Here is a 56,633-nt window from a genome sequence, read left to right on the forward strand (position 1 = left end):
GTGGTCGGCGCGCGTGGTCGGCGCCTTACCGGTGTCCTCAGCACTCGCCGCTGACGCGGGCAGGGTGAATCCGGCGGCCAGCACCGCCAGGGCGACCGCCCCGACAGCGCCCACCCGCAGCCTCGGCGCAGCCCCGGTCCTGCGACCCACCTTCCTCGTGCTGGAAAGTGATCCGTCTGCTGCATGGGTGTGCTCGTACACGAAGGCTCCCGGGAGGCCGGTGGGTGACAACTGGACTGTGGGACCCAATATTTCCGGTCAGGGCCTGTACCTGGGATCCCGTCAGCCACCCGCTTTGAGGTGGGGTTAACCCCCTGCCCCCACCTGCCTGCTCCCGTGGTTCGTCCGACGCCCTGTTCGCCTCTGTCCGGCCGTGCGGAGCCGGGGTGTCAGCGGTCGAGCTGCGCGTCGAGCCCTTCGGTGACTTCCGGGGTCACGGGGTCGGTGATGTCGGCGAACTGGTCGTGCTTCGTCCGGTGTCCGGGCATGCGGGTGCCCGGCCGCGTCGAGGGGCTTGTCGCCGCCTCCTCGCCGTGGCCGGGCGTCTCGTTCGCTCGGGCCGTCACCCTGGTGACGCCCGGCAGCTCGATGCCGGTGGTTCAGTGCTGCGGACCGCGCCCGCCGCCACGACCCGGCTCGTTGCCCCGGCGGCCGTGCGCCCCGTGGGAAAGGCCGCGCCCTGCCACCCATTCCCGCCCGTACCAGGCAGTCCCGCAAACGGTGGCCGCCGTCTCCGGGGTCGGCGCACCACGCGCTTCCGTGCCGCGGAGAGCCGTGTGGGGGCTCACCCCTTCGACCGGACGGCGTTAGGCCATGCGAGCGAGACGGGTCCCGCGTCGGCGCGCAGGCATCAGGTGCGCCTGGCGTGGAACCCGGCTGCCTGAACGGCCCGGCCCGCCGGGCACTCAGCGCACCAGGGCAGGAGAGGTACGTGCCGGACACTCTCGCATCGACGTACGACCGTATAGGCCGCAGCATCACCACCCGCGCGGACCGGCTGTGGGACGTGAGCTCGCTCCTGCACAAGGATCCGGAACCGTCCTACGAGGAGTACCGCGCGGCGGCGACCCTGAGCGGGGAGCTGGAGGGCGCCGGGTTCCGGGTGCAGCGCGGCGTGGCCGGTCTGCCCACGGCGTTCCTGGCGCGCGCCGGCACCGGCGAGGGGCCGCGTGTGGCGCTGCTGATGGAGTACGACGCGCTGCCCGGGCTCGGTCACGCCTGCGGGCACAACCTGATCGCCGGAGCCGGGCTCGGTGCGGCGCTCGCGCTGCGTGACGCGTTCGCGGAGATCCCGGGGACCGTGCTGGCGGTCGGCACGCCCGCGGAGGAGCGGGGCGGGGGGAAGGTGGCCGAGGTGGCCGCCGGGCTCTTCGAGGGGGCGGACTGCGCCCTGATGTTCCACCCAGGGGTGCAGAACTGGTCGTGGGCGCCGCTGACCGCGCAGACTCAGGTACGGCTGGGATTCCACGGCCGGGCAGCGCACCCCACGGGCAATCCCACCGAGGGCATCGACGCGCTGGCCGCGCTGATCCAGTTCTTCAACACCGTCTCCGTACTGAGCCGGCGGCTGCCCTCCGGGTCCCACATCCAGGGCATCGTGACGCGCGGCGGCGAGGCCACCAACATCATCCCCGAGTACGCCGAGGGGCTCTTCGGGCTGCGCGCGGCCACGACCGCCGCGCTGGAGGAACTGGTGGCCCAAGTGGACTCCACGGCCCGCGGGGTGGCGTCGGCGACCGGCACCGGGGTGGTGGTGGAGCGCGTGGGGGAGACGTACGAGCACTTCCGCGACAACGACGTGCTGTCGCGGCGGTTCGCCCGCCACATCGCCCGGCGCGGGATCGAGCTGACCGAGCCCGTCCCAGGGGTGTACCTGGGCTCGTCCGACATCGGCAACGTCAGCACCCGCCTGCCCGCCATCCACCCGTTCGTCGCGATCATGGACGCCGACGCTTCCGACCACACGCCCGAGTTCGCCGAGGCGGCGGGCGGGACGCGGGCCCGCGGGGTGATGCTGGCCGCCGCCGAGGCGCTCGCGTGCACGGCCGCCGACGTACTGATCGGACCCGGTGTCCGCGAGGAGGCCTGGGCGCGGCTGCGGGAGAAGGCGGCGGCCGGGCTGTGACCCGAAAGGCGGGCGGGGCCGACACGTGCGACACCCCGCCCGTCCGACCGCCCTGCCCGCCCGGCTTCGTCGGCGGTGGGCGAAACCACCGCCGACACGGTCCGGCGGAACGGGCCGCCCTCACTCCTCCACGGTCACCCGCACCGAGGAGAGCTCGGAGTCCGCCGCGTCCGGGACCACCATGCCCGCGTCCACGCCGGTCCGCAGATAGCGCACCACGGCCTCGTTCAGCCGCTCGCCGGGCAGGGCGGCCGGAATGCCCGGCGGGTACGGGGTCAGCATCTCCGCGGCGATCCGGCCGACGGCCTTGGCCAGCGGCACCTCTTCGACCCGCCCGAAGTAGGCGTCGCGCGGCAGGACCGCCTGCTCCAGCCGCAGCTCCCGCGGGTCGGGCACGTCCACCTCGGGGGCGGGACGCAGCTCCCCGACGTGGGCCAGCATGTCCGACAGCGCCGTCAGCAGCGTGTCCACGCTCCGCTCGTCGTCGGCGTGTGTCAGCTGCGCGCTGATGCGCCGGTGGTCGGCCAGGTGCAGGTTGACGCGGTGGTGCTCGCGCAGCCAGTCGGCGAGCCGGTACCCGGTCGTCCGCAGCGCCGTGACATCCATGGTGATCTGGAGCGGATCGAGGTCGAAGGCACGCCCGGGGCCGCAGAAGTCCTCCCTGCCGTGCACATGCAACCCGTCCAGCTCCCCGATGCGGGCGCGGGTGCGCGTGGCCAGGGCGAGCGCGGCGTCGTACAGCTCGCGGCCGTGCTCGACCATCTGCCGCCGCCAGCCGTCGAGCGCGGCGTACAGCAGTACGGACGGACTGGTGGTGCCCAGCAGGTCCTCACGGCTCTCGAGGACGTGCGCCTGGACCAGGTCACCCTGGAGGTGGAAGACGCTGCCCTGTTCGAGTCCGGAGCCCATCTTGTGCACCGAGGTGACGCACACGTCCGCCCCGGCGTCCATGGCCCAGGTCGGCAGGTCCGGATGGAAGGGCAGGTGCGCGCCCCAGGCCTCGTCGACGATGAGCGGGACACCGTGCTCGTGACAGGCGTCGGCGATCGCGGCGAGGTCCGAGCAGGTGCCGTACGGCGTGGGGGTCGTCACCAGCGCGCCCCGGACGTCGGGGTGCTCGGCCAGTGCCGCGCGGTACGCGTCCGCCGACGGGGGGTGCGCCAGGTGGCGCTCGGGGTCCCACTGCGGATCCACCCAGACTGGGCGGATGCCGGCGAGGACGAGCCCGGAGACCACGGACTTGTGCGCGTCCCGCCCGACGAGCAGTTTCTCGTGCGGGCCCGCGACGGACAGCATGGCCGCCTTGACGGACAGGGAGCTGCCACAGGTGGAAAAGAAGGTGTGCTGCGCTCCGACGGCGTCCGCCATCAGCTCCTGGGCCCGTTCGATGACGCCGTGCGAGGAGGTGCGGTCGTCCAGGCCGCTGGTGGCGAGCACGTCCGAGCGGAAGACCGCGTCTCCGAGCACCGCACGCACACGCGGGTCGGCGCCGCGTCCCTGCTTGTGGCCGGGCGGGGTGAACGGTGTCTGTCCCTCGGCGTGGTAGGCGGCCAGCGCTTCCAGTACGGGAGCCTTCGAGTGGTCCATGAGTGATGTGTTCTTGCGAAGGTGGCTTCGTAAACGCCCCGGGGCCCGGTTTTACGGCGTCTTCTCCTCTTTACGGCGCCTTTTCTCCGACCGACCCACGGCCCGGACGAACGCCGGTGATCACGTGCTGGGGCGTTTGGAGGAGTGTGCCGCGGGCACCCCGAGGATCTACGCGCGACGATCAGAGGGCGAAGCGCGATCTCAACGAGACCCCTGACGCGAGGTAGTCATGAGCGACCAGAACATGGCGGACGACGCCTACCAGCCCACCGGCACCAACGAGGAGCAGGAGGACGCGTCCCCGCTGGACCTCCAGGACGCGGTGGACGAGCGTACGTACGACGACATGCTCGACGAGGGCTACTCGCCCCCCGAGAAGCCCCTGGGCGTCACCAAGACGGGCACCACGGCCCGGGAGCAGCGCGAGGGCGAGTCGCTCGACGAGCGGCTGAAGCAGGAAGTCCCGGACGTGGAGCCGCCCGCTGGTGACGGCATCGGCGATCTGCCCGGGGGAGAGGGCGAGCCCATCGACCCCGAGTCCGGCGAGAGGCGCGCGGGCCGGCTGGTGGCCCCGGACGAGGGCGCACACCCGGACACCACCAAGGAGGCCGTCGCCACGGACGAGGGCATCGACGGGGGCGCGGCGGGCGCCGAGGAGGCCGCGATGCACGTCATCTCGGACGAGGACCTGCCACCGGCCGACGAGAACCGGGAATGACGAGGCGGGGCGCAGACGGGCGCGACGCGGCCCCGCACGCGCCCGGCCGACCCCCGCCGACGGTGCTGCCTCCCCGCCTCCTGGAGCCCCCGCACGTCTATCGGCCGCGCGGCCCGCGCCAGTACGTGTCTTGAGGAGGGGGAGGGGGCGGGGGAGGCGGGGGAGGGGGTGCCTCGCTACGGAGCAGCGGTAGCGGGCGGTGCAGGCGCCAGATGCCCGGGAGGTCCACTTGCGCCTGGCGCTTCGCCAACAGGATCTGCTGGACGGTGAGATACCCGGTCAGCTTGCACTCCCCGCTGCGCAGGGCGACCAACTGGGCGTCGCGTACCACGGCGACGAGCCCGGTGATCCGGAAGGTCAGGTCGAGGCCCACGTCAAGGGTCCCGAGGTTGACGCCGTCCACGAGCACATCGACGTAAGGGCGGTGGCGCGAGGTGATCTCGTGGGTCGCGAGCGCGACCACCTCCTCGCTGCCCGGGGTGGCTCGGGTGCGGCGCGCGGCGTCCCTGAGAGCAACGTGCTTGCGCCAACCGCCCGCTGCCACGTCGAAGAGATCCAGGCTGAGAAAAGAGTCGATGACGGACGCCATCTCACCTTCGACAGCTCGTTGAGCTGCCGCTGTGAGAGGACGGCTCGTTCCGGCGAGGACCACTCTGGCCGCCCCGGTGCCCTGGAGCGGGCCGAGGAGCGCGTCGGGCGGGCCGCCCTCCTCCCGACCGAAAAGGAAAGCTCGGGCGGTGAACGGTTCTGTGGCCGCGGCGGTCGTGGTCATGGGCTTCACCTCGGAGGGGGCGGACAGGCGGCTGGTGCGGGTCACCGCAGGTACGCAGGTCAGCGGAGACCGGTAGAGGTATCAATAGAGGCGCTGATCACCTGGATCCGTGTGGGGTTCGAGTCGTATCGTGCGGTTCGCTGAACCGGTGTCCTGAGGCTCTTGCAGGGCGACCGCCCCGGCTCCGGAGCGGAGCGTCGCACGGATGTGGTCGTGGACCCAGCGCGGGCCGCGGTGGCGATGGTTCATCAGGGAGAACAGGGCGGCCAGGAGCAGCAGGGCCCCGAAGAGGCTGGGCCCGACGACCCAGCCGACCGGGGTCGCCGTGCCGCCGTGGGAGATGCCGTTGGAGTCGCCGGTGGTGCTCCCTGTTCCGTTGCTGTTTTCACCGGTGGTGCCGGTGGTGCCTGTGGCGTTGCCCGTGGTGTCCCCGTTGGTGTCGCCTGTGGTGCTTCCGTTGGTGTCACCGTTGGTGTCCCCGCTCGTGTCTCCCGTGGTGCTCCCGTTGCTGTCCCCGTTGGTGCTCCCCGTGCTGTTGTCTCCGTTGCTGGTCTCGCCGGTGGCCGAGGTTTCGTTCGTGCCTGGGTCCGTGACCGTGAAATCAGCCTGACCGCTCCTTTCGGGATAGTCCGTGCAGGCGGCTCGCACGGTGTGCGTTGTCGCAGTCGACCCGGCCGGAACTTGGAACACCGCGCTGAAGGTCCCCTCGCTCGTAACGTCGCTCCCCGGAAGCGACGTGCTGTCCCACAGCAGATCCACATACGAGCACTTGAATTGAGAACCACTCACCGTGACAGGGGTCTGTTCCTCACCTTGGGTGGGGTCCAGTGTGATGGCGGGGGGATCCGGTGCCGTGACGGTGAACGAAGCCGTGCCGTACATCGGCCCCAGTTTGGAATTCGTGGCGCACCTGGCCCTCACGTCATGAGAGCCGAGTGTGGCCTTGACCGGCACGGTGATGTTGACGACGCCGGGCTCATCTGTTCCCGAGAAGTCGAAGGGGTCTCCGTCCCACGTGATGCCACTGATATAGGTCGGTGCGACACAGCTCGCGAAACCGACGCGTACGGAAGTCTCGGGCGGGCCCGTGTCCGGGGTCAGGAGGAGCGCTTCCTCCTTGAGGACCGGGTTCGGCGCCGAAGAGGCCGCCGGGGCCCACGCGACCGTGATACTCACCAGTACGGCGGTCAGTGATCTCCAGAAGATCCGCGCGAGGGATGACATGAGCCATGAGCCAGAGGAGAGCGGCAGTGGGCAAGCCGCGGCGGGATACCGCACCCGGGTAGGTAGCTGCCCTCGGGTATCGCCACGTATCGGCACCTCCCATACTCCTCCTTCTTGCCGCTCCTCGCTCACCTTGCGCCTCTCCGGCGAACCCGCCCCCGCCCTCACCCCACCCCGTTCGCCAAGGCCCCGGTGTGCTGCGACCGCCCGTGCGGGGCACCCTGGAACCATGAGTGAGGCGCCGATAGTCGTGCACCCGCCGCGCGGCACGGGCGGGCGGCGGGTGACGATCCGCGGGCAGATCGTGGGCCTGGCCTACTCCGACCGGGACCTGACGGAGATCCTGCGCCGGGCCGGGATCGAGGAGAGCGTGGCCGAGGACATGGTGGCGGGGGACTCGCAGATGATCGAATGGCGCGGCGGCCGCGCCCACCACTACGAGGCGGCCTGACCACCCCCGTCAGCGGCAGTGTCCTTGAGCGCGGGACGGAAGTCCCCCACGGGTCGGGCCGTCGGGCCCGTGCTTTCCAGAACGGGCAGGGCAGAAACAGTGCACGAGGATGCGGGGTGCTCGGTCCGGCCGGGCTGACGGTCCGCCCGAAGGAGGGGAGCATCATGGCGCCTGCCCGTCATCACCTGGACCGGGCCTGGGAGTTCGCCACCCGGGGGAACGCCCCGCCCGAGTGGGAGCCCGAACCCGACCTCCTGCATGTCCTGACCCCCGGCCCGTGCACTCGATGGGCTTGCGGCACGCGCCAAAGGGTCCTGTGGCGCGTCCATCCCGACGGAGGCGATCGCCGGGCGGTCGGCCTGAAGCTGGTCACTCTGAAGCTCGTCACCGCCGACCAATGGCGGGGCACCGTCGCCCAGTTGGCCACGGACCTCGACCCCCACCACGGCGGCGCGACCGTCACCGTGCCGCGCCTCACCCTGGGCACGTACTGGGTCCAGCTCTCCTGCGGCAGTCGGCTGCTGGCGTCCAGCAAACCGTTCACGATCGGTCCGACGGACGATGCCAGGCCACCGTCCTACGGGCAGCCTGGCATACGACCGGCTCCCCACCCGGTTTCGGGCTATTCCCGCAGGTACGGGCCTTGACTCTCTCCGGGCAGGGACTCACCCCTCCAGGGGCGAGCGGATCAGTGCAGTCCGGCGAAGAGGTCGTTCTCGGGTACGGGCGCGTCGGTGGTGTCCTGGACGCGTACGAAGGTCTCCACGCCCATCAGGTCGGTGAACCTCTCCTGGCCCATCTTGAGGAAGAAGATGTTCTCGCCCTGGCTGGCGTGCGCCGCCAGCGCCTCGAACTTCTGACCGCCGAACGCGGTGGTGTCCACCCAGGTGGTGATCTCCTCGTCGGGAAGCCCGATTTCGGCCAGCGCGGCGGCCTCGGCGGGGTCCGGTTCCTGACCCTCCGTACCGAACTCGCGCATGACCTCGCCGAACCGCTGCATCATCGAGCGGGGCGCCGTCGTCCAGTACACCTTCGGAGCCAGCTCGGTCATCTTCAGGGCCGCCATCGTGATGCGGTTGGCCTGGATGTGGTCGGGGTGGCCGTAGAAGCCGTTCTCGTCGTACGTGACGACCACATCGGGCTCATAGCGTCGCAGGAGCTCCGCGAGCCGTGCGGCACCCTCCTCGACGGGTGTCTGCCAGAAGGAGCCTGGGGCGTCGTTGGTGGACCAGCCCATCATCCCCGAGTCGGCGTAGTCCAACGTCTCCAGGTGACTGATCTTCAGGATCTCGCAGCTGGCCTCGAGTTCCTGACGACGCATCGAGACGACGGCCGCGGGGTCGTGTCCGGGATCGCCCGGCTTGACGCCTCCGGGTCCGTCACCGCAACCGCCGTCGGTACAGGTCACCAGGACCGTCCGAACGCCCTCCGCCGCGTACCGCGCGAGGACACCGCCCGTTCCCGTGGCCTCGTCGTCCGGGTGGGCGTGCACGGCCATGAGTGTCAAGGGCCGGTTGTTCATGAAACTGTCCTCCAGCAGGGAAAGGGCTCGGTCCGAGGCGGTGGCGGGCGCGTGAGCGACCGCCCCACTGTCGAATTGTCGGATGGCCGGTGTGCCGCGACCCCGTGGACCCGCACCATGCCAGGACGGCCTGCCGCTCATCGTGTTCCACGCCGCGCGGCGCCGGTCATGGCCGGTGTAACAGCGGCGGCCGTCCTCGTTGTTCCCGCTGGACACATGAACAGTGCTCGGTCATGAGTACGCCGTCGGGGTGACATGCCGAAGGCCCCGTGATCGGGAAGGCCGGGCGGGGTAGACGGCGCAGACAATGTCCCCGGTGACGGAGCGGTCGTACATGCCCATGGAAGAAGAGGACACCGGCCGCAGTGCCGAGCAGGAAGAACCGTCCGGCGGACACGGCAAGCACGCCGCGCCCGCCGGAGGGCGCGGGGCGGCCGGCCGGGTCTGGACGGAGTTCAAGGACTCCCCGTTCCTCCCGGCGACCGTGCTGGTCTTCATCCTGGCCGCCGCGGCGGGACTGTTCGCCGGCTCGTACACGTACTCCATGGCCAACCCCACCCCGCACCACATCCCCAGCGCGCTGGTCGCGCCGGCCGACTCGGTCGTGGCGAAGAGGTTCGTGGCCGGGATGGACCGGGCCCTCAACACCTCGCTCGCGCCGCGCCGGTACGCGGACGAGCGCGCGGCCCGGAAGGCCATGGAGGACCAGAGCGTCTTCGCGATCATCGACGTACGGCCGGACGGGGTGCGCCTGCACGTCGCGGGCGCGGCCGGCGCCTCCGTGGCGCAGGTGCTCACACAGGCTGCGCCCCAGGTGGCCAAGACCCTGGGCGTACCCATGACGATCACCGACGTCAAGCCGCTCCAGCGGGGCGACCCGCGCGGCCTCGCCCTGTTCTACATCTCCCTGGCCGCCGTCGTGCTGGGATTCGTCGGCTCCATCCAGCTGAGCGTGCACGCGCGCGCACTGAACCCGCTGGAACGCATCGCCTTCACGATGGCGTACTCCCTGCTCGGCGGGTTCGCCATCGCCGCGGTGGTCGACTGGGGGCTCGGCGCGGTACGCCTGCCGTTCGTCCAGTCCTGGCTGATCCTCGCGTTCACGATGTTCACGTCGGGGATGGTCTTCACGATGTTCAACACCCTGATCGGCCGCTGGGCCATGCTGCCGACCTGGGGGCTCATGGTGCTGCTCGGCAATCCCTCCTCCGGAGGCGCGGTGTCCTGGCCGCTGCTGCCGTCCGTCTTCGGACATGTCGGACGGTGGCTGCCGCCCGGAGCGTCGGTCAACGCCCAGCACACCGCGGTGTACTTCGCCGACGCCCAGCACGCCTTCCCCTACCTCGTCCTGGCGGGGTGGTCCCTGCTGTCGTGCGGGATCTTCTGGTTCTGGCGCCACCGCCACCCCGGCGGCCGCGACCGCGACGCCCCGGAGCACGGAGCCGCGGCCGCGGCCTGACCGGCGAGCGAGGCGCACTCGTATGTGCGTTCCATGGAGGTGAGCGCCCTGCGTCGGCCGCGCCCCCCTCCCTCATCCAGGTGAAATACCCCTGAGTGACGGTCATGGGAGAGCCGCGTCGTGAATATGGGACGTTACGGGGACAGTAGCGAGCTTGATTCACGCCACCAGGAGAAGTGATGGGCAAGGGATACGGCACTGTGGTCAGCGTTCTGGTGAACGAATTCCAGTGCGTGGAGGGCGATTTGTCGCCCGACGCCACCATGGAGGACGTGGACCTGGACTCCCTGGCGCAGGTTCTGTTCGCCGTCGCCTTGGAGGAGCAAACCGGTCTGCGGTTCCACGAGAGTCAGATCACGCTGGACACGACTGTGGGCCAGATCGCCGCGGTCATCGATGCCTCGTCCGGTGCCGCCGCCGAAGCCGAGTTGCCGGTGCCGTGAGTATGCGCGGGGCGGTTCCACGCCCCGGCAGGCCCGGCCCCCGCCCCGTACGCGAAATGCGAGCAGCCAACGCATGAGAAACAGCATCCCTCTGTCGCCGGTCGAGGAATTCCTCTGCGGTACCGGACCGGTCCCCGAGGCTCCCAGCGGAATGGCCGTCCTGTTCACGGGGGAGCCACCACGCCTCGACGAACTGCGTGACCGTGTGGCCGAGCGGTGGGGCAGCGTTCCGTTGCTGCGCCGGACGCTGCTGCGCCCCGCCCGGCACGGTGGGGTGCGTGGGCACCGCTGGTTTCCGCTCGACGACTTCGACGTACGCACCCATGTCCTCGATGCCCACGCCGAAGGCCGGTGGGGGAGTGAAGGCCTGGATGACGCAGCCTTCACGGACCTCCTCGGCCGACTGGTCTCCCAGCCCGTGCCAGAGGGGGTGCCGCCCTGGTGGTTGCGGCTTGTCCGCCTGGAGCCGCACCCCCACGGGGAGGCGCGATTCGCCCTCGTGCTGTCCGCCCATCACGCCCTCATTGACGGACGCTCCTTCGAATCCCTGCTGAGCAGGCTCCTCGACGGCGGAGCCGGTCGCACAGGCAGGGTCAGCGACACCGGACGACCGGTTACTCGAAAGCGTCAAATCACCCATCTGAGAGACGCGCTGACGACAGACAAGGCAGCGGCGGGCGCCTACCGGTTGCCCCGCCTGTTGAGTCCGGGGCAGGCTCTCCCGCTGCCCTCCGACGCGCCGTGCCCGACGAGGGACCTGGCCTGGGTGGACCTGGACGCCGACACGGTACGGGCTGCCCGACGGGCCCTCCCCGGCCTCGGTGCCACCCTCAACGAGGTACTGATGGCGGTGTCCGCGGGCGCCCTGCGGGCAGTCCACGGCGATCCGGCCGCCTGGCCCGGAGCCCGCCACCCGCTGTACGCAGTGCTCTCCGTCGACCTGCGCACCCCGCAGGAGGCCGAGGTGCTGGGCAACATCGTCTCCGTGGTGCGCGTACCGCTGCCCGTGGCGACCGATAGCCCCCAGGAACGGCTGAGGGTATGCCGCGCCCTGCTGGCGGCCTCGGTCTTCGGGCGTGGCGCGGAGAAGTCGGTGCGTGTGATCCGCGCTGCCGCCCGTCTGGGATCCTGGGCGGTGCGCCGGCTCTCCCAGCGAGCCAATTCGCCCAGCTGGAACCCCGTGTTGTGTACGGCCATCAAATGGCGCCGGGGTGCGTGGACCCTGGGGAGCGCACCGATGGAACGCGTGATTCCCCTGTCGTCGGCACAGGGGCGGGGGAGGGTCAATCTGGTCTTGACGGACTGCGCGGGTGTTTTCACCCTCTGCGTGGTCGGTCACACTCCTACGGGCTACGCCCAGCCACTGGCAGACGCCTTCGTGCGCGAACTGGCGTCCCTCGCCCACATCGGCAAGCCGGCCCTCAGCGTGCCGACACGCATGACCGGTACGCCATACCAGACCACAGGCTGACAGACAGGTGTTGACGACCTGACGACCCAACAGAGCGACGTCGAACTGGCGGGCACAAACCATTAGTTGGCCCGCCGCGCGCACCGACTCGTAACTTCCTGCGCCTCATCTCGTTTTTTCTGTGACGACGATCCGCGCAGATGCCGAACGGTGCTGAGGGGGGCCAGTGGCTGTGCGTGACGCCACCAGAAGAGAGAAAAGCACCGTGGAAGCAGAACACGCGGATGTATGGGCCGAGTTGCGCGCCCTGTGCGCGCACATCATGGCCGTACCCCTGGAGTCGGTACTCCCGCACGCCCGGCTCGTCGCGGACCTGGGAGCCGACAGCCTGGACGTCAACGAACTGCAAGTCGCCGCGGAGGAGCGTTTCGGCGTCTCCCTCAGGGGCGCCGAACCGGCTGCGGTGTCCACCGTAGGCGACGTCGCTGCTCTCATCACCGAGCAGCGCACCCGATCCGTCCCCGGCGCGGTGGTTCGATGACACCCAAGGACGCGGTCGCGGTCACGGGCCTGGGAGTGCGCTGCGGCGCCGGATCGACGCCGGGCGAACTGTGGCAGAACCTGCTGCACGGCCGCTCCTCGGCCACGATGCACGCCTTCGACGACGAGGGAACCGTCGTCTATCCCGCATGCCCCATGCCCGGGTTCACGCCCGAGGGCTACCTCGCGGCGAAGGAGGTACGCCGTACGGACCGGACCGTGCAGATGGCGGTCTGTGCCGCCATGGACGCGGTCACGGACGCCGGAGGCCTGCACCCGCCCGCTGGGCGCAGGGCGGTCGTCACCGGCACCGGCTATGGCGGACTGATCAGCCAGGAGCAGGGTCTCGGCCGGCCCGATGTGCTCTATCCGACCCGGCTGATGTCCAACGCCGCCGCGCACTGGATCAGCGCCAAGTGCGGCGTCACCGGCCCCACTCTGACCTTCGCCATGGCGTGTGCCTCCGGTACGTACGCGGTGGGTGAAGCACTCCAGTTGATCCGCGCCGGGCGCGCCGACGTCGTCGTGGCCGGAGGTCACGACAGCCCGCTGACGGCGACGACCGCCCTTTCCTTCGGACGGTCCGGCGCGATGGTCACCGACTGCGAGGATCCGGCCCGTGCCTCACGGCCGTTCGACGCGGACCGGCAGGGCTTCCTCCTCGCCGAGGCGGCCGCTTTCCTGGTGCTCGAACGACTGGACCACGCCCTCCTCCGCAACGCGCGGATCTACGCCACGCTCGTCGGGTACGGGTGCACGTCCGACGCCTACCACATCACGGCACCGCATCCCGATGGCGCCGGTGCGAGAGCATGCATGGAACAGGCACTCGCCGATGCCGGCACCACCGCCGAGGCCGTCACCCACGTCAACGCGCACGGCACCGGCACGCTCCTCAACGACGCGGCGGAAGCGCGCGCCATCACCGCCGTGTTCGGCCCGGCCGCCGTTCCGGTGACCGCCTCCAAGTCGGTCACCGGGCACGCCATCGGGGCGGCGGGAGCGCTGGAAGCCGTGATCACCACTCTGTCGCTGCACGAGGGACTCGTGCCTCCCACCGCCCATCTCGCGCGGCTGGACCCCCAGTGCGAGCTGGACGTGGTCGTCCAGCCCCGCAAGCTCTCCGCAGGCCCAGCGATCAGCAACAGTTTCGGTTTCGGAGGGCACAACGCCTGCGTCGTCTTCGACGCTGCCCAGCGCTGACCGAGCAGCTCCACGTCGATAGAGAGTGAGAAGGGGCGTACACATGGGGCTGTCGGGGTTGCCGGGGTCGTCAAGGCCGTCACGGGTGTCACGGCTGTCACGAGTGTCACGGGTGTCGGGGCTGTCCGGGGTCGACGAAGCCTATGTGCGCAGTGGGTTGCCCGGCACGATCGGTGTTGCCGCGGTCTTCACCGGCGACCCCTTCGACCTGGCCGGGCTCCGGACTCGCGTCAGCGAGCGTTGGGGAGACCTGGAGCGGATGCGTCGGCTTCTGCTGCCTCCCCGTGGGCCGGCCGCCCTGTCGAGCCACCGTTGGGCTACGGGGGAACCGTTCGACCCCGCGTTCCATGTCACCGCGTCCGAACAGGAACTCCAGCCGCTCCTGACCACGGCAGTCAGCCAACGGCTGCCGACTGACCGGCCCCTGTGGCAGCTTCTGCTCCCGAAATCCGTTTCCCCCGACGAACACGCCCTGGTTCTGCTGGCCCACCACGCGCTCCTCGACGGCAGTTCCCTGGAAACTCTCCTGCGTCTGCTGATGGACGACTCCCCGCTCGCCCGAAGCGGGCCGTTGGCGAGGCTCCCCGAGACACCGCGCCAGCGCGTGCGCCCCGCCGCGCTGTTCAGGGAGTTCCGCGACAACAACGTCTTGGGCCAGTCCTTGCCGGTAGTCCCCGGAGACCTCCGTCCCTCCGTCGCTGTCGCCCGACTCGACCCGGACGTGATGCGCTCCGCCCGCCGCCGCCCGGCCGACGGACGTGGAGCAACCCTGAACGAACTGCTTCTTGGTGCCGTGGCGGGCGCTCTCCCCGCCTGCTACAGCACCGCCTCCACGTCGTGGCCCCAAGGGCCTGTCGCTCTCTACGCGACGGTCCCCGTGGACCTACGGAGTCGGCACGAGGCACAGAAACTCGGCAACTTCATCACCGCCATCCGTGTCCAACTGCCCGTCGGTATCGACTCCCCAGCCGGACGCCTGCACGCGTGCCAAGGCCTCATGGCGGCGCTGCCCAACCGTCGCCGGGCCCACACAGTGGTACTTCCCTTCGTGGATGGGCTGGTACGGGCGATGCCGTGGATGACGACAGCGCTGGCCAAGCGCATGGTTCGGCCCGATGTCACCACAGCGGTGTGTACGGCGTTCAAATGGCGTGACAACCCGTGCCACCTGCACACTCGCCGTCTGACGGGCATCGTCCCCCTGCCGGCGGTCTCCTCACCCGGCACGGCGAACCTCACCCTCGTCCAGACCGCTGACGCCTACATGCTCACCGTGGTGAGCCACCTCCGCCCGGACGCCTCCAGGCTGATCGCCGACGCGGTGGCGCAGGAACTGACAACCATGGCGACACCGGAGCCTGCGCCCGCCTACGTGCGGGAAAGTGCGCCCTGACCGCAGCTGGATCACCTCGCGCGGGGGAGGGTGAGGGGAGAGGGCGGCGGATCAGAGCAGAGCCTCCCGCCGTGGCCGTATGCAGACGACGGGGTCCCGTGCTGCGCTCCGGGCGCCGCCCCTACGACTCGCCGGAAGCGGCGCGTTCGCCCTGTACGTAGGGGTCCAGCTCGACGTCGTAGGTGCCCGCGTGGACGGCCAGTTGGTCCACGATGCGTTCCCACTCGGCGAGTTCGGCGGCCCGGCGCCCGCCGTCCGGCTGGGCCGACGGGTCCCCGATGTCCTCCGGCGCCGGGCTGTCCGGGCGCGCGGCCAGCCGGTGGAACGCCTTGGCCGCCTCATGATGGGTCATGCCCTGGGCCTGGCGACGTACCGCCGCCCGCCCCGCGTGCTCGGCCTCGGTGGGACCCTCCACCGCCGACTCGGGGTCGGGCAAGGGCTGTTGGTACGTCATCGGCTCTCCTTCTCCTGCGGTCGCGGCGACGCCTCACGCCGCCTCGTTCCCGTGCCCTACCCCGTCCTCGCGCGGATACGTCTGGGCGCACCGAGAACGCTCCACCATCGGCTTCCCGGCCGGCTTCGCTCTGCTCCCTCACACGTGACGGGAGAGTTGTTCGCGCACCCAAGCGGGATCGGGGTTGGTGTGCGGTCGGCCCGCGACGACGACGGTGGGTACGGTCTCGTTGCCGTCGTTGGCTGCCCTCACCACCGCCGCCCCGGCCGGGTCACGCCAGATGTTGACCCAATGCAGTCGACGGGCCCGGGAGCCCAAGCGGATGCGCAGGCGCAGACAGTACGCGCAGCCCGGCCGCCAGTAGACGACCGGTCGACCGTCGGCCAGGCTGCGGCGCTGTGCCTCCGGCTCATCGATCGACGTGGGGAAGACCAGAGGCGAGTTCGCCCCGGCGAGCAGCGCGAACACGAGGAGGAGTGCCACGGCGGCGCCGGGCGACCCGCTGAAGATCAGCCTGGTCGCGACGAGGGAGCCGCAGAGCAGCAGGAGCACCGGCAAGATCCAAGCGCGGGTCATGAGGATGAAGGCTACCCACTGCTCTGGCGGCCGTTGCGCGGAGAGCCGTTTATGCTTCAGGACAGCCGCAGAGGGGATGGGCTCGTCGCTTGGGCGTGACCCCTCCGAAATGGTTGGTCCTCGACCGGTGGGGGACCGCAGCCGGCGTCGGCGCCTCGGCCTGGACGGGGACCGCGTTCGGCTGAGCATGATCATGGCGAGAGAATGAGTGGCCCCCGTCGGCATGTCTCTGGGTGACGTGGGCCGCCCAGCGCATCCGCCCGCGGGCAGAGGACCCCCCGGGGAGAAGTGAGGTATGGCAGTGATCTGCGTCGGAGGCATGATCGGGATCGGCAAGACGAGCGTTGCCGAGCTGCTCGCCAAGGAGCTGGGCAGCAACGTCTTCTACGAAAGCGTGGAAGACAATCCGATCCTGCCGCTGTTCTACACGGCGAGCCCCGAGGAGATCCAGGCCAAGCGCTACCCCTTCCTGCTTCAGCTCTACTTCCTCCAGACGCGATTCGCGTCGATCAAGGAGGCGTACAAGCAGGGCGACAACGTCCTGGACCGGTCCATTTACGAGGACTGGTATTTCGCGAAGGTCAATCACGATCTGGGCCGGATCAGCTCCCTCGAAATGCAGGTGTACGAGGGGCTGCTCGCCGAGATGATGCGCGAAATCGAGGGCCTGCCGTACCGCAAGGCACCCGATCTCATGGTCTACCTCAAGGCCGACTTCGAGACGGTATTGCGCCGCATCGGGCTGCGAGGCCGCGATTTCGAGCAGGACGAGCACCTCGTCGAGTACTACCGGACGCTGTGGTCCGGGTACGACGACTGGGTGCACCAGCACTACGCGGCCAGCGACGTCCTGGTCATCGACATGAACAACACCAATGTGGTGAAGAACCACGAGGACGCCGCCCGCGTGGTGCGAGAGGTCAAGGAAGCCCTGGCCGCGGCCAGGACGCGCGTCTGAGCTGCTCCAGTCCGCTCCGGCCCGCGCGGCCGAGCCCGCCGTAGCCCCCCCGTGTGCAGGGGCGCACATACGTACCCCTGCATACGGGGTGGCTAAAGCTCCAGCAGAGGTTCCAGGGCGTGCAGCTGCCGACGGATGTCGTCCAGGGGCGGCGTCTGGTCGCGTTGGAGGACGAGGTAAATGAAGAGTCCGTCTTCACGCAGTCGGGGGAGAGGACGGATCATGTGAAGTTCACTCCGGAGAGTGATGAGGATGTCCTCGACGCTGTCGGGTGCGTACCCGAGGAGTTCCAGGGTGTAGAGCTTGGCGCGCATGACGTCGCTGTCGCCGTAGGCGACCTTGTCCATGTCAAGGCCGCTCCCCCTGTCCAGGGAGCCCAGGACGCGGCGCTGGTGGAAGTCGACCACGGCCACCCCGGTGGCGCCCTCGATCGCCAGGGCCTTCTCCAGCACGGTCTCGATCGCGTCTTCCATGCGCCTCTCTCCCTCTGCGGCGGGTCCGGGCGCACCGCGCCCGAGCTCGGTCTTCCCTGGCTTCGTCGAGCAGGCACCTTAGCGAAAACGCGCACCGCCCTGCGCCATCTGGCCGCGGTGCTCAGCGCTCCGCCGCAGGAGATCCCTCTGCGACGCGATGCCCGAATTGCCTGTTCTGCCCTTGCGGCATGGAGAAGTGGAGACATTCAAGGTCTCCCTCAGGTTCAGCCCGTACGGCGCGAACCAGTCGGTGGGGAGGATGCCGCGTCATCCGTTCTCCGTGGCGTGCGGAAGGCGTTCTGTGATCCCCACGGAGGCGGGGAGGCGAGCGGTGAGGCGGGCTCCGCGGTCGGTGGGTGCGATGGTGAGCGTGCCGTGGTGGAGCGTGGTGATGCGGCGGGCGATGGCGAGGCCGAGGCCGGTGCCGCCGGTCTGACGCGTGCGGGCGGAGTCGAGGCGGGTGAAGCGTTCGAACACGCGCGCGTGGTCGGCGGGCGGCATGCCCGGGCCGTCGTCCAGGACCTCCAGGACGGCCTGTCGCTCTTCGGGCTCGTGGCTCAGGCGGACGGTGATGCTGCTGGTCGCATGGCGCTCGGCGTTGTCGAGGAGGTTGCCGAGGACCTGGGCGAGCAGGGCAGGGTGGCCGCGGACCGGCAGGGAGGCCTCCGGGACCTCCAGGTGGAGGGCGAGGTTCGGGGCGGGCCGGTGGCGGGCGGCTTCCTCCCGGACCAGGTCGGTCAGGTCCACGATCTCCATACGGTGACGCTCGACGGGCTTGTCGAGGTCGAGCCGGGCCAGGAGCAGCAGGTCCTCGGTGAGGCGCTGAAGGCGGCGGGTGTCCCCCAGCGCGGCGCGCACCACCTCGGGCCAGTCGGCGCGGTCGGGCCTGGTCAGGGCGATCTCGAGTTCGGCCTGGAGGGCCGCGAGGGGGCTGCGCAGTTCGTGGGAGGCGTCGGCGACGAACCTGCGCTGCTGCTCGACGGTGGCTTGGAGGCGGCCGAGGCCGGTGTTCATCGTCTGGACGAGGCCGGCGATCTCGTCGTCGTGCCGGGGCAGGGGGACGCGGCGCCGGGAAGCCTCCGGGGCGAGCTGGGCGAAGCGGTTGCGGGCAGCCTCCACGGGCCGCAGCACGCTGCCAAGGACGAACCAGGACGTCACCGCGACGACCGCGGTCACCCCGGCGAGGGCGGTCAGCCACACCCACCCGGACACCGTGGGATTCGGCCGCGCGCTGTCGGGGGGAATCAGCCCCAGGCGTCGGCACAACTTCACCGTCCCCGGGTCCGTGGCTCTTGTTCCGCCCATGTCACTGCTGACGCTGTTTCCCGTGGCGAGCAGTACGGCGAGCATCGACAGCACCGCGAGGGTGCCGAGGGCGGCGATCGTGGCGGCCCGCCGGGTCAGGCGGGCACGTGCGGTGGTGGGGTGGAGCAGGCGCGACACGAAGAGACCCGTCATGCCGTGGTCCTGTCCTGCTCGACGCGGTAGCCGACGCCGCGAACGGTGTGGATGGTGTGGCGGCCGAACGGGGCGTCGATCTTGCGGCGGAGGGCGCATACGTACACCTCGACGATATTGACGTCACCGTCGAACGCCTGGTCCCACACGTGTTCGAGGACCTCGGTCTTGGTGACGGTCTCGCCATGGCGGCGGGCGAGGAATTCCAGGACCGCGAACTCCCGTGCGGTGAGGCCGAGGTCGTGTTCTCCGCGGTTGCAGCGGCGGGCCGCGGGGTCGATATGGAGATCGCCGATGTCGATGGCGGCCGGGCGTTCACGCTGCCCGCGCCTGATCAGGGCGCGCAGCCGGGCGACGAGGGCGACGTAGGAGAAGGGCTTGGTGACGTAGTCGTCCGCGCCGGTGTCCAGCCCTTCGGCTTCGTCGTACTCGCCGTCCTTCGCGGTGAGCATCAGCACGGGGGTCCATACGTCGGCCTCCCGTAGCCGGGCGCAGAGCCGGAACCCGTTGAGGCCGGGCAGCAGGACATCGAGCACGATCACGTCGTACTCACTCGTGAGGGCCAACTCCAGCCCCTCAGCCCGTCATGGGCCACATCAACGGCGAATCCGTCCCCGGAGAGTCCCCGGCGCAGTAACTCGGCCAGTCGCTGGTCGTCTTCCACCACCAGTATCCGCATGGCTTCCACGATGCCGTACTTCACGCGGCGCTCGACGGTTCCTGAAGGATCCTCAGGAAGCTTCAGGACCCTCTCAGCGTGGTGCTGGAATCCTCCTCTTCACTCCGCCGCACGGTCCGTTCAGCGAGTACACAGACCGCCCATCCTTCCCCCGGGAGTCGACATGCAGGTACGACAGAGGGTCTGGCACCGGCCAGTCGGGACGGTGGGGTCCGTTCTTCTGGCTGCTTCACTGGCCCTTGCCGGTTGCGGCGCGGGTGGCTCCGCTGACGCGAAATCGGAAGACGAGGGAGGGAGAAATGCCACCGTTGCGGCGCAGGGGGGCGCGGTCGGCGATCCGGCGTCGCGGCCCGGGGATACCGGGCCCCACAAGTCGCACGTCAAACCGTCGCTGTCGCAGGCCCCCCAGGTGATCCGCACCGCCGAACTCACGCTCGTGGTGCCCGACGTCGCGCAGGCGCTCGCCGCCGCCCGGGCGGCCGTTCACGAGGCGGACGGGTATGTGGGTGATGAGACCACCAACCGGGACGCACACGGTCGTGTCGTCTCGCACGTCGTGCTGCGGGTCCCGGAGGCGAAGTACGACAGCGTCCTCGCGCGTCTGTCGGGCGTCGGCAAAGTGGTCAGCCGCAAGGCCAAGGTGCAGGATGTCACCGATCAGGTGGTGGATGCGGAGAGTCGCATCGCCACCCAGCGTTCGAGTGTCACGCGGGTACGCGCACTGATGGACGGGGCGGGGAAGCTGAGTGACATCGTCGCTCTGGAAGGTGAACTGAGCCGTCGACAGGCCGACTTGGACGCGCTTCTGGCGCGGCAGGCCTCCTTGAAGGACCGCATAGGCCTCGCCACGATCACCATGGGACTCACGGCGCCGCTGCCCGACCAGGAGGCCGACGGCGGCGGGCCAGGTGTCCTGGACGCCGTCGGGGGCGGCTGGCATGCCTTCGTCACCGCTATGCGATGGCTGTTGATGGCTCTGGGGGCCGCGGCGCCGTTCGCAGGGGGCGCCGTCGCCGCGTACATGGTGTGGCGGGTGGTGGTACGGGCCCGGCGAGCCGTGCGGGGAACGGCGGCAGGGCCGGACTGATGAACGCGCAACGGTTGCAGCGGGGTCTCGTTGAACAGCTTGTTCTACTCCCGCAGAACACGAGGCCTCAGCGCTCCGGTCGGAGCGTTGAGGCCTCCCTCCTGCCGGTCCGGCCCGCTCACCGCTGGGGATACCTCGCCCAGGGATACGGGCGGGTGAGGATCGCCCATTCCTCGTCGTGGCGGCCGGGCACGAGACGACCGGTTCTCTCCCACAGGCGGACGAGTTCGGTGAAGATCGGCTCCAGCTCGGGCAGGGGGACCGTTGTGCCGCTGCGCTGCGCGCCGATGACGGGCCTGCGCCGGATTGTCGTGGTCGTCATGCGTGGTTCAACGCACGCGGCGCCGCCGAGTCACCCGAGCCCCTCGCACCGCCGGTCGCACGCGGGGTGCAGTAAGGCCGTGGCGCCTTGATACGTACGTGTTGTCGCGCCTCGTTCTCCCGTTCCGGCCGGGGCGCGGTCGTCTCCTCCACACGTCTCCCGTCCCATGAGAGGCGTGACGCAAACCCGCTGTAGCCACTGATTGGGTCAGGACGGTGGATGGTGGCCCCTTCAGGGGCCGAAGCATTCCCGGCCCGTCCCGTCCTTCGCTGTGAAGCACAGCCGTAACCCGGCACGGTCCGGGCCGCCGACCATCGCGGTGTAGTGATAGGAGCTCGCGTCCGCCGGGTTGCTGATGACAACGCGTTGCGTGCGGGTGCCGGGTGCCGAGATCTCGATCGCGTCCCCGACCTTCGCGTGCCAGAGCCGGCCCCAGGCGGCAGCGCACACCGGGCTGTACCGGATCTCCACTCGCGTACCGGTCCGGGTGAGGTGCTGCGCCCCGAGCGAGTCGGCGCGGCCGGGCAGTGCGCCGCAGAACATGTCTGTCGGGTCCTTGCCGTCACACGTCTTCCCGTGGCAACCGGGAGCGGGGTCCAGGACGGGGGATGTCAGGACCGCCGGTTGTCCGGCGCTGTGGCCCCGCACGGTCGTCGCCGCCAGCATCGTGGCGACGGCCACTGCGGCCAGGGCCGCGCCGGCGACGAACACCCATGGACGGCGAGTCCGGCCGGGGACATTCGTGGTGCCCACCGCGGCCGTTGGGGGGGGCGAGAACCCTGGGGGCGATGGGGCAGCGGGGCGGGTCTGGCGGGCGCGGCCGCTCCATTCGGCGTCCGCCAGCTCCCAGAGCGCGAGCAGGCGTCCGGCGGGCTCTCCCGCCATCGCGCACAGCGCCTCGATGGCCTGGCGGGGCACGGGAACCTTGCCGTTGAGATAGCGTTCCCACGACGACTTGCTGTACGTGGTGCGTTCGGCCAGAGCGGCCAGGCTCAGGCCCGTACGCGCCCTCATCTCGCGGAGCCCCTCGGCCAGGGCCACGCACTCCGGTGCGGGAGCGGTCATCCCCGCAGCGCCTTCCAGGTGTGCGGGCCGACGACGCCGTCCGCCGGCAGTCCGGCGCTCTTCTGGAGGCGGATCACGGCCGCGATGGTCTGCTGTCCGTAGACGCCGTCGACGATGCCCGGATCCATCTTGCGATAGCTCAGCAGGCACTGGGCCTCGACGACGTCCCAGCCAGGGCCGGCGAGGACGGCGGTACGTGTGGTGCTGTACCCGGCGACCAGTTCCGCGCCAGCCGCGTTCGTCCGGTGGACGTTGCAGGGGTAGGACTTGCCCGGCGTGAAGACGTACCGGCCGGGTCCCTGGGCGGTGGTCGTGGGACTGTTGCCGCTCGGGCGCGGGGTGGGCTTCCCCGCTGCCACCGGAGCCTCGTCGCGCCCGCCGTCGCCGTCGTCGTCGCTCCAGGACTGGCCGATCAGCATGCCCGCGCCCAGCCCGAAGAGCGCGGCCGCCACCACGGCGGCAAGGGCGACGACTCTGCGCACACCGCGAGGCCGCGCTGCCGAGAGCGGCTCCTCCGGGGCGCTGGGGTCCTCCCTCGGCTCCGGAGTGCCCTCGACCGCGCCCGAGCCGGCGGCGGCGGCGGCCTCGTCCTCTGCTCCCGGCCCGGTCGCATCCTCCGTCGCGGGCGACGACGGCGGTGCGGAGGGCTGCTGCCAGGCCTCCTCGGCCACCTCGTGCAGCACCAGCAGCCGGACCGGATCCGCCCCCGCGACCCGAGCCAGCTCCTCCACCGCGTGCCGCGGCGGCAGCGCCTTGCCGTTGAGATAGCGTTCCCACGACGAGCGGCTGTATCCGGTCTTGGAGGAGAGAGCGGCCAGGCTCAGACCGCTGCGATCCTTCAACCTGCGTAACTGGACGACGAGTTGCCGGACCCTCTGGTCAAGCGGATCCGGCAATTCCTGCCAACGCGGCATGCTGCACTCCGTATGTGTCAAGGATCCCCGAGGCTTTCCATTTCTTTTTCTCCGCTAGGTACACCTTGCGCACATGCCATGGGCGTGGCCAAGGTGTCATTTCCTCTCTTTCGGCCAGTCGCCGCTCGGGCGTACGTCCCAGCCGTGCCGAGTTCTGCCGGGCGTCCTCCCAGCTCAACGCCCGGGACGTCCCACGGTGTCCCAAGGGGACGGGCTTGGCTGGCCCCGCCCCGGAATGGCCAGCAACCTTGGTGACGTGCGCCGGATGGCGCGGTCCGCCCGCCGCGAGTCCTGCTGGGGCTCGCCGCGGTATCCGCGCGGGACGACCACTCACGTAAAAACCGTAGCGCTCACCCCCACGCAAACCGGTCCGCTCACACAGAAACGGAGAGCCGATGCACGTCATCACACAGGCCGCTCTCGGTATGGCGGTGGCTCTGGCAGGTCTGACGGGCACGTCTCTGTCGGCCGAGGCGGTCAGCTCGGCGATCGCGCACCAAGAGGGCGCCCTGTCCGCGGCGAGTTGCAGGAGGCCCATCAGAGGCGGGGGTTACCGGGGATCCTACGAATCCGGCACCGAACCCAGCGGCTTCGACTGGGACCGGGACGGCCGCACCGACGAGGTCGTCGTCATCGCGCCGGACCGGACCATCCGGTACGCCGGGAAGGCTGCGGGCGGCTGGAAGGAGATGCCGGGCAACGGCCGCGCGGCCAACATGCTGGGCCCGAACGGGGCCGGTGATCCACGCCGTTGCATCGTCGTCTACGTCGACCAGGGCTGCCACTCCTGGCAGGACTGCCTCTCTGGCGGCCCGTGGCCCGACTGGACGACGACCGGCTGAGCGGGCGGCCGGCATTGGCCACCGGCCACCGGGTGCCGGGCGCCGGAGGCGGGGTGCCGGGTGCCGGGTGACGCTCCGCTCCTAGCGCGTGCCGCGCGGCACGACGAGGCCGGTTTCATAGGCGGTGACGACGGCTTGGGCGCGGCTGCGCAGATCGAGCTTGGCCATGGTGCGGTTGATATGGGTCTTGACGGTCGCCTCGCTGACGTAGAGCTCCTGGGCGATCTCGTCGTTGGCCAGTCCCTGGCCGACAAGCCGCAGTACTTCCGTCTCGCGTGCGGTGAGCTGGTGCAGGCTCTCGGGCCGGTGGGCCGTCCCGCTCGGCTGCGGTGCGTAGGCCTCGATCAGGCGGCGCGTGACGGAGGGGGCGAAGAGCATGTCGCCGGAGCGGATCGCGGCGATGGCGGCGATGAGGCGGGCCGGGGGGATGTCCTTGAGGAGGAAGCCGCACGCTCCGGCGCGCAGGGCACCGTAGACGTACTCGTCCGTGTCGAAGGTCGTGAGGACGATGATCTTGGGGGTGGGGGAGGTGTACTGGGCCAGGATGCGCTCGGTCGTCGTGATGCCGTTGATGCCCGGCAGGCGGATGTCCATCAGGATCACGTCGGGGCGGTGTTCCATCGCCAGGGCCACGGCCGTCTCGCCGTCCGCGGTCTCCCAGACGGAGGTGAAGCCCGGGGTGGCGCGCAGGATGGCCGCCAGACCCGCCCTGATGAGGTCTTGGTCATCGACCACCAGAACTCTGGTCACAGCGGGCTCCCCCTGATGTCCACCGCGGTCAAGCAGTCTCCGTTGCCGGATGCCCGGCGTTGGTCGGCAGGGTGAGCCGGACCTCGAATCCCCCTGCGCGCCGCGCTCCGGCAACCAGCGTACCTCCGTAGGCCTTTGCCCTCTCGCGCATGCCGATCAGGCCGTGTCCGGATCCGTGGGGTGATGTGGCCGGATCCGCACTGCCACCGTCGTCCCGCACAGTGACACGCAGTTCGTTCGGCAGATGGCTGACCGTGATCTCGGCCCGGGTTGGGCCCGCGTGTTTGACGACATTGGTGAGTGCCTCCTGCACGATCCGGTAGGCGCACATCTCCAGCCCTGGAGGCAGTGGGCCGGGGTGTCCTTCGGTGTGGACCGTCACGTCGACGCCGGCCGCTCTGACACGTTCGGCCAGTTCGTCGAGTCTGCTGAGCGCGGGCCCCCAGGTCTGCTGCGGGTCGGGGACGTCGTCTTCGTCGATGTCGACCCGGAGCACGGACAGGAGCCTGCGCAGGTCCGCCAGCGCCTCGCGGCCCGCTCCCGCGATGTTGTCCAATGCGGTACGGGCGGTCTCGGGCTCAGTGGCGAAGACATACCCGGCGAGTCCGGCCTGGACGGTGATCACCGACATGTGGTGGGCGACCACGTCGTGCAGCTCCCGCGCGATACGCATGCGTTCGTCGACGACGGCCCGTCGGGCCCGTTCCCGCTGCTCTCTCCGCAACTGCTCGGTGAGCCGTCTGAGTTCGCGGTTGCGTTCGGCCAGCAGCCGCTGGGTACGGCCCAGGAAGACAGCGACGAGGGAGATGAGCAGGGCCTGGGCGGCGGCCATGAACACGGAGAGATGACCGGCGATGCCGCTGTGCAGCACGGCGCCGGCGGTGAGTACGGCGCCCAGCGCCGAGGTCCGCAGGGACCGCCGCGCTGTGAGGCTGACCAGGGCGATCATCGGTGCCCACCAGTTCACCGAGGGCTGGTATCCGAGAGCCAGGTACAGGGAGTACGTCATGCAGGTGGCGGCCACGGTGGCCATCGGGGCTGCCCGTCGCCAGACGATGGGGAGGGCTACCAGGCAGCTGAGCAGGTAGGCGCGACCGTCGAAGAGGGCCCAGCCGTCGGGGTGGTATTCGTGCCCGGCGACGCAGCCACTCGCGGCGATCACGGCGGCGAGTGCGACGTCGAATATCTGCTGCCGACGACGGACTGGCCAGGTGCCGCCGGGCATCGCGAACCTCGTGCGCATCGCTCGACGCTACCGTCGGCCGGAACGGGTGTCGTCAACCCCAGGGTTGACGCTTCAGCTCAACCGAGCAGCGCAGTGCCGAGGTGGCGCTGAGCCGGTGGGTGCACGCGAAATATCAGCTCTGTTGTCCGGGGAGTCCACTTCTGGGAAACACCGCTTTTCCCCTGTCGGGATACAAGGCGATGTCCGTCCCCGGCTTCCCTCTCCGTGAAGATCGAGAACAAGACAGCCGCCCCGGCCCGGCACGGCCTCTCCGGTCATCGACCGCGACCTCGGCTCACTCTTCGACCTGACCCGGCCGGCCCCCAACCGTACCCCGACCGTCCGTGACGGGCTGAACACCCTCAGGCTCCGGCCGCCGGCGGCGGGAAGTCCGTCGGAACCTGATACCTCGGTGTTCTGATGCAATGGTCGCGCAGGGGTACTCGCCGGGCATGAACCTGCATCTCCTGAGACGCAAAGAACACCACGGAACCGACGAGGCACCGGAACGCGGGGTACCGCCTCCCGAGGAGGCCGGCCCCGGCCCCGGGGTGGAGCGGCGCGCACCGGATACACCCACGCAGTTGCCGAAGACGGCGTGGGGGGCAGCGCTCAAGGGCAGCCTGCGGGAGTTCAAGGACGACGAGCTGACGGACCGGGCCGCCGCCCTGACGTACTACGGCCTGTTGTCGCTGTTCCCGGCGTTGCTGGTGCTGGTGTCGCTGTTCGGCCTCACCGGCAAATCCACGACCGACAGTGTGCTGGACCACCTTCAGCAGTTCACCCCGGGCTCCGCCCGCGACATCATCACCGGGGCCGTCACGCAGTTGCAGAACAACACCGGTCTCGGATCGGTCATGGCGGTCGTCGGCATCATCCTGGCGGTGTGGTCGGCCTCGGGGTATGTGGCAGCCTTCATCCGCGCGTCCAACCGCGTGTACGACATGCCGGAGGGCCGCCCGGTGTGGAAGATCCTGCCCGTACGGGTCGGGCTGACGGTGGCCCTGATGGTGCTCGCGGTCGTCAGCGCCCTGATCGTCGTCTTCACCGGCACACTGGCCCGCCGGGCCGGCACGGCCCTGGGGATCGGTGACACCGCGCTGACGGCGTGGTCGATCGCCAAGTGGCCCGTCCTGGTCCTGCTGGTCACGACCATGATCGCGCTGCTGTACTGGGCCGCTCCGAACGCCAAGGTGAAGGGATTCCGGTGGATCACCCCGGGCAGCTTCCTCGCCCTGGTCATCTGGATGATCGCCTCGGCCGGTTTCGCGTTGTACGTCGCCCACTTCTCCTCGTACAACAAGACGTACGGCACCATGGCCGGTGTCATCGTCTTCCTCATCTGGCTGTGGATCAGCAACCTGGCGATCCTGCTCGGCCTGGAGTTCGACGCCGAGATCGTACGGCAGCGGGCGATCGCCGGTGGTCTGCCACCGCACCAGGAGCCCTACACCGAGCCGCGCGACACACGGAAGTGGGACGAGGAGGATCTGCGCCGGCTCGACGCTGACGGTCGCCGCCCGGCAGATGACGCCTGAGTAGGAGAGGCGGACCTCGCACACGCACGCCTTCGCTCGGCCGGGCCCTTCCGCTCGGCCCGGGCCCTTCCCGCCGGGGCGTGGGCGGAAAGGGCCGGGCCGCACCGGGCGGAGCGCCGGTCAGGGCAGCAGGTAGTCCGTGGTGAGGGTCGCGCCCGCCTCCGGATGCGTCTGGTCGTAGCCGCGGGCGTCGCACTGAAGGCCGCCCACGACGCAGTGGTCGACCAGCGCCTTGAGTGTGCGGTCCTCCCAGGCGTTGAAGAAGTCGTAGTGGAAGGAGTATCCGCGGCCGCTCGCCAGGCGCACCTGGCTCATGTCGCCGTTGACCGGGAAGGCCATCTTGAACTCGATCATCGGCACCGCGACCGGATGGTCGGCGGGACACATGTTGTCGTTGGTGCCGGGTTTGACGACCGGGTAGGCCATGTGGCTCTTGTGGTCGGGAGTGTCGAGGTACTTGCCGTCCCAGCAACTGGGGGCCTGGAAGCGGATGTTGAGCTGCACGTCGGGCCGGTTCGGACAGCTCGCCGGGAAGTCGACGTTGAAGTAGCTGTCGCCGCACTCCCACCCTTCGACGAAACCGCGGTGGTGGCGGAACGCGTCGGCGCTCTGCATGGGATCACCCACCACGAACCGCAGCCCCTTGGGGAAGGGGCGCACGCTGGTGTAGTCGGTGACGCCCGCCTTGTAGTAGATGGTCTGCGGGCCGACGGGAAGGATCTTCTGGTCGCCCTTGTACAGCGAGGGCATCCAGTACGCGGAGGCATCGGCCGGAGCCTTGCAGGTGGTGGCGCCGCCGTAGAGGGAAGCCGTCGTGCTGCCCGCGTTCGTCGAGGTGTTGCCCATGAAGGTGTGGTCGTGGGACTTGCCCGGCTGGCCCGGGTAGACGATGGGGTCGTCCGGGGCGGTGTGGGTGACCGAGCAGTTGGCCTGGAACTCGTGGAAGTAGCGCGAGGGTGGTGTGGCCGTGGACGGGACGACGCCGGTGACCTGCGGAACGGCAGGTATGTAGCCGTCGCCGTCCGGGTCATCGCCGGACGCCTGGGTGGACACGGCCATCGTGTGCCCGGCGGGGGCGACCGCGGTCACGGCCGCCGTTTCGCCTTGGCCGTCGGTGGCGGCGGAGGCGACCGTGCCGATGCCGAGGGCACTGGCGAGGAGGGCGGCGCCGACGAGGAGCGCGGGGAGTCGTTTCGGACGCGATCTCATGGGATCTCCTGCCCGTGGGGGTGGGAAGAGGGCCGCGCACACGCGTACGTGTCACGCGGGTGGTGCGATCGGTGGTGCGGGGGCGGTGACACCTGTTCTGCGGGATGCGCCACCGTCTTGAGCGGTACTGCGGTCAGCTGTAGATCCCCAGCTCGTGGAGGGAGTAGCCCCAGCCCGTGCCGCGTGCCGTCAGCTGAAGACGTACGTAGCGCGCGGTGGCCGAGACGTCGACGGTGTCGACGTCTCCGTCACCGGCGGCCGTGGAGTACACCGACCGCCAGGTGGTCCCGTCGTCCGAGACACGCACCTCGTAGGACTTGGCGAAGGCCGGGTCCCACACCAGTTGCAGTCTGCGCAGGGCCTTCGAGGCACCGAGGTCGACCTGGAACCACTGCGGGTCGCTCCAGTCGCTCGCCCAGCGGGTGTTGGCGCGGCCGTCGACAGCGAGCGTCGGCGGGCAGGGGCAGTCGCCGTAGGACTGCTGGAAGGAGGAGGCCGTCGCGGGCCGGTTCAACGCCACGTTGGTGCCGTTCACCGGCGGGGCGACGACCCTGACGGACTTGGCCTCGATGCCCGCGTTGCCGTGCCCGTCCTCGGCCTGGACGTACACCTTCCACACGCCGAGCTTCTGCGGGGCGGTGACGGTGAAGTTCCCGTTGCCGGTGGAGCGCCACTGCGCCGGGACGAGGCTCTTGTCGCCGGTGGCGTAGTTGCCGCTGAGGAAGACCTTGTACGTGATCGGGTCGCCGTCGGGGTCGCGCACCTCGGTGTGCACGGTGAACTCGCCGCCTGCGGGCGCGGAGGAGGCGGGGGAGACCGTCATGTTGCTGAGGACCGGCGGGGTGTTGTCCGCGGCCGTGGAGCCGGTGTACGCCTTCTTGACGGCGTAGTACGACAGCCGCTTCAGCCCACCGGGTACGAGGTTGAACCAGATGCCGCCGAAGTCGTGCTCGGTGCCGTAGTGGAACAGGGTGGCGCCCAGGGCGACGCCCTGATGGCCCGTCACACAGCTCCAGGCCTTGGTGTACCCGTCCGCCTTCTGCACGTCCGTCGGCTCGTCGGGAACACCGTTGACGTCGTCGGGTACCTCCCACTCACCGGCCGGACCGGTCTCGGTGATGATGTAGGGCTTGGTGTACCCCCCGTCGATCCAGTCCTGGCGGACCTTGCACACGTTGCTGTAGGAGTTCATCGCGTACAGATCGAGGTCGGGGGCGTTGCGCTTGTAGTAGGGCCAGGCGCCGGTCCACGCGTCGGTGGAGGTGACCGGGTGGTCGGGGTCGAGGCTGTGGATCTTCTTGGCGACGTCGTTGACGAAGCCGGTGTAGGCGTTGCGCTGCGCTTCGAGCTCGTTGCCGCTGTAGCAGTTCTGGAGGCCGAGGACCGACTCGTTGCCGACGTTCCACATCAGCGTGGCGGGATGGCTCTTGTAGGCGTCCACCCACTTGGCGAACTCGCCGAGCGCGTTGTTCTTGTACGCGGTGTCGGTCACGTAATTGACGCAGCCGCCCGAGCCCGGCCCGCCGCCCGGCTGGAGCCAGAAGCCGTTGATCACGTGGATGCCGTTGGCCGTGGCCGCGTCCAGGAGGGCCTTGCTGGAAGCGTCGGTGCCCCAGGTGCGGATGGTGTTGGCGCCCATCGCCCTGACATCCGGCAAGTAGGCCGGGCCGTCGGAGACGGCGGGGCCCCAGGTGACCCCCTTGACGGTATAGGGCTGTCCGCCCACGGTCAGCCGCCAACTGCCCTGGCCGCCCTCGACCTTGACGGTCCCCGTGGCGGGCGGGGTGGAGCCGCCGGGAGAGCCGTAGACCTGCATCTCCCACAGCGAGTACCCGTAGCCGCCGGAGCGGGCGATGCCCTGCATACGGACGTAACGGCCGCTGCCTGACACGGTGAGGTCGTCGGTGCCGCCGTCGCCGCCGGTCACGGTTTTCAGGGTGTGCCAGTCGGTGCCGTTGTCGGACGCCTGGATCGCGTAGTCCTTGCCGTAGGCGCTCTCCCAGGTCAGGACGATGCGACGGAGGTCGGCCTGCTGCCCCAGGTCGACCTGGAGCCACTGCTGGTCGCTCCACTGGCTGGCCCACCGGGTGCTGGTCAGGTTGCCGTCCACCGCTGCGGTGGCCGCGTAGCCGTCCCCTTCCTGCGAGGAGGCCGTGGCGGGTCGGCCCTGGGACAGGAGGGTGTCCGCCGCGTGCGCGCTCGGCGCGAGGGCGACGGTGAGGGAGGAGGAGAGGAGTGCGCCGAGTGCGAGGAGGGTGGTCCCGGCACCGCGCACGCGGGGGAGTGGGGACGAGGGTCTGGGCACGGTTGCTCCTGACGGATCGGGTCGCCTGGTCGTCGCCTGGTAGCAGATGTGACGTCTGGGACTGCCCGCATGGCGGCTCCGTGAGTGGGGGCGGGATGCGTGGCCGCTCGGTGGTGAACGGTCGTGAACAGCGCGCTGGGCCAGGCGTGGTCCGGAGGCGGGATGGCCACGGTCCTGTGGGGCGCGCGGCGCGAACTCGCCCCCTCGGGCCGCGAGTTGACGGGAGAGAAGGAGTTGGGAGAGCGCTCTCCGGAACCATGCCCGCCGGTCATGCATCGGTCAAGAAGGTGGGCACACTTTCCTTTCGGCTTGAGTTAAGCCTTTACCTTCTGAAGGGGGGTCTCAGGTCGAGCGTTGCCGCTTCGGCCACGCTTTCAGACCGGAGTTGATGAGCAGGCGTACGCCGATGACGGCCGAGGCGGTGGCGAGGGACGCCCAGGACGGCCGGCCCGCGAGGCGGATGAGGCCGGCGGCGACGAGGAAGTCCGTCAGCACCGCAACGCCGGGCTGTACCCTGCGGATCCGAAGGCCGACGCAGACGGCGCTGATCAGACCGAACGTCGTGATCAGGACGGCGGCCTGCGCCAGCAACCCGGTCATGAGGCGGGTCCCGGAGCCGGGGCACCGTGCTGAGGGGAGAGCCGGTCGATCTCCCGCCGCTCCTGCTCGATCTCCCTGCCGAGGACGTAGTTCAGTACGGTCCGGATCGCGGCGATCGCGGCCAGTTGCCCGATCTCCGTGAAGGAGGGCGCGATGGCTGTGCGCAGGATGTCCCCGGCGAGCTGGAACTCAAGGCCGAGCGCCAGGAAACGGCCCAGGGTCAGCCTGATCCGATTGAAGCCGAAGGCGGTGCCCGAGGACGCCTTCCAGTTGCGCAGCCTGCCCGCGCCGTAGCCGATGAACTGGACGAATGCCCAGGCCGCACCGGCGAAGATGATCAGAGCACCGGCGAACTCGACAAGCCGCACGGTCAGATCGACGACATCACGCAGCGTTGATTCCGGCAGGAGATCCGCGTTCATGGGGGCATTGTGGGCTCACAGGGGCGCCGCTTCGTGTTCGCCACCCCAGCGCGGGAAGGAACGTGCCGGATCGGGTGGGACCCCGTCCCTTCCCGTGTCACCCGGCTCTGGTGCGCCGCCCAGGCACGCGTGCTCCCCTCCAGGGCCGCTCTCTTGAGGGACGCCATCGGGGGTAGGCGAGCAGGTCCCAAGGCCAACGAAAGGGAGAGCGGATGTCGGTCGACCTCGTCGGCTTCCTCGGCGTCGTATTGGTGGCCTACGTGGTCCCGGGCCCCGACTTCCTCGTGGTGGTCCGATCGGCCACCGAGTCGCCCGGCAAAGGACGGGCCGCCGCGTTGGGCGCCCAGGCCGGGCTGTGCATCCACATGATCGCCGCCGCTGCCGGGCTGTCGCTGATCGCCGCCCGCTCCCCGGTGGTCTACGACGCCATCAAGCTGCTGGGCGCCGCCTACCTCGTCTTCCTCCTCGGCACCCTGGACATCCTGATCGGCGTCGCCTACTGGTTCGCCCTCGTCGCCGTCGCCGCGCGGCTCCGCGCGCTCCTGGCCCGCCCCAAGATCCGCCACCGCTGGGAGCTGACGACGGGCTGGCTGTTCATCGTCATCGGCATCGGTGTCGCTGCGGCGTCCTGAAGCGTCACGATCCGTCGATGATGTAGTAGTCGTTCTTGAGGTACTCCAGGGTGTAGCTGCCGAGGTCGCTCTCGGAGAAGGTGGCCGAGGACCTGACCGCTTCGAGCGGCATCACGATCCGGTCGAGCGTACGTACGGTCACGCGCTGCGGGTCGACCGTCGCGGTTCGCAGGGCCTTCTTCTGCGCGGGGGAGATCATCTGGAACACGGCGACGAACGTCGACGTACACGGTCCGAATCCCTTCTCCTCCGCCTTCTTCGCGCCGGGCCCGGCCACTTCGCAGACGGTGTGGATGTCCTCGCGGCCCAGGGCGTGGAGGTACGACTCGTACCGCTGGATCGCCCGCTCCTTCGTCTTGGGCGCGGGCTGCTCACCGGTCGGGGTGGGGGAGGGCTTCCCGGTACGAGCGGACGCGGACGGCGTGACCGGCGGCTCTGCCGTCCGCGTGGACGCGGACGGCTGCGAAGGCTTCGCGTCCCCGTCCTCCTTCGTCTTCTCCGGACCGCACGCGCACGCCAGCACCGCCACGCACGCCGATACCGCCACGCTCACCATCGTTCGCGCTCTCATCCGAACCCTCCCTCATTCCATCCGCCGACTACCCATCACGTCGTCACGCAGGATCCCGGGAAACGGTTCCCGGAGCCGTCGATGCGAGTTGTCCCCGTGGCGCTCAGGGCGCGACCTCGTTCCAGGGTGCCGGGCCGGTGCCGTCGGTCCAGGCGGCGAGGCGCGTGTGGTCCACGCAGAGGATCGCGCACTGCTCGGCGTACTCGACGGCGGGCTGCGTGAACTCACCCGTGGTGACGACGGCGGCGACCTGGGCTTCGTGGACGGCGAAGCAGGTGCCGCCGAAGCGCTGGAGTTCCTGCGATCCCACCTTGTTCACGGGCCCGTACCGCTTGCACTGGATGACCACTGTGCGGCCGTCGGGGGCGGTCGCGAGCACGTCCGCTCCCAGGTCGCCCGCACCGCCGACGACCTGCACGTTCGTGCAGCCGTCGCGCTCGCACAGGGCGGCTATCGCCTGCTCGAAGGTGTCCGCGTCCATCGCGCCGTACTCCTCCGCGGTGAAGGCCACGGTCTCGGCGGCCAGCGTGTCCGCCTCGTACGTGTACGGGGCAGTGATCTCCGGATCCGCCTGCGGAGCTGTCGCACCTGTCGGAACTGTCAGATCTGTCGGACCTGCGGGACCTGCCGGCTGAGGGGTCTCCGTGAACTCCTGGCTGATCGCGTCGGCCGCGTCGACAAGGCGGTCCGTCAGGCGTCGGCGGCGGGACCGGCGCATCCCGAAGAGGGCCACGGACGCGCACACCACCATGGCCACGCCTGCGCCCGAAGGCCCGCCGCCGGCCGCCTGGGCGAGGGTCTTCGCCGTGAGCGCGGCCCCCCACAGAAGGAGGGCGAGCAGCGCGAAGGCCAGTACGGTCTGGCGGAGGCTGAAGGCCCGCCTGCTCGTCGTTGCCTGTCGGTCCAGTGGCGCGGTCATATGTGCCTGGCTCCCCCGTGCGCGGCTATTTCATGATCATCCATGGCCCCCGTCTGCCCCGCTTCCCGGGCTCCCAACGCGGTGAGACGGCCCGCTCGCGGCGAGGCCCGGACCCGGTACGCAGGCGGAGTGGTGTCGCGGGCGGAATGCCCAGGCGACCGGGAGCTCGCACAGAGGTGCGAGGAGCGGCGGCGGCCACCTGGACCGGAGGGGGCCGCAGGCCGTGTTCCTTTGCCTGGCGGGGGACCGGGCGTCCGCGGGTTCCTGGCCGGGGTATCGTGCAAGGTGATGAAAAGGGGCCGCCGTGTGGCCGAGTGCGGGGAACGAGGGGGGCAGGGCGTGGATGTCCCACCGGGCGTAGGCGGGTCCTCCGTCGCGCCGCCACGTGGCGCGGTACTGCGAATCAATCCGTTGCCTGACAGTTCCGGACTGAGGGCGATCGGGGAGATTAGTATGAACACACGGACCGTTTGGCAGCATGCGCTGAGGGAACTGGTCGAACAGCGCACTGATGTGCTGCATGTGGATCTCTCCCGAGTGAATTTCGTGGATGTGGCCGGAGTGACGGACTTGGCGGTTACCGCTCAGCACCTCCCTGAGGGGCAGCGGATGGTGCTGCACCAGCCGCCGCCGCAGCTGCCGCGCATCCTTGAGCTTTTCTGGCCCGAGCTCGACGCGATCGAGGTGGCTGCGTAGTGAGCACAGCCACCTCGCACGAGCCTTTCGTCCACCCGGCGCTCTTCTACCGCGGGGCGGACCAGTACGTCGCGGGCACGGTCCCCTTCCTGCGGGAAGCGCTGGACGCCGGCGAGCCCGCGGCCGTCGCCGCTCCGCCGGACCGGCTGGAGCTGATCCGTGAGGGTCTGGGTGAGCGGGCGGCTGCCGTCCGCTTCATCGACATGACCGAGGCCGGCCGCAACCCCGGCCGGATCATCCCCAGCGTGCTGCGCAGGTTCGCCGACGCCCACACGGACGCCTCGCGGATCCGCATCATCGGGGAACCGATCTGGCAGGGTCGTTCCTCCGTCGAATATCCGGCGTGTGTGCAACACGAGGCATTGATCAACGCCGCTTTCACGGGGCGCGCGGTCACCATCCTGTGTCCCTACGACGCCGACCAGCTGGAGAAGCAGGTCCTCAGTGACGCTCTGGCGACCCACCCGGTCGTCATCGACGCGGACGGCGAGACGGCCTCCACCGCCTACAGCCCCGAGCAGATCATCGCCCGCTACAACGAGCCCCTGGTCTTCCCGGTCGGCGCCGCGGCCTGCTCTTTCGGTGCCGAAAGCCTGCCCAACACCCGGGACTTCGCGGTGTCCCAGGCGCGGTCCATGGGCGTGTCCGGCGTGCGGCTGGGAGATCTGGAACTCGCGGTGGCGGAACTGACCACCAACAGCGTTGTCCACGGCGCCGGTTCGGGGATACTGCGGATGTGGGCCGAGGACGGCCGGATCGTCTGCGAGGTCCACGACGGCGGACAGCTGACGGACCCCCTGGCCGGCCGCCGCCCGCCGCACCCCACCCAGCCCGGCGGCCGTGGACTCCTGCTCGTCCACCAACTCGCCGACCTCGTCCGCGTCCACACCGGTCCCGACGGGACCACCATTCGCTGCTACCTCCCGGGCTGACCGAGCAGTAGGACGCTCTGGTTGCGGGTGGCGGCCCCAGTCCTCTGCGACATGGGTGTGAGCGCGGGATGAAGGGGTAAACGCTGCGGCGTCGGCCGTTTGTGCAGGCAGTAGTGGCGGTTGGCTCGACCTATGGGAGGGACAGTATGGCGCTCATGAGCATTCCGACAGCAGACACGCAGACGACCGAGCTGCCGGAGATCGCCGAACCCTCCCGGGTGGCGCCCAAGGACGCGCGCGAGCTCTCCAGACTGTTCTTCGATCAGCTCGCGGTCCTGGAAGAGGGCACGCCCGAGTACAGCTACGCCCGCAGCACCCTGATCGAATTGAACATGTCCCTTGTCCGTTACGCGGCCGGCCGGTTCCGCAGCCGCGGCGCGGAGGAGATGGAGGACATCGTCCAGGTCGGCATGATCGGCCTGATCAAGGCGATCGACCGCTTCGAGCTGACGCGCGAGGTGGAGTTCACCTCCTTCGCGATCCCCTACATCGTGGGGGAGATCAAGCGGTTCTTCCGCGACACGTCCTGGGCGGTGCACGTGCCACGCCGGCTCCAGGAAGCGCGCGTCCAGCTCGCCCGCGCCACCGAGGAGCTGCGCAGCCGTCTGGGGCGTACGCCCACGGTCCGGGAACTGTCGGAGCTGATGAGCCTGCCCGAGGAAGAGGTGCGGGAGGCCCGTCTGGCCGCCAACGGCTACAACTCCGCTTCTCTGGACGCCGCGATCGGCGGCAGCGAGGACGGCGAGAGCGCCCTCCAGGACTTCATCGGTGCCGAGGACCAGGCGCTGGAACTGGTGGAGGACTTCCACACCCTCGCCCCGCTGCTCGCCGAACTCGGCAAGCGGGACCGGCAGATCATTCACATGAGGTTCGTGGAGGAGCTCACCCAGGCCCAGATCGGCGAGCGCCTGGGCGTGTCCCAGATGCACGTCTCCCGGCTCCTGTCCCGCACGCTCGCCCGTCTGCGCGACGGAATGCTCACCTCCCGTTGAGCGCAAGGGCGTGGCGCGGAACTACATGACCAGTACTTGCCGGCCTCCGTCGGCGTAGGGACGGGCGGAGTCGGCGAGGTCTCCATGCCACGCATCGGTCGGCGCAACAGCGCGGGCACTCAACGCGTGTGAGGCGCTGTGGTACGAGGTGTCACGTCCCGGGAACCCGGTCCTTTGCCGACGTGGCGGATGCCGGGAATTCTGCGGGGGGCTGCTTCGTTGGATCCTTGGTCTGCTGCGCCCGCCGTGAATCGAAGGAGTGCCTTGCCCGAGAGCTCGTCCATCGCCGCCGTGTCCTCTCTGCCGACTCTGCCGCCGCTCGCCACTCAAGCCGAGCACCTGATCGACCTCGGAGTGCATCAGCTCGCGGGGATGCCCGCCGACTCCCTGCGCGCCTTCGCCCAGGACGCTGATCGCACAGACAGCCACGCTCACGCCCACGCCCACGCCCTGCTGGCCGTCCACCCGGACCTCGCCCCCGCCTCGGCCCTGGCACCGCTGCTGCGCCGTGAGGGCAAGCCCGGCTTCGTCGTCACCGACATGCCGGACGTCGACCAATTCGCGCCCAATACTGTCGAGTTGCCCGACGCTCCCCTCTACCTGATCGCTGGCGTCGACCGCGGTGACCACATGGCCAACTGGAGCCCGGAGGAGGCGCTGCCCGCCCTCACCGAAGCGAACCGTACCCCGCTGTTGCTCACCGAAGGCATCCACTGGGTGCTCCAACAGCCGGAAGTCCTTGAACGCAACCGGTGCTTCATGACCATCGGATCCCGCCTCCGTAAGGCAAACGGCGCCCTGGACGCCCGCACCCCCGCGATCTGGATCAGCAACGGCACCGGGCGCGACGGGCGCGAGCGACGCAACGCCGCGAAGGTCGGCTGGTGCTGGTGGGGCAACCGCCACACCTGGCTGGGCTTCGCCTCCGCGACGGGCCGCAGAGGCTAGCTCGTGGCCTCGTCGCCTCGTCGCCTCGTCGTATGGCGGAGGGCCGCGATCTGCGAGGTAGTGCGCGCTGAGCCCCGCGGCGTACCGGCGCTCGTCGACGTCCGGCCGTACCCCTTCACACCGCCGCCATCGCTCGAATGGCGGAGCAGGGGACATCCGATGTCTCACTAACGTGGTGTGACCGGCGCCGGTCACTACCGCGGAGGATCCGCTCATGTCCATCACGCCTGCCCATCCTGTCTCCCCCGCCCACCAGACGGTTGAACCGGGCGACGACCGTTACGACGCCCTGCGCCGCGGCTTCAACCAGCGGTGGGTCGCCACACCGGAGCGCGTGGTGGTCGCCACGAACACGGAGGACGTGGTGGCCGCGGTGAACGCGTGGCTGGCGGCTCACCCCGGTACCGAGACGCCCCCGCGACGGATCACCGTCCGCTCCGGAGGGCACTGCTACGAGGACTTCGTCTGTGGCGATGATGTCGCCGTCATCATCGACGTGGCCTCCATGAACCAGGTGTACTACGACGCCTCCATGGACGCCTACTGCGTCGAGGCCGGCGCGAGCAACTGGCACAGCACCACCCAGCTGTACCGCGGTCACGGACTCGCCCTGCCGGGCGGCTCCTGCTATTCCGTCGGCGCGGGCGGGCACATCACCGGCGGCGGCTTCGGGTTACTGTCCCGCAAGTACGGGCTGACCGTCGACTATCTGTACGCCGTGGAGATCGTCACCGTACGCGACCGCACGCGCGCCCACGTGACCGTAGCGCGCAAGGACTCCCCGAACTCCGCGCTCCAGGACCTCTGGTGGGCACACACCGGCGGCGGAGGCGGCAACTTCGGCGTCGTGACCCGATTCTGGTTCCGCGACCTGCCCCAGCCACCGGCCCAGGTGCTGCTGCGCACCCTGGCCTGGGACTGGAAGCTGTTCGAGGAGCATCCTGAGCGGTTCACCTCACTGGTCCGGCGCTACGGACAGTTCTTCGACACGGAACACAGTGGCGCGGGTGGCTTCCCGGGCGGTCAGCACGACTACCGGGACCTGTTCACCCTCCTCAAACTGAACCACCGCGCGGCCGGAAAGATCGGTCTGATCGTGCAGATGGACGGTACGCGCGAGGACTCACCCCAGCGGCTGAAGCAGTTCCTGGACTGGCTGGCCCCCGAAGCCGACTACCCGCCGACCCTCCTGGACGTCCAGATGGGGGAGCACCCCCCGCTCAGCACCCTGCACACTCCCACCCGCCTGCCCTGGCTGACCGCGACCCAGACCCTCAACGACTCCGGGCCCAACCGGTGCGGAAAGTACAAGTCGGCCTACCACACCGCGAACTTCACCGACCAGCAGGTGCAGGCCATCCACCGCCACCTCACCACGTCGGACTACCACAATGACCAGGCACTGCTCCAGATCGACTCCTACGGGGGCCGCATCAACGACGTACCACCGGACGCCACAGCAGTGCCCCAGCGGTCCTCCGTCCTCAAGCTCCAGTTCCAGACCTACTGGAACTGGAACAAGGACGCCAACCACGACGGCGTCTTCGACTACCAGGACGCGCGTGAGGACCCGGGCATCGCCGCACCCCACCTGAACTGGATTCGCAGCTTCTACCGCGACATGTACGCGAGTACGGGCGGTGTACCCGCAGTCCCGGACCCGGCAGCGCCTTCGCCCACGCACAACACGGACGGCTGCTACATCAACTACTGCGACGCCGATCTGAGCGACCCCGCGTTCAACCCACCGGCCGACAACCAGCCCTGGCACCGCCTCTACTACCAGGACAACTACGCACGGCTACAACGCACCAAGACCCACTGGGATCCCCGCAACGTCTTCCGCCACCGACAGTCCATCCGTCCGACCGAGCCCCGGTAGCATTCCGCGGCGCCCATCGGCGTCACACAGAAGCAGACCTGGTGAGAGTGCCCGTAACCGGACGCGCCTCCCCGAACGCCGTGTGGACGCCCGGGCTCAGCGGTAGGGGCAGCCGGCTCCGAACAGTCGGTTGACCCGAACGGCTCCGTCTGTCTGCCGGTCTGCGCGTGCCGGACCTCGCGGCGGAGCCGTGCTGTCGCGATGCTGGACCGCGTGAACACATCGTCGCCGCCCTCCGGTCTGTCCGCCACCGTACCGACCATCGGGGTGGAGGAGGAGTTCTTCCTCGTCGACCCCCACACCCGTTTCCTCGTCCCGGCCGGTCCGGCGGTGGCCGAGCGTGCCGCCGGAGAAGTGGGCGATCTGGTGACGAAGGAGTTCGCCCTGTGCCAGGTCGAGGGGCGCACGTCGCCGTGCCTGTCCGCCGGTCAGCTACGCGAGGAGCTGCAACGGGTGCGCGGAGCGCTGGTCGCGGCGGCACGCGCCGAGGGTGCGGAACTGTGCGCCTCGGGTACGGCGGTGATGCAGGAAGCCGGCCCGGTGCTGGTGGCCGACCATCCGCGCTACCTGGCGGGACGGGCGCAGTACCGGACCATGATGGACGACTTCGCCATCAGCGCCCTCCACGTCCACGTTCACCTGCCCGACCGTGAGCTGGCGGTTCTGACGAGCAACCACCTGCGGCCCTGGCTGCCGCTGCTCATCGCGCTCAGCGCCAACTCGCCGTTCGACCGCGGCCGCGACACCGGCTACGCCAGCTGGCGGACGGTCATCCGCAGCCGGTTCCCCTGCCTGGGCCCGCCGCCCTATGCGGCGTCGTTGCGGGAGCACGAGCGGCTCGCCGTGGTGATCGCGGACACCGAGGCCATGCTGGACGCGGATACGCCGTTCTGGGACCTGCGACCCAACCCGCGGGTGCCCACGTTGGAGATCCGGGCGATGGACGTACTGCACGATCTCGACGACACCGTCGCGGTCGCTGTCCTCCTGCGCGCCCTGACGGTCACCGCCGCTGCCCGGGCGCGGGGCGGCGACCCGGGACCCGCGTGGGCGGGGGAGGTAGTGCGCGCCGCGTGCTGGCGGGCTGCCCGCGACGGGTGGAGTGGGGAGGGCTTTGATCCCTTCAGCGGGCGCTCCAGGCCGGTGGCGGCCCTGGCAGAGGAGCTGGTGACTTTCGTGCGGCCGGCGCTGGAGGAGGCCGGGGACCTGGAAGCGGTCGTGAGTTTGTTCGATCGGCTCGCCGAGCGTGGTGACGGAGCGGCCCGGCAGCGCGCCTGGGCGGCGGGGGAAGGGGCCGGGCCGCAGGCGGTCGTGGACCGGCTGGTGGTGGCCACCGCTCGTGGGTGGGGCTCCGGGGGTGGGGTCAGCGGGCGGTGAGCGTCGTCACCAGGACGTCGCGGCGGCCGGGCCGGGACGCGTCCTGCGGCTGGACGGGCGAGACGGCATGCCAGGTCGCCCGGTCGTCGCTCAGCAGCAGGGTGCCGGGCTCGCTGAGCGTGTGGGCGGCGATCTCCCGACCGTCCGGGTCATAGAGCGTGCTGCGGCCACCGGTGACGTTCTCGCGGCCGAGCAGCAGCGAGGACACCAGGGTGACGCCGTCCTTGTGCCTGCCCTCAGGAGTGGGCCGGCCCAGGGTGTCAGGCTGTGCGATCACCCGGAACGGATGCACCCTGACGATCCATTCAGCGGTGTCCTCCAGACCTCCGGCCACGTCGCCGAGCAGCCGGATCAGCGCGTACAGCACCGGCTCCGACCGGAACGCCTCGGTGAGCGGCTCGAAACGGCGCTCGACGCCCACATACAGGGGGTTGCTCTCCCCGGGCTGCACGAACACCTCTTGGTCCAGCGGTGCGACCTCCCCCGTCCGGGTGAGCAGGAACCGCCCGTAACGCCGCAGGCGGCGCGTCCCTTCCTGGGCTGCGTACGGATCCACGACCAGGTCCTCCCAGTGCGCGGCGAACCGCTCCCACACGGCCGGGTCGGCGTTCACACAGGGCGAGGCCACGTCCGGGGGCATCAGGTGCCAGCCACGGTCGGCGACGGCTTCGCGTGCCGTCTGGACGAGAGGGGTTGCGTCGCCTGCGACCGTGCTGCCCGTGTCGTCCTTGCTGCCCTTGCTGCCGTGGGCCACCCCGTCCCCGTCGGCCTGCGCGACGCCGTGGTCATGGTCCATATGCTCATGCTGCTCTCTGCGACGATCGGGGGCATCCGCAGTGGGTGCGAAAGGCCCTTGCCTTCTTCCGCGGCGTCCCGATGGCGCGGGGCGTACCTCCTGGGCCGCAACCGCCACCACCCGCGACGACGGCATATGGAGCACACCCTGCCTGCCGGGACGATCCCCGTCCATGACCAACAACCAGGCCCGAGGCTTCCCCCCACCCCTCGCCCGCGCGGCTCGGACGTGCCCATTTCCCGCCCGGGGTCGGGATTGACGCGCTGCGTGCGTGAGCGATGAGTTTCAGCGGCTGATCGAGTCTGTCCTGGCATGAAGCGAAACATCGCTGGTATCGCGGTTTCTCCCGGCGCCTGCGTGTCCGGGCCCCAGCCCGGCCCGGACGGCGGTCCGTCCGCGACGTTCTTCTCCTGCGGCCGCCCCAGAACCGGTTCGGCTGATCTACGACGTCTTGCGGTGATCCGATGACCACGGTCAACGTCAAGGGGATCGCTTTGGGCATCGAGTCGTTCGGTGACGACGACGCGCCGCTCGTCCTGCTCGCGGGCGGGACGACGATGCTCTCCTGGCCCGACGCGCTGTGCGAGCGCCTCGCCGCCGGCGGTCGCCGTGTGGTCCGGTACGACCTGCGCGACAGCGGGGAGTCGACGACCGCGGATCCGCAGGCGCCCACCTACACCCTGCGCCACCTCGCCGCCGACGCGGCGGCCCTCGTTGACGCGCTCGGCGGGGGGCCCGCGCACCTCGCGGGGATCGGCGTCGGTGGGATGGTCGCCCAGGTGGCCGTGCTCGACCATCCGGGCGCGTTCTCGGCGCTCACCCTGGTCGGCACTCGCGCGGTTGCCCCAGGCCCGCCCGACGACGACCTCCCCGACCACTATCAGGCGACCATGAGCCGGCTGTTCGCGCGTCCGATGCCCGATTGGAGCGACCGCGAAGCGGTCGCGGAGTTCGCCGCCGCCGGTGCGGAGATCGTGGGCGACGACCCCGTGGCCGCGCGGGCCGTCGCCGCGCGCATCTGGGACCGTACGCCCGCCACCGCACCCCCGGTGCAGATGGCCAACCAGATGCGCATGGTGTTCTCCAGGCTCGACTGCGCACCCCGCTGGCGCGAGCGCCTGCCCGAGATCGGGGTTCCCACGCTCGTCGTCCATGGCGGCCGCGACCCGGTCTTCCCCGTCGGCAACGGGGAGGCGATCGCGCGCGAGATCCCCCGAGCACGGCTGCTCGTCCTCAAGGAGGCCGCCACGGCGATCCCCGATGCGGCGGTCGGTGACGTGGCCGAGGCGATGCTCGCCCTGGGGTAGCGGTCCGCCCTCGTGCTCCTACCCGGTGCGGCGCCGCCCGAGGGCAGTTGCCGTCACCCCTGCGCCTCCCCAGCACGGACGAGCCGGTCTCGCACGCGATGACGACCCATTGCGCGCGGTCGCGGGCGTCCAGCGCCGGTTTGTCACGTCCCGCCCAGCGCCACCGTCGTGGTGACCCGGGTGAGGGCGGGACGTCGAGGGGCCGAGGCGAAGCCGAAGCGCACCGGCGGCGTGACGGGGGCCATCGTGCCGAGGTCGGTCCCGTCGAAGCTCGCCGAGGCCGCGCGCAGATGCCGCACGTCCTGGGCCCCGTACCACTCCCTGCGCCCCGCTCCCGCGCTTCCCCGGGTCCGTACTCCGGCGAGCAGGACGCGCGCCGGATAGTCCGTCAGGGCGCTCCACGCCGGGCGGCGGGCCACCGGTGCCGGAACGGCGCGGAGCATCAGGCCCAGCGGGCCGCGGCGGCCGACCACGAAGCGCAGGTCCAGCGGCGGGGCGTTCACCGTCCAGAGGTCATCGGTGACGCTCACCTCGACGGGGGCGACACGTACGGCGTCGAAGGTGTAGGTGCTGCTGATGAAGTCGGCCGTCTCGGATGTGGGAGCGAGCAGCAGCCGCTCTCCGTCGGCGTTTTCCAGCATCACGTCGCTGAACGGCCCGAACGGTGTCCGCTGCCAGTGGCCGAGCACGATCCTGGTGCCGCTCGTCGTGCCCAGGCCCGCGATCCACCCGTCGAACCGCAGCCGGGGCCGGGGCGGGCGTGCTGAGGCGGGGCGCCGTTTCCTTGCGGGGATCCAGGTCATGCTGATGCTCCCGTGTGTGGGGGGCCTGGGGCGCCGGCCCGGAGAACCGGCATTCAACGTGCCATGCAACGTGGCATTCAACGTACCGGCCTTTTGGTCGGCGCAGCGGAAAACGAGACCGGTGACCACGGCCCTGCCCCGCCGCTCGGGGGCAGGGCCGTCCGGTGGGGTCAGGCGACGGAGAGGCGGCCGCGGCCCTGCACGTACCCGACGCCGCTGCCGTAGCACCGGCGGACGTCGTTGGTCGGTACCGCGACACCGCTGAACGGGTGGCCCTGCATGAGGCCGGAGACGATGGTGCCGGAGAGGAAGGAGTCCAACGGCGTGTATCCGCGCGAGCCGTTGCTCGCGGGGCGCAGTGCGGAGCGGCCGACGATCCGCCCGCTGCGGTGGGGGCCGGAGTACCAGGTGATGGTGCCGCTGCCCCTGATTCCGGAGGCGCGGGCACAGCTCGCCCGGCCGGTACCGCTCAGGGTCAGTTGGCCGGACCGGATACGGCTCTGACGTCCGTTCGGCGAGGAGCAGTTGTTCAACTGGGCGCTGCCGCGGGCCGAGACGGAGCGGGGAGTGCTGGAGACGGCGGGGGAGAAGGAGATACGTTCACCCGGACCCGTGGTGAGGGTGCAGGAGAGCGTGCTCTGTGAGCGCATCCCGGATGCGCCGGATACGGCGGTGGTGGACACCCGCGACTCGGCCTCGCTCCCGGTGCTGAACGTCAGCAGCGTGAGGAGCGTCGCTGTGGCGACCGTGGCGGAGCGGAAGAGAGAAGTCCTGCGCATGAAGGGGGTTCTCCTTGCTGGTGTTTCGTGCCTGACGGAGCTTCCGTGCCGGATCGCGTGGCGACCTCCACGCGTGCTGTGCTGGGCCGTCGTGCGGTCATCCGGCGCTGTGGAGACGCATGGCAACGTAGCTCGTTCCGTATGAGTAGCGGTATTTCATCACTCGTATGGATCAAGAGGTGTTTGACCATGACGAGTCGGCCTCGCCAGGGTTGTCCTGGTTGAGAGAAAGGACCCGTCATGCGATGGCCTCACGTCCTGCGGTCGCCGTCAGGTTCCGCGAGCGGAGCGCCATCGCCTGCTGACCGGGTGCGCTGGGGCGTGCGTCACCCCTGGTGGGTGCTTTCGGGGGCGCTGGTCATCGGCTTGATGCTGGCGCTCGCCGCCGTCGCGGCCCCCGTACGGCTTTCCAACGGCGGCTATGTCGCGGAGGGAACCGAGGCAACGCGGACCGAGGCCCAGCTCCACCAGCGCTTCGGCGCCGGCATTCCCGACCTGGTGCTCCATGTGAGGGCGGACGCGCCCGTCGACGACCCGGCCGTCACGCGCGCCGGACGCGCTCTCACCCAGGAGGTCGGGCGGCGACCCGGAGTGGGCGAGGTCCTCTCGTACTGGTCTGTCGGGGACAGCCGGCTCCGCAGCAAGGACGGGCGGGCCGCGCTGGTCACCGTCGATCTGCGCGGGTCCGAGGACGAGGCCGCGCGACTGGCCGCCACACTGGTCCCCCGGCTGACCTCCAAGTACAGCGGGCACGACGACGGGCACCAAGGACGCGAGGGAAGCGACGAGAGTGACGGCAGCGACGGGCCCGGACGTCTTCGGGTGTCGGTGACCGGCCCCGCCTGGGTCATGGCCCAGGCCACCCAGCTCAGCCGCCAGGAGCTATGGCAGTCCGAACTCATCGGTGTGCCCGCCGCGTTGCTGATCCTGCTCTTCGCGTTCGGGTCGCTGACGGCCGCGCTCCTGCCCGCCGCGGTCGGTGGCCTCGCGGTGGCCGGCACCTTCGCCGTCCTGCGGGTCCTGATGAACGTCATGCCGCTGTCGGCGTTCGCGGCCAACATCACCACCGCACTCGGCCTCGGCCTGGCCGTGGACTACGGCCTCTTCGTCGTCACCCGCTACCGCGAGGAACTGGCCGCCGGGGCAACCCCCTTCGAGGCCGTCGAAACCACCATGCGCACGGTCGGCCGTACCGTGCTGTACTCGGCGGCCACGGTCGTCGTCTGCCTGAGCGCACTCCTCCTGTTCCCCCTGGGCTTCCTGCGGTCCCTCGCGCTCGCGGGCATCAGCGTGGTGGTCCTCGCCGCGGCGACCACCCATCTGGTGCTGCCCGCCCTGCTCGTCGTCATCGGGACCCGTATCGACCGGGGTGATCTTTTCGCTCCCCTGCGCAGGATCACCGCGCGGCGGTCACCCCTGTGGCTGCGGGTGGCTCGCCAGGCCACCACCCGGCCGGTGCTGGTGGGCGGCAGCGCCGCGCTCGTCCTGCTCACGCTCGCCGTTCCCTTCGCGCACGTACGCTTCGGTGTCGCCGACCAGCGTGTCCTCCCGGCGACGGCCGAGTCCCACGCCACCGCCACCCGGATCGAGGAAGAGTTCGCCCTGCCCTGGACGCGGACCCTGTCCGTGCTGCTGCCCGACGCGGACGTGATCGACCAGGGAGAGGAACTGGACCGCTACGCGCGCGCGGTCTCCGCCCTGCCAGGTGTCGGTGCCACCGCCACGGCCCTGGGCACGTACAAGGACGGCCGGCTCGACTCCGGTCCCTCGGCCGACTCGCTCATGTACATCACCCAGGGCGCCACCTGGCTCGCCGTAGCCGCCGACGGACCCCCGAACCGGGACGAGAGCCTGGTACGGGAGCTGCGCGCCCTGCCGTCCCCCGGCCGCCACTACGTCTCGGGCCGCCCCGCGCGCGTACTCGACACCAAGGACGCCGTCCTGCGGACCCTGCCGTGGGCCGCGGGCATCGTCGTCGGCAGCACTCTGCTGCTGCTGTTCCTGTTCACCGGCTCCGTACTGATCCCCGTCAAGGCCGTCGTCATGGGCGCGTTGAGCCTGAGCGCCAGCTTCGGCGCCATGGTGTACGTGTTCCAGGACGGGCACCTGCGGCATCTGCTGGGCGACTTCACGGTGACCGGCGAGCTGGAGACCTCCATGCCGGTCCTGGTGTTCGGCGCCGCCTTCGCGCTCTCGGTCGACTACGAACTCTTCCTCATCTCGCGCATCCAGGAGGAGTACCGGGCCACCGGTGACCACCACGCGGCGGTGTACGGCGGTCTCGCCCGCACCGGACGCATGATCACCATCGCGGCCGTCATCTTCGCGGCGGCGCTGTTCCCCCTGGTCACCTCGGACATCACACTCCTCAAGCTCATCGGCTGCGGTCTTGCGCTGGCCGTTCTGCTCGATGCCACGGTCGTACGGGGTGTGCTCGTCCCGGCGTTCATGAGGCTGACCGGGCACGCCAACTGGTGGGCACCGCGCCCGCTCGCTGCCGTCCACCGTCGCCTGGGGCTGGACCGTTGGTGCGGCGAGTCACTGCCCCGCACGGGAGCGAGTGTGCCGGGCGCCCGCGCCGGAAAGGCTTCGGACCCGGTCGGCTGATTCCGCCCCTCGGCGCGGGGGACCGAGGGGCGGAAGGACTGCGGCCGCGCCCGGGGACCGTTGCACTGCCCCCGGGAGCGGCCGACGCGCGCGGTCATCCCTGGGAGGAAGCCGCCACCTCGTCATCCGCGACCAGGCCGGAAGCCGGAACCGTGCCGCTCCCGGTCGGCCCCTCGCTCCCGGCCGGTGTCTGCGGGCTGCTCGACAGGCCGAGGCGCAGCAGTACCAGGTGGGAGATGTCGGTGATGGTTCCTCCGCTGCGCAGCAGCTCCAGCGGCGGGATCTCGATGTCGAACCGGGTGCGCAGGGACACCAGCATCTCGGCGAGCATCAGCGAGTCCAGCCCGTACTCGTCGAGTCGGCGGTCGTGGTCGAGGTCCTGCTCGTTCATGTGCAGCACACCGGCCAGCAGATGCGCGAGCGTCCCGGCGACGGCGCGTACGGCGTCCGCCGAGGACATGGCCGCCAGTGCCGCCACGATCTCCTCGCGCGTGTGGTCGGCCTCGTCCATGCGCTCGGGAAGCAGCGTGGAGCAGCGCGGCGCGGCCAGGGTCGGCAGGAGGCTGCGCAGCCGGGCCCAGTTGTAGCGCCCCACGCCCGCCACCTCGGCACGTCGCACGGCCGGCAGTTCCAGGGCGGTGAACGCCTCGCGCAGCGCCACGGGCTCCATGCCCACCGAGGCGAGCGTCGCGGTGAGGTCGTTGCGGGCGACGTACCCGGTCTCCCCGATGGCGCCCCAGGCGATGGCCTGTCCGGCGGCGCCGGACCGCCGCCGACGCCGTGCCAGTGCCTCCAGCCACAGGTTGGCCGCCACGTAGTTGGCCTGGCGGATGTTGCCCAGGAAGGTGGTGCCGGAGGAGTACAGCAGGAACAGGTCCAGTTCCCGGTCGCCCAGCAGACGGTCGAGGACCATCGCACCGGCCATCTTCGGGGCCAGCGCGGCGGCGAACCGTTCGTCGGAGAGCTCGACCAGCAGGTCGTCCTCCAACCGCATCGCACAGTGGACGACCCCGCGGAGCGGGTGCCCGCCCGCGTCGATCCGGGCGAGGATCTCCCGCATCGCGGCCGCGTCGGTGACGTCGGCGGCGTACGCCGTGGCCTGTACGCCGCGTTCGGTGAGACCGGCCAGCACCTTCTCGGCCTCGGGTGACGCGTCGCCGCGCCGGCCCACCAGTGCCAGGTGCCGGGCGCCCCGGCCCGCCAGCCATCCGGCGGTCGCGGCGCCGAATCCGCCCAGGCCTCCGGTCACCAGATAGGTGGCCTGCGGGTCGAGGGCGGGCGCCTGCGTCCGCCGCTCCACGCGTACCGGCTCGTCCAGCGGGTCCAAGGTGACGACGACCTTGCCGACGTGCCGGGAATGCTGCATGAGCTGGAACGCCTCGGCCACCCGTGCCGCGGGGTACACACTGTGCGGCAGCGGACGGTACGAACCGTTGTGGACGCGCTCGGTGACGTCCGCGAAGAGTGCCGCCCCTCGGTCGGGGTCGAAGGCCAGGGTGGTGAGATCCACGCCGAAGAAGCTGATGTTGTTCCGGAAGGGCCGCAGCAGCAGGGGCTTGTTCTCGTAGATGTCGCGCTTGCCGAGCTCGATGAACCTGCCGCCGGGCCGCAGCAGTTCCAGGCTGCGGGTGATCGCTTCCCCGGCGAGCGAGTTGACCACCACGTCGACGCCGCGTCCCTCGGTGACCTCCATGACCTGGACGGCGAAGTCGAGGTTGCGGGAGTCCAGGACGTGATCGACCCCGAGGGTGTGCAGCAGTTCCCGCTTGGCGGGCGTGCCCGCGGTGGCGATCACGCGGGCACCGCACAGGCGGGCGTACTGGAGCACGCCGAGGCCGATGCCGCCCGCGCCGCCGTGGACCAGGACCGTCTCCCCGGCCCTGAGGCGTGCGAGGTGGTCGAGGCTGTAGTGCACGGTGGAGAAGATGACGGGCAGGGTGGCGGCCTCGGCGAAGCCCATGGTGTCGGGGATGTGGCCGAGGGCCTGGGCGGCGGTCAGGGTGTGGGAGGCCAGGGACGCCGGTGCCAGGCCGTACACCCGGTCGCCCGGCCGGAAACCGGTCACGTCGGGGCCGACGGCCGTGACGACCCCGGCGCATTCCAGGCCGAGGCCCACCTCGGTATACGTTCCCTCGATCGCCTCGGCGGGCAGGAGACCGACCGCCTGCATCATGTCGCGGTAGTTCAGGGCTGCGGCCCGTACGGCGATGGAGACCTGCCCGGGTCCCGGGGTGAGAGGAGTGTTCTCGACCCATGCCAGCTGGTAGGACAGGCCGGGGGAGCGCACCTCCAGCGTGAAGGGCTCCTGGGACGCGGCCGTCACCTCGGCGTGGTCGGCGGGCAGTGCCCGCTCCCGGGGTACGAAGCGTCCGCCGCCCGCGGTGATCACCACCTCGGGCTCGGTGTCGTCCGTCAGCAGTTCGCGGGCCACCCGGTAGGCGTCGGTGGCGGTCGTGCCCGAACGGTCCAGGGAGACGGTACGGACCGACAACCGGGGCTCCTCGTTGGCGAGGGTCCGGGCGATGCCCCACACCGCCGCGTCATGGGTCGCCTCGGCCCGCTCCGGCGAAGGCAGGGCGCCGCTGGGCCGGGTCACCACGGTCAGCGACGTCGGTGCGCCGCCGGTGAAGGCCGCGCCCGCCCGGGCGATGGACCGCAGGAGCGCCGCGCGTCGCGTGGTGAGGGCCACGGCCTCGGCCGGTTCGTCCCCGGACACAGCAGCGAGGAGGACGCAGACCTGTGTGCCTTCCTCTCCGAGGAGGTGCGCCCAGTCGGCCGCGTCGTCGTCCGCCATCCGTACCGAGGCCGGGGTGCCGTCCGCGTCCGGTGGCAGTTGCTCGGCGACGGCGGTGGCGAGGGCAAGTTCCCCGGCCGTCTCGGCGGCGACGATCCTGCGGCGTGGCGTCGCCGGCGTCGGCAGGGCGGGCGTCCGGCCGGCGCCCCGGGGGACCGCGGCCAGCAGCACGGAGAAGTCGTCGCGGCAGACGGCCGCGTCGTCACCGGTGCGTACGACGTCGGTGAAACCACACCTGGTGAGCAGTTCCGGCCACTGGTCTCCGGCCAGCAGGGGTGAGCTGGGGCGCAGCGCGTGGTCGGTACGGGTCCAGAACGACTCCAGGGTGCCGAAGAAGGGGGCCAGCACGTGCGGGTCGTGGCTCTCGATGGCGAGCAGCAGACCGCCGGGCGTGAGCAGGGTGGCGACGCGTCGCACCGCGGCTTCGAGGTCGGTGGCGGTGTGCAGCGCATTGGCGGCGATCACGAGGTCGAAGCCCGCCTCGGGCAGTCCCTGCCCCACCGGGTCCTCGTTCAGGTCGAACGTGCGGTAGGTGAGGAAGTCATAGGCCGCGAAGCGCCGTTGGGCGCGGGCGAGGAACGCGGGGGAGACGTCGCTGTAGACGTAGTGGGTGCGCTCGGTGGGCAGCAGGGGGAGCAGGGCCGCCGCCGTGCCGCCGGTGCCCGCCCCGACCTCCAGCACCCGCAGGGGCCGGTCCTGCGGCCAGGTCCGTACCGTCTCGCGGAGGAGTGCCTGTGCGAGACGGTTGTGGAAGCGGGAGGTGAGGGCGGTGTCGTAGAGCTGCTCGACGTCCGTGAGACTGCCGTCGGCCGCGGTGAGCTCCGCGCGGGCGTCGTCCTCGCGGCCCAGGACGTCGCGGGTGCGGCTGATGGCGAGCCGGTTCTCCGTGGAGTACCGGGGGAGCTCCAGGACCAGGGCGCGCAGCAGTTCCCTGTCCTCGAACGTCGAGCGGGTCAGCCGCAGACGGCCGCCGTCCGCCTCCTGCGCCAAGCCGTGGCGGATCAGCTCGGGGACGACCGCCTCGACGAACGGCACGCACCGGGGGTCCATTCCCGCGGCGACGAGGTCGTCGACGCCGAAGGGCACGCCGTGGTCGGGCAGGAGAGCGGCGAAGGCGGCGGCGTACCGGTGTGCGGCAGCGTTCTTGAGGAGGGACTCGAAGCGTTCGTATGCGGCGTCGTGCCAGTCGGCGCGGCAGGCGGCGATGCGGTCGGCGGCCCCCGACGCGATCCGCTGGGGCGTGACCGGCGGCCCGTCGCCCGACCACGGCAGCGCGTCCGGCGCGGCCCGCATCGTGGTGTGATACACCGTCAGGGCGGTACGAGGGGCACCGGTCAGGCGACGGAGGCGGCAGCGCAGCAGCTCGACCGCGACGCGTCCGTCCTCGTCGGTCACCACGATGTCCCAGCACTCCTCGGCCGCCAGGGAGGACCGCCGGCGTACGTGGATCCACCCCGAGGAGGCGGGGGTGCGCCACACCCGGGCGGACCCGATCGCGGCGGGGAGGTAGACCGTGCCCTCCTCCACGGCCGAGCCGATCAGCGGGGCGCCCGCCTGGAGGGCGCCGTCCAGCAGGGCCGGGTGCGCCTGGTACTCCTCACTGGGGGCCTCGTGCCGGTAGGCCGCCACCACCTCCCCGTCCCCCACGCGCAGTTCGCGCAGCACCTGGAAGGCGGGGCCGTACTGCAGACCGGCGCGTCCGACCGCGTCGTAGTGGTCCTTGCCGTCCACCACGCGGTGGCAGCGCGCCCGGACGGCGGCGAGGTCCACGTCGGCGGGTGCGTGGCCGAGCAGGGCCCGCACCCTGGCCCGTACGTGCGCACGCGGCAGGGCGGCGGTCCGTGACTCGGTGCTGGTGATGCTCACCAGCCCGTCGTCCGGTGTGACGGACAACTGGACCCGCACACTGCCGGCGTCCGCCCACGGAACGACCAGAGGGCGGGCGATCTCCAGACAGTCGACCTCCGCCGGGCCGTCGAGGATGAGGCGCCCGGCCGTCATCGCCATCTCCACGTAGGCCGTCGCCGGCACCACCACCGAACCCGCCAGCCGGTGGTCGGCCAGCCACGGCGTCAGCGCGGGCTCGACAGCCCCTTCCCAGGTCGGCACGGGTGAGGGCAGCCGCTCACCGAGGAGGGGATGGTCCAGGCGCCCGGAGCCGCTGGTGCGCAACCACGTCTGCGGGGTGCCGTTCCAGTGGCGCTCGCGCTGCCACGGGTACGCCGGAAGGTCCACCACCCGTCCCCGGCGCGGGAAGTGCACGCTCCAGTCGAGGTCGGCACCCTGCGCCATGAGGGTGGTCACCGCCTGGTGCACCGCCTCGGGACCGTCGGCGCCGCGCCGCAGGGTCGGCGTCACCGCGACCGTGTCCCGGGTGTGGGAGCGGGCGACGCGGTGCAGGTAGGAGCGGAGGACGGGGTGCGGGCCGATCTCCACGAAGATGTCGGTTCCGTCCTCCAGGGCCTTCTCGGCCGCCGCGGCGAAGAGCACGGGTTCGCGTACGTTGCGCCACCAGTAGGCGCTGTCCAGGCGGTCGCCCTCGATACGGTCGCCGGTCACGGAGGAGAACATCGTCACCGTGGACGCCCCGGGCCGCAGTCCGGCCAGTTCCCGGCGCAGGGGCTCGTCGATGGGGTCCATCGCCGCGCTGTGGAAGGCGTAGTCCAGATCCAGCTCCGTGCAGGCGACCCCCTTCTGCCCCAACTCGGCCAGCAGCGCCCGCAGAACGGCTGGCGGGCCCGCCACGGTCACGTCCCGCGCGCTGTTGACCGCCGCCACTTCCAGTCCGGGCCAGGCGGCCAGTTCCTTGACCGCCTCGTCCACGGGCAGTGCCACGGCCGCCATCCGGCCCGTCCCCGCGGTGGCCGCCTGGGTGCGGCTCCGGCCGACGATCACCCGTGCGGCCTGCTCCAGGTCCAACGCGCCCGCGACATGGGCGGCGGCGACCTCGCCCACGCTGTGGCCGAGCACGCTGTGAGGCGTGATGCCCTGTGCCTCCAGCATCCGTACCAGACCGACCTGCACGGCGAACAGGAGCGGCTGGGCCACCTCGGTCAGCGCGAGCCGCGCCCGCTCACCCGGCGCCGCCAGCTCCTCGACCAGTGACCAGCCCAGCAGGGGGGCCACGGCGGCGTCCACCCGCGTGACGGCGGCGCGGAAGACGGCATCGTGCTCCAGCAGGTCGGCCGCCATGCCCGGCCACTGCGAACCATTGCCGGCAAAGACGAACGTGATCCGCCCCCGGGACACGGCCTGGAAGGTGGCGGTGGCGGAGCGGACCTCGTCCCCGTCCCGGGGCGAGGGGACGAACGGTGACTGCCCCGGCCCCTCGCTACCCGGCGCGTCCTGCGTGGCCGCGCCACTTGAGCCGGACTCCTCCGCTCCGGGCGCCTCGGCGGGTGCCTGCGCGCCCGCGACCGCCCGAAGCCGCTGCGCGGCGACCTGGGGCCCGGCCAGGACCACCGCGCGGTGCGGATGCGTTCCCCGCCGCAGGCAGGAGGTGTGGGCGATGTCGTAGAACTCCTGCGCGGTGGCCCCGGCGAGCCGGTCCGCCATCCGCGCGGCTGCCTCGGCCAGTGCCTTCGGGGTACGCGCCGAGACCAGTACCGGAAGTGCCCGCTCGTGACCCGTGGTCCCGTGGCTGCCGGGTTCCTGGCGTGGGGCGGGTGGCGCGGTGGGTGCGGAGGTGAGGACGACGTGGGCGTTGGAGCCGCCGAAGCCGAAGGAGTTGACGCCCACGACAGGACGGCCGCCCGTGTCCAGGGACACCGTGCTGTCGGCGGTCGCCAGGTTCAGTTCCGCGAAGTCGATGTCGGGGTTGGGCGGGGAGGCGTGCAAGGACGGCGGGATCACGCGGTGCCGGAGTACGAGCAGGGCCTTGAGGAGACCGGCGATTCCGGAAGCCGGCTCCAGGTGCCCGATGTTGGTCTTGACGGAACCGATCGGCAGGACCCCGGCGGTGCGGCGGCGGCCCAGAGCCCGGCCGATGGCCCGGCACTCCAGCGGGTCACCGACCAGGGTTCCCGTCCCGTGTGCTTCGAGGTAGACCAGTTCGTCCGGGGAAACGTCGGCCTGCTCGTACACCGAGCGCAGCAGGTCCTCCTGTGCCTCGGCGCTCGGCAGTGCCAGCCCCATGGTCCTGCCGTCGCTGTTGGAGGCGCTGGCGAGGATGACCCCGTGGATCCGGTCACCGTCCGCGACGGCGTCCGCCAGTTTCTTCAGGACGACCAGGCCGCCTCCCTCGGCGCGTACGAACCCGTCGGCCGCCGCCGAGAAGGAGGCGCACCTGCCGCTCGGCGACAACATGGCCGCCTGGGAGAACCCCACGTAGTGATACGGGCTGAGCAGGACGTTCACTCCGGCGGAGAGCACCACCCGGCTGCTGCCGTCGAGCAGGGTGCGGCAGGCGCGGTCCAGCGCCACCAGCGACGAGGAACAGGCGGTGTCCACCGCCATGCTCGGTCCGCGCAGGTCGAAGAAGTGGGACAGGCGGTTGGCGGCGATCGAGGAAGCCGCGCCCGACATGGTGTAGGCGTTGACCTCCTGCGGCAGCATCATCTGCAGGCCGCCGTAGGAGGTGTCCGACACCCCGACGTACACGGCCGCGTCGGTGCCCGACAGGCGCTCGGGACGGATTCCGGCGTCGTCCAGCGCCTCGACGGCCAGTTCCAGCAGCAACCGGTGCTGCGGGTCCATCCGGGACGCCTCCTTCGGCGAGATGCCGAAATAGGCGGCGTCGAAGCCGGTGATGTCGTCGAGGAAACCGCCCGCGGCGGTGTAGCTCTTGCCGGGGCGCGGCATCGAGGTGTCGACGAACCGGGCTGCCTCGAACCGGTCGTCGGGCACCTCACCGACCAAGTCGCGTCCCTGCCGAAGAGCGTCCCAGAGCTGGTCCAAGTCACCGATACCGCCGGGAAGTCGGCACGCCGCCCCGACTACCGCGATGGCCCGGTCCGTTGACTTCGCCTCGTCCCACATGCACAGCCAGCTTTCTTCGGAATTGGAGATGGATGGACCGTCGATAGACAAGTGAGGGACGTCATCTAACGGGCTGTAACCGGACCAGGACAAACCGTCACTAGGCCGTAGGGGTTATCGGTTCGGCTCGCGGCGACCGGGCGAGACGGAGCGCCGGGGCGGGGAATCGTTTCGTCGGTGCAGGTGTACCGAATGGGGGGATGGGGCGTGGGCCGGGGGCGGGTTGGTGGGCGCCCGCCTCCCAAGGGGATGCCATCGCCCGTGCCGAGGGCCGGGCCGTCCGAACCCGCCCGTGCGTGTACCCCTACGCTGGTCCCTGCCAGGCGGCGGATCTTGGGCAGTGCGACATCAAAGGAGCGTGACAGGTGACGGGGGCGAGCGGCGCGGAGCTGGTCGGGGTGGTTCTGGGCGGGCGATACCGCGTGACCGAGATGATCGGACGCGGTGGCATGGGTGTGGTCGCCCGGGCAGTGGACCAGCTGCTGAACCGCGAGGTCGCCGTCAAGGTCGTGCGGGCCTACACCGACGCGTCCCCGGACGAGCTGGCCGATCTGCGGATCCGGATGCAGCGGGAGGCGCAGGCCGCCGCCCGTATCCGGCACGGCGGAGTGGTCACCGTGCACGACGTGGTCGAGGAGCAGGGGCTGCCGGTCATCGTCATGGAGCTGGTCGACGGGCCGTCCCTGGACGACGTGCTCGCGGAGCGCGGCACACTGGACCCGCGCGAGGCGGCCGCGATCGGAGCCAAGCTGATGGACGCGCTCGACGCGGCGCACCGGGCCGGGGTCCTGCACCGGGACGTCAAGCCCGGCAACGTCCTGCTCGAACGCGGCGGCCGGGTCGTGCTCACCGACTTCGGCATCGCCAGCATGGATACCCCCGGCGACGAGGCCCTGGCCAAGCTGACCCAGAGCGGCCAGATCGTCGGCTCCCTCGACTACCTGCCGCCGGAGCGCGCCCAGGGCCGCGAACCGGGTGCCGCGTCGGACATCTGGGCGCTCGGCATGACGCTGTACGCAGCGGTGGAGGGCTCGTCGGCCTTCCGCCGTACGTCGGTGTTGTCCACGTTGGCGGCGATCGTCGGCGAACCACTGCCCGAGCCCCGGCGGGCCGGACCCCTGACCCCGGTGCTGCGGGCGCTGATGGCGAAGGATCCGCTGCACCGGCCCGACGCCGGGCAGGCACGCGAGATGCTGGAGGCGGTCGCCGAGGGCGGGACCGTGAATCCGGGGCCGGGGCCGGGTCAGGCGCAGGCCGTGCAGCCCGAGGCCGCACCGGGGTTCGGTCCGGCCGCCGCGCCGTTCTTCCAGCCGGCCCCACCTCCCGCCCCGCAGCCCGTCGCCGCCTACCCGCCGGTCGACGCCTACGGCGCCTCTCCGCAGCAGGGTGGCGTGCGGCCGGGCATGACACCGGGTCCGCACATAGGGCACGCCGGACACGGCAGCCACTCCGAGACCGCTACGGCGGTGGTCCGCGCGCGGCGCCGCCGCACCCGTACCGTCGCCGCGGTGGCGGCCGCCGGCGTCCTGGTCTGCGGCGGAGCCGCCTACGCGCTGGTGGACATGCGGGCCGGATCCGGGGGCAGCGAGGCGAACGCGGCGCATTCCCCGGTGAGCACCCCCGCCGGAGGTGGCCTGCCCGGTACGACCGAGGGCCCGACCTCCCCGGGAGACCTGACGACCCTCAACCCCAGCGAGAGGCCGTCCAGTACCGCGTCGAAGAAGGGCGGGGACCGGGCGGCATCTCCGACGCCGAAACCCGGCAAGGACGGCGAGTCGCCCGCGGCCCCGTCCGCGTCACCGAAGGCCAAGCCCAGCCCGACGGTGAAGGAGCCCGTCCCGGTGTCGACGACATGCACCGGCTGGGCCCACTCGAACCGCAGTGACGGCTACGGGT

Annotated in this window: 49 protein-coding genes and 1 pseudogene (2 of these 50 cut by a window edge); 24 read left to right on the forward strand and 26 right to left on the reverse strand. The window is 70.7% G+C overall.

Going from position 1 to position 56,633, the window contains the following annotated elements:
• On the reverse strand, positions 1–114 hold the start of the coding sequence (locus AC069K_RS10335; protein WP_478614295.1) for a serine hydrolase domain-containing protein. It extends 1,056 nt beyond the left edge of the window; only the first 114 of its 1,170 coding nucleotides appear in the window; the start codon lies at positions 112–114; the stop codon falls past the left edge of the window.
• Positions 115–389: 275 nt separating this feature from the next.
• Complete coding sequence (locus tag AC069K_RS10340) at positions 390–566, reverse strand: hypothetical protein (protein WP_478614298.1); 177 nt, start codon at positions 564–566, stop codon at positions 390–392.
• Positions 567–931: 365 nt separating this feature from the next.
• On the opposite strand from AC069K_RS10340, the gene AC069K_RS10345 reads away from it, so the two are divergent.
• Positions 932–2,125, forward strand: a complete 1,194-nt coding sequence (locus AC069K_RS10345; RefSeq protein ID WP_478614301.1) for an amidohydrolase — start codon at positions 932–934, stop codon at positions 2,123–2,125.
• A gap of 120 nt (positions 2,126–2,245) precedes the next feature.
• On the opposite strand, the gene AC069K_RS10350 is transcribed toward AC069K_RS10345, so the two are convergent.
• Positions 2,246–3,712 carry an aminotransferase class I/II-fold pyridoxal phosphate-dependent enzyme gene (locus AC069K_RS10350; protein WP_478614304.1) on the reverse strand — a complete coding sequence of 489 codons (1,467 nt, stop codon included), beginning with the start codon at positions 3,710–3,712 and terminating at the stop codon, positions 2,246–2,248.
• A gap of 229 nt (positions 3,713–3,941) precedes the next feature.
• Here AC069K_RS10350 and AC069K_RS10355 point away from each other — a divergent pair, with 229 nt between their 5' ends.
• Positions 3,942–4,430, forward strand: coding sequence for a DUF5709 domain-containing protein (locus tag AC069K_RS10355; RefSeq protein WP_358832283.1), 489 nt, complete (start codon positions 3,942–3,944; stop codon positions 4,428–4,430).
• 97 nt (positions 4,431–4,527) lie between these two features.
• Here the strand turns inward: AC069K_RS10355 and AC069K_RS10360 are convergent, their stop codons facing one another.
• Positions 4,528–5,019 (reverse strand): hypothetical protein, encoded by a 492-nt coding sequence (locus AC069K_RS10360; RefSeq protein ID WP_478614307.1) that lies wholly within the window; start codon positions 5,017–5,019, stop codon positions 4,528–4,530.
• Positions 5,020–5,283: 264 nt separating this feature from the next.
• Complete coding sequence (locus tag AC069K_RS10365; RefSeq protein ID WP_478614310.1) at positions 5,284–6,426, reverse strand: hypothetical protein; 1,143 nt, start codon at positions 6,424–6,426, stop codon at positions 5,284–5,286.
• 229 nt (positions 6,427–6,655) lie between these two features.
• Here AC069K_RS10365 and AC069K_RS10370 point away from each other — a divergent pair, with 229 nt between their 5' ends.
• A complete protein-coding gene (locus AC069K_RS10370) occupies positions 6,656–6,877 on the forward strand; it encodes a hypothetical protein (RefSeq protein ID WP_358832280.1) in 222 nt (73 codons plus the stop codon).
• A gap of 164 nt (positions 6,878–7,041) precedes the next feature.
• Complete coding sequence (locus tag AC069K_RS10375) at positions 7,042–7,524, forward strand: hypothetical protein (protein ID WP_365105472.1); 483 nt, start codon at positions 7,042–7,044, stop codon at positions 7,522–7,524.
• A 41-nt stretch (positions 7,525–7,565) separates the two neighbouring features.
• On the opposite strand, the gene AC069K_RS10380 is transcribed toward AC069K_RS10375, so the two are convergent.
• The gene (locus tag AC069K_RS10380) at positions 7,566–8,399 is read right to left on the reverse strand and encodes a PIG-L family deacetylase (protein ID WP_478614313.1); all 834 of its coding nucleotides are present in this window, start codon (positions 8,397–8,399) and stop codon (positions 7,566–7,568) included.
• 334 nt (positions 8,400–8,733) lie between these two features.
• Here AC069K_RS10380 and AC069K_RS10385 point away from each other — a divergent pair, with 334 nt between their 5' ends.
• The 6 genes from AC069K_RS10385 (at position 8,734) to AC069K_RS10410 (ending at position 14,848) form a co-directional block, all read left to right on the forward strand.
• Positions 8,734–9,858: an ABC-2 transporter permease gene (locus AC069K_RS10385; RefSeq protein WP_478614316.1), complete on the forward strand. Its 1,125-nt coding sequence runs from the start codon at positions 8,734–8,736 to the stop codon at positions 9,856–9,858.
• A 179-nt stretch (positions 9,859–10,037) separates the two neighbouring features.
• Positions 10,038–10,301 carry an acyl carrier protein gene (locus tag AC069K_RS10390; protein ID WP_478614319.1) on the forward strand — a complete coding sequence of 88 codons (264 nt, stop codon included), beginning with the start codon at positions 10,038–10,040 and terminating at the stop codon, positions 10,299–10,301.
• Positions 10,302–10,452: 151 nt separating this feature from the next.
• The gene (locus AC069K_RS10395) at positions 10,453–11,772 is read left to right on the forward strand and encodes a wax ester/triacylglycerol synthase domain-containing protein (protein ID WP_478614322.1); all 1,320 of its coding nucleotides are present in this window, start codon (positions 10,453–10,455) and stop codon (positions 11,770–11,772) included.
• Positions 11,773–11,977: 205 nt separating this feature from the next.
• Positions 11,978–12,253, forward strand: coding sequence for an acyl carrier protein (locus tag AC069K_RS10400; RefSeq protein ID WP_365105482.1), 276 nt, complete (start codon positions 11,978–11,980; stop codon positions 12,251–12,253).
• On the forward strand, positions 12,250–13,455 hold the full coding sequence (locus AC069K_RS10405) for a beta-ketoacyl-[acyl-carrier-protein] synthase family protein (protein WP_478614325.1): 1,206 nt from the start codon (positions 12,250–12,252) through the stop codon (positions 13,453–13,455). Before AC069K_RS10400 ends, AC069K_RS10405 begins: the two co-directional genes overlap by 4 nt.
• A gap of 112 nt (positions 13,456–13,567) precedes the next feature.
• Entirely contained in the window at positions 13,568–14,848 is a 1,281-nt protein-coding gene (locus AC069K_RS10410) for a wax ester/triacylglycerol synthase domain-containing protein (RefSeq protein WP_478614328.1), read from the forward strand.
• A 121-nt stretch (positions 14,849–14,969) separates the two neighbouring features.
• On the opposite strand, the gene AC069K_RS10415 is transcribed toward AC069K_RS10410, so the two are convergent.
• The gene (locus AC069K_RS10415) at positions 14,970–15,302 is read right to left on the reverse strand and encodes a hypothetical protein (protein ID WP_365105490.1); all 333 of its coding nucleotides are present in this window, start codon (positions 15,300–15,302) and stop codon (positions 14,970–14,972) included.
• A gap of 138 nt (positions 15,303–15,440) precedes the next feature.
• Positions 15,441–15,878: a glutaredoxin domain-containing protein gene (locus AC069K_RS10420; protein WP_478614331.1), complete on the reverse strand. Its 438-nt coding sequence runs from the start codon at positions 15,876–15,878 to the stop codon at positions 15,441–15,443.
• A gap of 295 nt (positions 15,879–16,173) precedes the next feature.
• Here AC069K_RS10420 and AC069K_RS10425 point away from each other — a divergent pair, with 295 nt between their 5' ends.
• Positions 16,174–16,836 (forward strand): deoxynucleoside kinase, encoded by a 663-nt coding sequence (locus tag AC069K_RS10425; RefSeq protein ID WP_478614333.1) that lies wholly within the window; start codon positions 16,174–16,176, stop codon positions 16,834–16,836.
• Between the two features lie 92 nt (positions 16,837–16,928).
• Here AC069K_RS10425 and AC069K_RS10430 read toward each other — a convergent pair whose 3' ends face one another.
• From AC069K_RS10430 to AC069K_RS10440, 3 genes and pseudogenes are all read right to left on the reverse strand, one after another.
• Positions 16,929–17,309, reverse strand: a complete 381-nt coding sequence (locus AC069K_RS10430) for a hypothetical protein (RefSeq protein WP_478614336.1) — start codon at positions 17,307–17,309, stop codon at positions 16,929–16,931.
• Positions 17,310–17,576: 267 nt separating this feature from the next.
• Entirely contained in the window at positions 17,577–18,767 is a 1,191-nt protein-coding gene (locus AC069K_RS10435) for a sensor histidine kinase (RefSeq protein ID WP_478614339.1), read from the reverse strand.
• Positions 18,764–19,446: pseudogene (locus AC069K_RS10440) on the reverse strand (response regulator transcription factor). The gene AC069K_RS10435 and the pseudogene AC069K_RS10440 overlap by 4 nt, the downstream one beginning before the upstream one ends.
• Before the next feature lie 163 nt (positions 19,447–19,609).
• Between AC069K_RS10440 and AC069K_RS10445 the strand changes: the two are divergent.
• The gene (locus AC069K_RS10445; RefSeq protein WP_478614343.1) at positions 19,610–20,533 is read left to right on the forward strand and encodes a DUF4349 domain-containing protein; all 924 of its coding nucleotides are present in this window, start codon (positions 19,610–19,612) and stop codon (positions 20,531–20,533) included.
• Between the two features lie 118 nt (positions 20,534–20,651).
• On the opposite strand, the gene AC069K_RS10450 is transcribed toward AC069K_RS10445, so the two are convergent.
• From AC069K_RS10450 to AC069K_RS10460, 3 genes are all read right to left on the reverse strand, one after another.
• A complete protein-coding gene (locus AC069K_RS10450; RefSeq protein ID WP_478614346.1) occupies positions 20,652–20,855 on the reverse strand; it encodes a hypothetical protein in 204 nt (67 codons plus the stop codon).
• A gap of 231 nt (positions 20,856–21,086) precedes the next feature.
• Positions 21,087–21,920, reverse strand: a complete 834-nt coding sequence (locus tag AC069K_RS10455; RefSeq protein WP_478614349.1) for a helix-turn-helix domain-containing protein — start codon at positions 21,918–21,920, stop codon at positions 21,087–21,089.
• Positions 21,917–22,762, reverse strand: coding sequence for a peptidoglycan-binding protein (locus AC069K_RS10460; RefSeq protein WP_478614352.1), 846 nt, complete (start codon positions 22,760–22,762; stop codon positions 21,917–21,919). The genes AC069K_RS10455 and AC069K_RS10460 overlap by 4 nt, the downstream gene beginning before the upstream one ends.
• A 467-nt stretch (positions 22,763–23,229) precedes the next feature.
• Here AC069K_RS10460 and AC069K_RS10465 point away from each other — a divergent pair, with 467 nt between their 5' ends.
• The gene (locus AC069K_RS10465; RefSeq protein ID WP_478614355.1) at positions 23,230–23,676 is read left to right on the forward strand and encodes a hypothetical protein; all 447 of its coding nucleotides are present in this window, start codon (positions 23,230–23,232) and stop codon (positions 23,674–23,676) included.
• An 81-nt stretch (positions 23,677–23,757) separates the two neighbouring features.
• Here AC069K_RS10465 and AC069K_RS10470 read toward each other — a convergent pair whose 3' ends face one another.
• The gene (locus AC069K_RS10470) at positions 23,758–24,426 is read right to left on the reverse strand and encodes a response regulator (protein WP_478614358.1); all 669 of its coding nucleotides are present in this window, start codon (positions 24,424–24,426) and stop codon (positions 23,758–23,760) included.
• A 28-nt stretch (positions 24,427–24,454) separates the two neighbouring features.
• Positions 24,455–25,669, reverse strand: coding sequence for a sensor histidine kinase (locus AC069K_RS10475; RefSeq protein ID WP_478614361.1), 1,215 nt, complete (start codon positions 25,667–25,669; stop codon positions 24,455–24,457).
• Between the two features lie 434 nt (positions 25,670–26,103).
• On the opposite strand from AC069K_RS10475, the gene AC069K_RS10480 reads away from it, so the two are divergent.
• A complete protein-coding gene (locus AC069K_RS10480; protein WP_478614364.1) occupies positions 26,104–27,189 on the forward strand; it encodes a YihY/virulence factor BrkB family protein in 1,086 nt (361 codons plus the stop codon).
• Between the two features lie 120 nt (positions 27,190–27,309).
• Here AC069K_RS10480 and AC069K_RS10485 read toward each other — a convergent pair whose 3' ends face one another.
• From AC069K_RS10485 to AC069K_RS10500, 4 genes are all read right to left on the reverse strand, one after another.
• Positions 27,310–28,398 carry a DUF1996 domain-containing protein gene (locus AC069K_RS10485; RefSeq protein WP_478614367.1) on the reverse strand — a complete coding sequence of 363 codons (1,089 nt, stop codon included), beginning with the start codon at positions 28,396–28,398 and terminating at the stop codon, positions 27,310–27,312.
• Between the two features lie 133 nt (positions 28,399–28,531).
• Complete coding sequence (locus AC069K_RS10490) at positions 28,532–30,673, reverse strand: discoidin domain-containing protein (RefSeq protein WP_478614370.1); 2,142 nt, start codon at positions 30,671–30,673, stop codon at positions 28,532–28,534.
• A gap of 372 nt (positions 30,674–31,045) precedes the next feature.
• Positions 31,046–31,303: a hypothetical protein gene (locus AC069K_RS10495; protein ID WP_365105532.1), complete on the reverse strand. Its 258-nt coding sequence runs from the start codon at positions 31,301–31,303 to the stop codon at positions 31,046–31,048.
• On the reverse strand, positions 31,300–31,725 hold the full coding sequence (locus tag AC069K_RS10500) for a DUF1622 domain-containing protein (RefSeq protein WP_365105535.1): 426 nt from the start codon (positions 31,723–31,725) through the stop codon (positions 31,300–31,302). The genes AC069K_RS10495 and AC069K_RS10500 overlap by 4 nt, the downstream gene beginning before the upstream one ends.
• Positions 31,726–31,937: 212 nt before the next feature.
• Here AC069K_RS10500 and AC069K_RS10505 point away from each other — a divergent pair, with 212 nt between their 5' ends.
• A complete protein-coding gene (locus AC069K_RS10505; protein WP_478614373.1) occupies positions 31,938–32,357 on the forward strand; it encodes a LysE family transporter in 420 nt (139 codons plus the stop codon).
• Between the two features lie 4 nt (positions 32,358–32,361).
• On the opposite strand, the gene AC069K_RS10510 is transcribed toward AC069K_RS10505, so the two are convergent.
• Both AC069K_RS10510 and AC069K_RS10515 read right to left on the reverse strand, forming a co-directional pair.
• Positions 32,362–32,928 (reverse strand): hypothetical protein, encoded by a 567-nt coding sequence (locus tag AC069K_RS10510; RefSeq protein ID WP_365105541.1) that lies wholly within the window; start codon positions 32,926–32,928, stop codon positions 32,362–32,364.
• Between the two features lie 103 nt (positions 32,929–33,031).
• Positions 33,032–33,847, reverse strand: a complete 816-nt coding sequence (locus tag AC069K_RS10515; protein ID WP_478614376.1) for a restriction endonuclease — start codon at positions 33,845–33,847, stop codon at positions 33,032–33,034.
• A gap of 288 nt (positions 33,848–34,135) precedes the next feature.
• On the opposite strand from AC069K_RS10515, the gene AC069K_RS10520 reads away from it, so the two are divergent.
• The 6 genes from AC069K_RS10520 (at position 34,136) to AC069K_RS10545 (ending at position 40,674) form a co-directional block, all read left to right on the forward strand.
• The gene (locus tag AC069K_RS10520) at positions 34,136–34,543 is read left to right on the forward strand and encodes an STAS domain-containing protein (protein ID WP_365105547.1); all 408 of its coding nucleotides are present in this window, start codon (positions 34,136–34,138) and stop codon (positions 34,541–34,543) included.
• Positions 34,543–35,475, forward strand: a complete 933-nt coding sequence (locus AC069K_RS10525) for an anti-sigma factor RsbA family regulatory protein (RefSeq protein ID WP_478614379.1) — start codon at positions 34,543–34,545, stop codon at positions 35,473–35,475. Before AC069K_RS10520 ends, AC069K_RS10525 begins: the two co-directional genes overlap by 1 nt.
• Positions 35,476–35,630: 155 nt before the next feature.
• On the forward strand, positions 35,631–36,467 hold the full coding sequence (locus AC069K_RS10530) for an RNA polymerase sigma factor SigF (RefSeq protein WP_478614382.1): 837 nt from the start codon (positions 35,631–35,633) through the stop codon (positions 36,465–36,467).
• A 264-nt stretch (positions 36,468–36,731) separates the two neighbouring features.
• Positions 36,732–37,415 carry a DUF5701 family protein gene (locus tag AC069K_RS10535; RefSeq protein ID WP_478614385.1) on the forward strand — a complete coding sequence of 228 codons (684 nt, stop codon included), beginning with the start codon at positions 36,732–36,734 and terminating at the stop codon, positions 37,413–37,415.
• A gap of 214 nt (positions 37,416–37,629) precedes the next feature.
• Positions 37,630–39,297, forward strand: coding sequence for an FAD-binding oxidoreductase (locus AC069K_RS10540; protein WP_478614388.1), 1,668 nt, complete (start codon positions 37,630–37,632; stop codon positions 39,295–39,297).
• 213 nt (positions 39,298–39,510) lie between these two features.
• Positions 39,511–40,674, forward strand: a complete 1,164-nt coding sequence (locus AC069K_RS10545; RefSeq protein WP_478614391.1) for a carboxylate-amine ligase — start codon at positions 39,511–39,513, stop codon at positions 40,672–40,674.
• Here AC069K_RS10545 and AC069K_RS10550 read toward each other — a convergent pair.
• A complete protein-coding gene (locus tag AC069K_RS10550) occupies positions 40,661–41,470 on the reverse strand; it encodes a 2OG-Fe dioxygenase family protein (protein WP_478614394.1) in 810 nt (269 codons plus the stop codon). The genes AC069K_RS10545 and AC069K_RS10550 overlap by 14 nt on opposite strands.
• Positions 41,471–41,934: 464 nt before the next feature.
• Here AC069K_RS10550 and AC069K_RS10555 point away from each other — a divergent pair, with 464 nt between their 5' ends.
• The gene (locus AC069K_RS10555; protein ID WP_478614397.1) at positions 41,935–42,777 is read left to right on the forward strand and encodes an alpha/beta fold hydrolase; all 843 of its coding nucleotides are present in this window, start codon (positions 41,935–41,937) and stop codon (positions 42,775–42,777) included.
• 143 nt (positions 42,778–42,920) lie between these two features.
• Here AC069K_RS10555 and AC069K_RS10560 read toward each other — a convergent pair whose 3' ends face one another.
• Positions 42,921–43,580: a hypothetical protein gene (locus tag AC069K_RS10560; protein WP_478614400.1), complete on the reverse strand. Its 660-nt coding sequence runs from the start codon at positions 43,578–43,580 to the stop codon at positions 42,921–42,923.
• A 170-nt stretch (positions 43,581–43,750) separates the two neighbouring features.
• A complete protein-coding gene (locus tag AC069K_RS10565) occupies positions 43,751–44,359 on the reverse strand; it encodes a hypothetical protein (protein WP_478614403.1) in 609 nt (202 codons plus the stop codon).
• Positions 44,360–44,680: 321 nt separating this feature from the next.
• On the opposite strand from AC069K_RS10565, the gene AC069K_RS10570 reads away from it, so the two are divergent.
• The gene (locus AC069K_RS10570) at positions 44,681–46,966 is read left to right on the forward strand and encodes an MMPL family transporter (RefSeq protein WP_478614406.1); all 2,286 of its coding nucleotides are present in this window, start codon (positions 44,681–44,683) and stop codon (positions 46,964–46,966) included.
• Between the two features lie 94 nt (positions 46,967–47,060).
• Here the strand turns inward: AC069K_RS10570 and AC069K_RS10575 are convergent, their stop codons facing one another.
• Positions 47,061–54,737, reverse strand: a complete 7,677-nt coding sequence (locus tag AC069K_RS10575; RefSeq protein WP_478614409.1) for an SDR family NAD(P)-dependent oxidoreductase — start codon at positions 54,735–54,737, stop codon at positions 47,061–47,063.
• A gap of 431 nt (positions 54,738–55,168) precedes the next feature.
• On the opposite strand from AC069K_RS10575, the gene AC069K_RS10580 reads away from it, so the two are divergent.
• On the forward strand, positions 55,169–56,633 hold the 5' portion of the coding sequence (locus AC069K_RS10580) for a serine/threonine-protein kinase (protein WP_478614458.1). 215 nt of this gene lie beyond the right edge of the window; 1,465 of the gene's 1,680 nt are visible here — the first part of the coding sequence; its start codon is at positions 55,169–55,171; its stop codon lies beyond the right edge, outside the window.

Source organism: Streptomyces sp. NPDC043908 (assembly GCF_056435525.1).

Coding starts and splice junctions, on each gene's coding strand:
- AC069K_RS10350 (WP_478614304.1), bottom strand. CDS start 3,712: ATGGACCACTCGAAGGCTCCCGTACTGGAAGCGCTGGCCGCCTACCAC.
- AC069K_RS10355 (WP_358832283.1), top strand. CDS start 3,942: ATGAGCGACCAGAACATGGCGGACGACGCCTACCAGCCCACCGGCACC.
- AC069K_RS10360 (WP_478614307.1), bottom strand. CDS start 5,019: ATGGCGTCCGTCATCGACTCTTTTCTCAGCCTGGATCTCTTCGACGTG.
- AC069K_RS10365 (WP_478614310.1), bottom strand. CDS start 6,426: ATGTCATCCCTCGCGCGGATCTTCTGGAGATCACTGACCGCCGTACTG.
- AC069K_RS10370 (WP_358832280.1), top strand. CDS start 6,656: ATGAGTGAGGCGCCGATAGTCGTGCACCCGCCGCGCGGCACGGGCGGG.
- AC069K_RS10375 (WP_365105472.1), top strand. CDS start 7,042: ATGGCGCCTGCCCGTCATCACCTGGACCGGGCCTGGGAGTTCGCCACC.
- AC069K_RS10380 (WP_478614313.1), bottom strand. CDS start 8,399: ATGAACAACCGGCCCTTGACACTCATGGCCGTGCACGCCCACCCGGAC.
- AC069K_RS10385 (WP_478614316.1), top strand. CDS start 8,734: ATGCCCATGGAAGAAGAGGACACCGGCCGCAGTGCCGAGCAGGAAGAA.
- AC069K_RS10390 (WP_478614319.1), top strand. CDS start 10,038: ATGGGCAAGGGATACGGCACTGTGGTCAGCGTTCTGGTGAACGAATTC.
- AC069K_RS10395 (WP_478614322.1), top strand. CDS start 10,453: ATGGCCGTCCTGTTCACGGGGGAGCCACCACGCCTCGACGAACTGCGT.
- AC069K_RS10405 (WP_478614325.1), top strand. CDS start 12,250: ATGACACCCAAGGACGCGGTCGCGGTCACGGGCCTGGGAGTGCGCTGC.
- AC069K_RS10415 (WP_365105490.1), bottom strand. CDS start 15,302: ATGACGTACCAACAGCCCTTGCCCGACCCCGAGTCGGCGGTGGAGGGT.
- AC069K_RS10420 (WP_478614331.1), bottom strand. CDS start 15,878: ATGACCCGCGCTTGGATCTTGCCGGTGCTCCTGCTGCTCTGCGGCTCC.
- AC069K_RS10425 (WP_478614333.1), top strand. CDS start 16,174: ATGGCAGTGATCTGCGTCGGAGGCATGATCGGGATCGGCAAGACGAGC.
- AC069K_RS10430 (WP_478614336.1), bottom strand. CDS start 17,309: ATGGAAGACGCGATCGAGACCGTGCTGGAGAAGGCCCTGGCGATCGAG.
- AC069K_RS10435 (WP_478614339.1), bottom strand. CDS start 18,767: ATGACGGGTCTCTTCGTGTCGCGCCTGCTCCACCCCACCACCGCACGT.
- AC069K_RS10445 (WP_478614343.1), top strand. CDS start 19,610: ATGCAGGTACGACAGAGGGTCTGGCACCGGCCAGTCGGGACGGTGGGG.
- AC069K_RS10450 (WP_478614346.1), bottom strand. CDS start 20,855: ATGACGACCACGACAATCCGGCGCAGGCCCGTCATCGGCGCGCAGCGC.
- AC069K_RS10455 (WP_478614349.1), bottom strand. CDS start 21,920: ATGACCGCTCCCGCACCGGAGTGCGTGGCCCTGGCCGAGGGGCTCCGC.
- AC069K_RS10465 (WP_478614355.1), top strand. CDS start 23,230: ATGCACGTCATCACACAGGCCGCTCTCGGTATGGCGGTGGCTCTGGCA.
- AC069K_RS10475 (WP_478614361.1), bottom strand. CDS start 25,669: ATGCGCACGAGGTTCGCGATGCCCGGCGGCACCTGGCCAGTCCGTCGT.
- AC069K_RS10480 (WP_478614364.1), top strand. CDS start 26,104: ATGAACCTGCATCTCCTGAGACGCAAAGAACACCACGGAACCGACGAG.
- AC069K_RS10485 (WP_478614367.1), bottom strand. CDS start 28,398: ATGAGATCGCGTCCGAAACGACTCCCCGCGCTCCTCGTCGGCGCCGCC.
- AC069K_RS10495 (WP_365105532.1), bottom strand. CDS start 31,303: ATGACCGGGTTGCTGGCGCAGGCCGCCGTCCTGATCACGACGTTCGGT.
- AC069K_RS10500 (WP_365105535.1), bottom strand. CDS start 31,725: ATGAACGCGGATCTCCTGCCGGAATCAACGCTGCGTGATGTCGTCGAT.
- AC069K_RS10505 (WP_478614373.1), top strand. CDS start 31,938: ATGTCGGTCGACCTCGTCGGCTTCCTCGGCGTCGTATTGGTGGCCTAC.
- AC069K_RS10510 (WP_365105541.1), bottom strand. CDS start 32,928: ATGAGAGCGCGAACGATGGTGAGCGTGGCGGTATCGGCGTGCGTGGCG.
- AC069K_RS10515 (WP_478614376.1), bottom strand. CDS start 33,847: ATGACCGCGCCACTGGACCGACAGGCAACGACGAGCAGGCGGGCCTTC.
- AC069K_RS10520 (WP_365105547.1), top strand. CDS start 34,136: ATGAAAAGGGGCCGCCGTGTGGCCGAGTGCGGGGAACGAGGGGGGCAG.
- AC069K_RS10530 (WP_478614382.1), top strand. CDS start 35,631: ATGAGCATTCCGACAGCAGACACGCAGACGACCGAGCTGCCGGAGATC.
- AC069K_RS10540 (WP_478614388.1), top strand. CDS start 37,630: ATGTCCATCACGCCTGCCCATCCTGTCTCCCCCGCCCACCAGACGGTT.
- AC069K_RS10550 (WP_478614394.1), bottom strand. CDS start 41,470: ATGGACCATGACCACGGCGTCGCGCAGGCCGACGGGGACGGGGTGGCC.
- AC069K_RS10555 (WP_478614397.1), top strand. CDS start 41,935: ATGACCACGGTCAACGTCAAGGGGATCGCTTTGGGCATCGAGTCGTTC.
- AC069K_RS10560 (WP_478614400.1), bottom strand. CDS start 43,580: ATGACCTGGATCCCCGCAAGGAAACGGCGCCCCGCCTCAGCACGCCCG.
- AC069K_RS10565 (WP_478614403.1), bottom strand. CDS start 44,359: ATGCGCAGGACTTCTCTCTTCCGCTCCGCCACGGTCGCCACAGCGACG.
- AC069K_RS10575 (WP_478614409.1), bottom strand. CDS start 54,737: ATGTGGGACGAGGCGAAGTCAACGGACCGGGCCATCGCGGTAGTCGGG.